48 protein-coding genes and 1 tRNA gene (2 of these 49 running past the window's edge) are annotated in these 57,671 nt (G+C 58.7%); 21 read left to right on the top strand and 28 right to left on the bottom strand.

Annotated features, from left to right (window positions below; all coding sequences use genetic code 11):
* A protein-coding gene (locus JFU11_RS19195) for a putative nucleotidyltransferase substrate binding domain-containing protein (protein WP_201121346.1) crosses the window boundary here: on the bottom strand, positions 1-1,891 show its 5' portion. The gene continues 50 nt to the left of window position 1, outside the view; only the first 1,891 of its 1,941 coding nucleotides appear in the window; its start codon is at positions 1,889-1,891; its stop codon lies off the left edge, out of view.
* A 264-nt stretch (positions 1,892-2,155) separates the two neighbouring features.
* Here JFU11_RS19195 and JFU11_RS19200 point away from each other — a divergent pair, with 264 nt between their 5' ends.
* Entirely contained in the window at positions 2,156-2,602 is a 447-nt protein-coding gene (locus JFU11_RS19200) for a response regulator (protein WP_123719599.1), read from the top strand.
* 215 nt (positions 2,603-2,817) lie between these two features.
* Here JFU11_RS19200 and JFU11_RS19205 read toward each other — a convergent pair whose 3' ends face one another.
* A complete protein-coding gene (locus JFU11_RS19205) occupies positions 2,818-4,995 on the bottom strand; it encodes a malate synthase G (RefSeq protein ID WP_201061826.1) in 2,178 nt (725 codons plus the stop codon).
* Here JFU11_RS19205 and JFU11_RS19210 point away from each other — a divergent pair.
* A complete protein-coding gene (locus JFU11_RS19210; protein WP_148710183.1) occupies positions 4,978-5,244 on the top strand; it encodes a hypothetical protein in 267 nt (88 codons plus the stop codon). The two genes, JFU11_RS19205 and JFU11_RS19210, sit on opposite strands and share 18 nt — an antisense overlap.
* 333 nt (positions 5,245-5,577) lie before the next feature.
* The gene (locus JFU11_RS19215) at positions 5,578-6,096 is read left to right on the top strand and encodes a glycine cleavage system protein R (RefSeq protein ID WP_038981174.1); all 519 of its coding nucleotides are present in this window, start codon (positions 5,578-5,580) and stop codon (positions 6,094-6,096) included.
* A gap of 215 nt (positions 6,097-6,311) precedes the next feature.
* Here JFU11_RS19215 and rarD read toward each other — a convergent pair whose 3' ends face one another.
* The 5 genes from rarD to JFU11_RS19240 form a co-directional block, all read right to left on the bottom strand.
* A complete protein-coding gene (rarD, locus tag JFU11_RS19220; protein ID WP_123497325.1) occupies positions 6,312-7,199 on the bottom strand; it encodes an EamA family transporter RarD in 888 nt (295 codons plus the stop codon).
* 160 nt (positions 7,200-7,359) lie between these two features.
* Complete coding sequence (locus JFU11_RS19225; protein ID WP_123357589.1) at positions 7,360-8,334, bottom strand: serine/threonine protein kinase; 975 nt, start codon at positions 8,332-8,334, stop codon at positions 7,360-7,362.
* Positions 8,335-8,530: 196 nt separating this feature from the next.
* On the bottom strand, positions 8,531-10,432 hold the full coding sequence (locus JFU11_RS19230) for a PhoX family phosphatase (RefSeq protein WP_201061828.1): 1,902 nt from the start codon (positions 10,430-10,432) through the stop codon (positions 8,531-8,533).
* A 179-nt stretch (positions 10,433-10,611) separates the two neighbouring features.
* Positions 10,612-11,376 (bottom strand): TOBE domain-containing protein, encoded by a 765-nt coding sequence (locus JFU11_RS19235; protein WP_201061830.1) that lies wholly within the window; start codon positions 11,374-11,376, stop codon positions 10,612-10,614.
* A 63-nt stretch (positions 11,377-11,439) separates the two neighbouring features.
* The gene (locus JFU11_RS19240) at positions 11,440-12,180 is read right to left on the bottom strand and encodes a ComF family protein (RefSeq protein WP_201061832.1); all 741 of its coding nucleotides are present in this window, start codon (positions 12,178-12,180) and stop codon (positions 11,440-11,442) included.
* Positions 12,181-12,271: 91 nt separating this feature from the next.
* Here JFU11_RS19240 and bioB point away from each other — a divergent pair, with 91 nt between their 5' ends.
* From bioB to JFU11_RS19290, 10 genes are all read left to right on the top strand, one after another.
* Entirely contained in the window at positions 12,272-13,327 is a 1,056-nt protein-coding gene (gene bioB, locus JFU11_RS19245; protein WP_201061834.1) for a biotin synthase BioB, read from the top strand.
* 173 nt (positions 13,328-13,500) lie between these two features.
* Positions 13,501-14,679, top strand: coding sequence for an 8-amino-7-oxononanoate synthase (bioF, locus tag JFU11_RS19250; RefSeq protein WP_038981185.1), 1,179 nt, complete (start codon positions 13,501-13,503; stop codon positions 14,677-14,679).
* A complete protein-coding gene (locus tag JFU11_RS19255) occupies positions 14,672-15,403 on the top strand; it encodes an alpha/beta fold hydrolase (protein ID WP_038981188.1) in 732 nt (243 codons plus the stop codon). The genes bioF and JFU11_RS19255 overlap by 8 nt, the downstream gene beginning before the upstream one ends.
* On the top strand, positions 15,396-16,208 hold the full coding sequence (bioC, locus tag JFU11_RS19260) for a malonyl-ACP O-methyltransferase BioC (RefSeq protein WP_123719593.1): 813 nt from the start codon (positions 15,396-15,398) through the stop codon (positions 16,206-16,208). The genes JFU11_RS19255 and bioC overlap by 8 nt, the downstream gene beginning before the upstream one ends.
* Complete coding sequence (gene bioD, locus JFU11_RS19265) at positions 16,205-16,885, top strand: dethiobiotin synthase (RefSeq protein ID WP_123719592.1); 681 nt, start codon at positions 16,205-16,207, stop codon at positions 16,883-16,885. Before bioC ends, bioD begins: the two co-directional genes overlap by 4 nt.
* 119 nt (positions 16,886-17,004) lie before the next feature.
* Positions 17,005-17,301, top strand: coding sequence for a hypothetical protein (locus JFU11_RS19270; protein ID WP_007904188.1), 297 nt, complete (start codon positions 17,005-17,007; stop codon positions 17,299-17,301).
* A 277-nt stretch (positions 17,302-17,578) separates the two neighbouring features.
* Positions 17,579-19,384 carry a phenylacyl-CoA dehydrogenase gene (locus JFU11_RS19275; RefSeq protein ID WP_201061836.1) on the top strand — a complete coding sequence of 602 codons (1,806 nt, stop codon included), beginning with the start codon at positions 17,579-17,581 and terminating at the stop codon, positions 19,382-19,384.
* Positions 19,385-19,611: 227 nt separating this feature from the next.
* Positions 19,612-20,901, top strand: a complete 1,290-nt coding sequence (locus JFU11_RS19280; protein WP_201061837.1) for a GGDEF domain-containing protein — start codon at positions 19,612-19,614, stop codon at positions 20,899-20,901.
* A 90-nt stretch (positions 20,902-20,991) separates the two neighbouring features.
* Positions 20,992-22,788 carry an acyl-CoA dehydrogenase C-terminal domain-containing protein gene (locus JFU11_RS19285; RefSeq protein WP_201061838.1) on the top strand — a complete coding sequence of 599 codons (1,797 nt, stop codon included), beginning with the start codon at positions 20,992-20,994 and terminating at the stop codon, positions 22,786-22,788.
* A gap of 262 nt (positions 22,789-23,050) precedes the next feature.
* Positions 23,051-24,829: an acyl-CoA dehydrogenase C-terminal domain-containing protein gene (locus tag JFU11_RS19290; RefSeq protein ID WP_123719589.1), complete on the top strand. Its 1,779-nt coding sequence runs from the start codon at positions 23,051-23,053 to the stop codon at positions 24,827-24,829.
* Between the two features lie 227 nt (positions 24,830-25,056).
* Here JFU11_RS19290 and JFU11_RS19295 read toward each other — a convergent pair whose 3' ends face one another.
* Positions 25,057-25,986 carry a LysR family transcriptional regulator gene (locus JFU11_RS19295; RefSeq protein WP_123719588.1) on the bottom strand — a complete coding sequence of 310 codons (930 nt, stop codon included), beginning with the start codon at positions 25,984-25,986 and terminating at the stop codon, positions 25,057-25,059.
* A gap of 169 nt (positions 25,987-26,155) precedes the next feature.
* On the opposite strand from JFU11_RS19295, the gene JFU11_RS19300 reads away from it, so the two are divergent.
* Both JFU11_RS19300 and JFU11_RS19305 read left to right on the top strand, forming a co-directional pair.
* Complete coding sequence (locus JFU11_RS19300; RefSeq protein WP_123719587.1) at positions 26,156-27,439, top strand: aspartate aminotransferase family protein; 1,284 nt, start codon at positions 26,156-26,158, stop codon at positions 27,437-27,439.
* A gap of 199 nt (positions 27,440-27,638) precedes the next feature.
* Complete coding sequence (locus JFU11_RS19305; RefSeq protein WP_007904205.1) at positions 27,639-27,797, top strand: YqaE/Pmp3 family membrane protein; 159 nt, start codon at positions 27,639-27,641, stop codon at positions 27,795-27,797.
* Between the two features lie 154 nt (positions 27,798-27,951).
* Here JFU11_RS19305 and JFU11_RS19310 read toward each other — a convergent pair whose 3' ends face one another.
* The 10 genes from JFU11_RS19310 to JFU11_RS19355 form a co-directional block, all read right to left on the bottom strand.
* Positions 27,952-29,784, bottom strand: a complete 1,833-nt coding sequence (locus tag JFU11_RS19310) for a S9 family peptidase (protein ID WP_201061839.1) — start codon at positions 29,782-29,784, stop codon at positions 27,952-27,954.
* Positions 29,750-30,925, bottom strand: a complete 1,176-nt coding sequence (pqqE, locus tag JFU11_RS19315) for a pyrroloquinoline quinone biosynthesis protein PqqE (protein WP_223570817.1) — start codon at positions 30,923-30,925, stop codon at positions 29,750-29,752. The genes JFU11_RS19310 and pqqE overlap by 35 nt, the downstream gene beginning before the upstream one ends.
* Positions 30,897-31,172: a pyrroloquinoline quinone biosynthesis peptide chaperone PqqD gene (gene pqqD, locus JFU11_RS19320; RefSeq protein ID WP_052967135.1), complete on the bottom strand. Its 276-nt coding sequence runs from the start codon at positions 31,170-31,172 to the stop codon at positions 30,897-30,899. The genes pqqE and pqqD overlap by 29 nt, the downstream gene beginning before the upstream one ends.
* The gene (pqqC, locus tag JFU11_RS19325; protein WP_063342344.1) at positions 31,169-31,921 is read right to left on the bottom strand and encodes a pyrroloquinoline-quinone synthase PqqC; all 753 of its coding nucleotides are present in this window, start codon (positions 31,919-31,921) and stop codon (positions 31,169-31,171) included. Before pqqC ends, pqqD begins: the two co-directional genes overlap by 4 nt.
* Before the next feature lie 127 nt (positions 31,922-32,048).
* The gene (gene pqqB, locus JFU11_RS19330) at positions 32,049-32,960 is read right to left on the bottom strand and encodes a pyrroloquinoline quinone biosynthesis protein PqqB (RefSeq protein WP_201061842.1); all 912 of its coding nucleotides are present in this window, start codon (positions 32,958-32,960) and stop codon (positions 32,049-32,051) included.
* A gap of 84 nt (positions 32,961-33,044) precedes the next feature.
* The gene (pqqA, locus tag JFU11_RS19335) at positions 33,045-33,119 is read right to left on the bottom strand and encodes a pyrroloquinoline quinone precursor peptide PqqA (RefSeq protein ID WP_009045898.1); all 75 of its coding nucleotides are present in this window, start codon (positions 33,117-33,119) and stop codon (positions 33,045-33,047) included.
* Between the two features lie 156 nt (positions 33,120-33,275).
* Positions 33,276-35,714: a pyrroloquinoline quinone biosynthesis protein PqqF gene (gene pqqF / locus JFU11_RS19340; protein ID WP_201061844.1), complete on the bottom strand. Its 2,439-nt coding sequence runs from the start codon at positions 35,712-35,714 to the stop codon at positions 33,276-33,278.
* Positions 35,715-35,752: 38 nt separating this feature from the next.
* Positions 35,753-36,547 carry a carbon-nitrogen hydrolase family protein gene (locus JFU11_RS19345; protein WP_201061846.1) on the bottom strand — a complete coding sequence of 265 codons (795 nt, stop codon included), beginning with the start codon at positions 36,545-36,547 and terminating at the stop codon, positions 35,753-35,755.
* A gap of 10 nt (positions 36,548-36,557) precedes the next feature.
* The gene (locus JFU11_RS19350) at positions 36,558-38,240 is read right to left on the bottom strand and encodes an NAD(P)/FAD-dependent oxidoreductase (RefSeq protein ID WP_095052657.1); all 1,683 of its coding nucleotides are present in this window, start codon (positions 38,238-38,240) and stop codon (positions 36,558-36,560) included.
* A gap of 221 nt (positions 38,241-38,461) precedes the next feature.
* Positions 38,462-38,923, bottom strand: a complete 462-nt coding sequence (locus JFU11_RS19355) for an Lrp/AsnC family transcriptional regulator (RefSeq protein WP_007980298.1) — start codon at positions 38,921-38,923, stop codon at positions 38,462-38,464.
* Positions 38,924-39,179: 256 nt separating this feature from the next.
* On the opposite strand from JFU11_RS19355, the gene JFU11_RS19360 reads away from it, so the two are divergent.
* The gene (locus tag JFU11_RS19360; protein ID WP_201061848.1) at positions 39,180-39,827 is read left to right on the top strand and encodes a hypothetical protein; all 648 of its coding nucleotides are present in this window, start codon (positions 39,180-39,182) and stop codon (positions 39,825-39,827) included.
* A gap of 19 nt (positions 39,828-39,846) precedes the next feature.
* Here the strand turns inward: JFU11_RS19360 and JFU11_RS19365 are convergent, their stop codons facing one another.
* A complete protein-coding gene (locus tag JFU11_RS19365; protein WP_123719581.1) occupies positions 39,847-40,638 on the bottom strand; it encodes a helix-turn-helix transcriptional regulator in 792 nt (263 codons plus the stop codon).
* A gap of 139 nt (positions 40,639-40,777) precedes the next feature.
* Between JFU11_RS19365 and JFU11_RS19370 the strand changes: the two genes are divergently transcribed.
* Together JFU11_RS19370 and JFU11_RS19375 are read left to right on the top strand one after the other, a co-directional pair.
* Positions 40,778-41,881, top strand: coding sequence for a polyamine ABC transporter substrate-binding protein (locus tag JFU11_RS19370; protein ID WP_201061852.1), 1,104 nt, complete (start codon positions 40,778-40,780; stop codon positions 41,879-41,881).
* Positions 41,882-42,222: 341 nt separating this feature from the next.
* Positions 42,223-42,468 (top strand): hypothetical protein, encoded by a 246-nt coding sequence (locus tag JFU11_RS19375; protein ID WP_123719579.1) that lies wholly within the window; start codon positions 42,223-42,225, stop codon positions 42,466-42,468.
* A gap of 123 nt (positions 42,469-42,591) precedes the next feature.
* Here JFU11_RS19375 and JFU11_RS19380 read toward each other — a convergent pair.
* From JFU11_RS19380 to rpsU, 5 genes are all read right to left on the bottom strand, one after another.
* A tRNA-Ile gene (locus JFU11_RS19380) sits at positions 42,592-42,668 on the bottom strand.
* A gap of 15 nt (positions 42,669-42,683) precedes the next feature.
* Complete coding sequence (locus JFU11_RS19385) at positions 42,684-46,430, bottom strand: EAL domain-containing protein (RefSeq protein ID WP_123719578.1); 3,747 nt, start codon at positions 46,428-46,430, stop codon at positions 42,684-42,686.
* A gap of 122 nt (positions 46,431-46,552) precedes the next feature.
* A complete protein-coding gene (gene rpoD / locus JFU11_RS19390) occupies positions 46,553-48,400 on the bottom strand; it encodes an RNA polymerase sigma factor RpoD (RefSeq protein ID WP_123719577.1) in 1,848 nt (615 codons plus the stop codon).
* Between the two features lie 67 nt (positions 48,401-48,467).
* Positions 48,468-50,441 (bottom strand): DNA primase, encoded by a 1,974-nt coding sequence (gene dnaG, locus JFU11_RS19395; protein ID WP_123719576.1) that lies wholly within the window; start codon positions 50,439-50,441, stop codon positions 48,468-48,470.
* A gap of 481 nt (positions 50,442-50,922) precedes the next feature.
* Complete coding sequence (rpsU, locus tag JFU11_RS19400; RefSeq protein WP_002551877.1) at positions 50,923-51,138, bottom strand: 30S ribosomal protein S21; 216 nt, start codon at positions 51,136-51,138, stop codon at positions 50,923-50,925.
* A 199-nt stretch (positions 51,139-51,337) separates the two neighbouring features.
* On the opposite strand from rpsU, the gene tsaD reads away from it, so the two are divergent.
* Positions 51,338-52,363 carry a tRNA (adenosine(37)-N6)-threonylcarbamoyltransferase complex transferase subunit TsaD gene (gene tsaD / locus JFU11_RS19405; protein WP_052967150.1) on the top strand — a complete coding sequence of 342 codons (1,026 nt, stop codon included), beginning with the start codon at positions 51,338-51,340 and terminating at the stop codon, positions 52,361-52,363.
* Positions 52,364-52,386: 23 nt separating this feature from the next.
* Here tsaD and plsY read toward each other — a convergent pair whose 3' ends face one another.
* Positions 52,387-52,956, bottom strand: a complete 570-nt coding sequence (gene plsY / locus JFU11_RS19410) for a glycerol-3-phosphate 1-O-acyltransferase PlsY (protein WP_052967151.1) — start codon at positions 52,954-52,956, stop codon at positions 52,387-52,389.
* Positions 52,957-53,030: 74 nt separating this feature from the next.
* Here plsY and folB point away from each other — a divergent pair, with 74 nt between their 5' ends.
* Positions 53,031-53,384, top strand: coding sequence for a dihydroneopterin aldolase (folB, locus tag JFU11_RS19415; protein ID WP_052967152.1), 354 nt, complete (start codon positions 53,031-53,033; stop codon positions 53,382-53,384).
* On the top strand, positions 53,375-53,893 hold the full coding sequence (gene folK, locus JFU11_RS19420) for a 2-amino-4-hydroxy-6-hydroxymethyldihydropteridine diphosphokinase (RefSeq protein WP_063342356.1): 519 nt from the start codon (positions 53,375-53,377) through the stop codon (positions 53,891-53,893). The genes folB and folK overlap by 10 nt, the downstream gene beginning before the upstream one ends.
* 105 nt (positions 53,894-53,998) lie before the next feature.
* On the opposite strand, the gene JFU11_RS19425 is transcribed toward folK, so the two are convergent.
* From JFU11_RS19425 to JFU11_RS19435, 3 genes are all read right to left on the bottom strand, one after another.
* Positions 53,999-55,228: a multifunctional CCA addition/repair protein gene (locus JFU11_RS19425; protein WP_201061853.1), complete on the bottom strand. Its 1,230-nt coding sequence runs from the start codon at positions 55,226-55,228 to the stop codon at positions 53,999-54,001.
* Between the two features lie 64 nt (positions 55,229-55,292).
* On the bottom strand, positions 55,293-56,855 hold the full coding sequence (locus JFU11_RS19430) for a SpoVR family protein (protein WP_123719574.1): 1,563 nt from the start codon (positions 56,853-56,855) through the stop codon (positions 55,293-55,295).
* A protein-coding gene (locus tag JFU11_RS19435) for a YeaH/YhbH family protein (RefSeq protein ID WP_007904257.1) crosses the window boundary here: on the bottom strand, positions 56,852-57,671 show its 3' portion. It continues 452 nt past the right edge of the window; 820 of the gene's 1,272 nt are visible here — the last part of the coding sequence; its start codon lies off the right edge, out of view; its stop codon occupies positions 56,852-56,854. Before JFU11_RS19435 ends, JFU11_RS19430 begins: the two co-directional genes overlap by 4 nt.

The raw sequence follows: 57,671 nt of genomic DNA on the forward strand, positions 1-57,671 counted from the left end.
GCAGGGATTCACGCAGGATGCGTCGGTCCAGATGATTGAGGCTGTCAGGATCGACACGGTTGGAGTAGGGCAAATTCTCCCGGGTCTGTAGCTGATGTTGCTGCATGCGGGTTTGCTGGATGAAGTGATACGCCTCTTCGTACGCCGCGCCGTCCAGCCGTTCAATAACCTCTTTGTCCACCAATTGGCGAAAGCGCTCCAGGGTATTGTTGGTGTCGATGCCGTGGGCCAGGGCCAGCACTCGTGCGCCATCGACAAAAGGGGTCAAGCCCTGGAGTTTCAGGTCGAGCGTGGCCTTCTCGCCATTCTTGCGAGCCAGCACGAATTCGCGAAAACGCCCTACGGGCGGGCGGTTGCGCAGGGCGTTTTCGGCCATCATCCGCTGGAACAAGCGGTTGTCGCCGACCTGATCGAGAATGCCTTGGCGCAGTTGCTCGCAGCCTCGCTCGTCGCCCCAGACCACGCGCAGGTCGAAATAGATGCTCGACCCCAGCAGGTTTTCCGGTGTCGCCTCGCGGATAAACGCCGCAAAACGTCGCGCCCATTCGGCCCGGGACAGACACAGCTCGGGATTGCCGGCCATGATATTGCCTTTGCACAGGGTGAAGCCGCACAGCGCCAGGTTCTGATTGATCTGCTGGGCGATGGGCAGCAACTTGCCGCGAATCTCGGCGGCGTGGGCCGCGTCGCGGGCTTCGAACAGAATGCCGTTGTCCTGATCAGTGTGCAGCGTCTGCTCGCGGCGGCCTTCGCTGCCGAAACACAGCCAACTGAACGGCACGCCGGGGTCACCTTTCTCGGCGAGCACCAGTTCGATCACCCGGCACACGGTATGGTCGTTGAGCAGGGTGATGATGTGGGTGATCTGGGTCGAGGACGCGCCGTGGGCCAGCATCCGCTCCACCAATTGGCCGATTTCGCCGCGCATCGCCACCAGGTTTTCCAGCTTATGGGCACTGCGAATGGTCCGCGCCAGGTGCACCAGATCGACCCGTTGCAGGGAAAACAGGTCGCGTTCCGAGACCACGCCGCACAGGCGATGGTCCTTGACCAGACAGACGTGGGCGATATGCCGCTCGGTCATGGCAATCGCGGCGTCGAAGGCGCTGTGGTCCGGCGTCAGGTAAAACGGCGCCCGGGTCATGTGCCCTTCGATGGCTTCATTGAAATCGCTGGTGCCGTTGGCCACCACATGTCGCAAGTCGCGCAGGGTGAAAATGCCCAGCGGTGCCTTTTGCTCATCGACTACCACAATGCTGCCGACTTGCTGATCGTGCATCAGCGTCACGGCTTCACGCAGAGGCGTGATCGGGCTGCAGGTCACCGGGTGACGCATGGCCAGTTCGCCCAGCCGGGTATTGAGTGAGTACTGGGTGCCGAGGGTTTCCACGGCTTTTTGCTGCACTTGCTGGTTGACCTGATCCAGCAAACTGCTGACACCGCGTAGGGCAAAGTCGCGAAATGGGCTGGAAAGTGCGAACAGTTTGATGAACGCCAGCTTATTCAGCTGTAGGCAAAAGGTATCTTCGGCCGCCAGATGTTCGGTGCGAGTCGCCCGTTCCCCCAGTAGCGCGGCGAGGGGGAAGCACTCGCCGGTGGTGATTTCGAAGGTGGTTTCGGTCCCGCCCTTGGCCGTGTGCGGACGTTCGCCCACGACCCGGCCCTGTTTGACGATGTAGAAATGCTCAACCGGGCCATCGGCAGGTTTGATGATGCTCTCGCCGGGGGCATAAAAACGCAGCTGACATTGCTCGACCAGATAGGCCAAGTGGGCGTTTTCCATCTGATTGAACGGCGGGAAGCGCTGTAGGAATTGCAAAGTGCCCTGGATGTTCTGCAACACCGCGGTTTTCCCTGCCTGGGTGAAGGCGTCCGCTTTACTCATAACCATTACCGCAGTCTTTTTCTGATTGTTGTGTCGGATCGTTGTGTCAGATCGTTACAGGCATGGTCGGCCCCTGCGGGCAGGGTGCCCATTGGACGTAAGTCTAGGTAGGCAGTGCCGCGGTCGGAATATGGGAAATGTCTGACACAATTGCGGGAAAAACCTCCTACATTATCTATTGGAATAGTTTCCGACGAAGTGCACATTGAAGTCTGCTTAGCGATGTCTGACCACTGTGTCAGGGATCGAATCGAAAACGTTGAGAAAGCCATGTCCGACCACGATATTTTGAGTGATGCCGAGCGCGAAGCGCTCAGTGCCGTTATGTTGGAACCAGACTTGCCGCCGCAGCGGGTACTGATCGTCGATGACGATAAGGACTCCAGGGAATTACTGTCGGAAATTCTGGGACTGGACGGCATCAATTGCATGACGGCAGCCAGTGGCGAAGCGGCGCTCAAATTGCTGGAGGCGAAGCCATCGATCGGGCTGGTGATTACCGACCTGCGGATGAGACATGTCGATGGTCTGGAACTGATCCGTCAGGTGCGGGAATCGGCTCGTGCGGCGTTGCCGATCATCATCGTCTCCGGTGACGCTGACGTGAAGGATGCGATCGAAGCGATGCACCTGCACGTAGTGGACTTTCTGCTCAAACCCATCGATAGCGGCAAGCTGCTTGAATTGGTCAAGCATGAGCTGGGGATGGATGTGTAGCGCGGACCTCAGGGCTGCAGCTTTTTGTGGCGAGGGAGCTTGCTCCCGCTGGGCTGCGAAGCCGCCCCAAAACCAGCGATCCCAATGTATCTGATACACCGCATACGACTGCTGCGCAGTCGAGCGGGAGCAAGCTCCCTCGCCACAGGGACCGTGGCATAAAAAAGCCCTGATCTTTCGATCAGGGCTTTTTCATGTCCGGCGTCAGCGTTTACTCAAAGGCCATTGGCAGCCTTGAATTCGCGACGGCGACGGTGCAGAACCGGCTCGGTGTAGCCGTTCGGCTGTTTGGTGCCTTCGACCACCAGTTCGACCGCCGCCTGGAAGGCGATGTTGCTGTCGAAATTCGGTGCCAGCGGACGGTACAGCGGGTCGCTGGCGTTCTGACGGTCAACCACCGGCGCCATGCGCTTGAGGCTTTCCATCACCTGATCTTCAGTGACGATGCCGTGGCGCAGCCAGTTGGCGATGTGCTGGCTGGAAATACGCAGCGTCGCACGGTCTTCCATCAGGCCGACGTCATTGATATCCGGCACTTTCGAGCAGCCCACGCCCTGGTCGATCCAGCGCACCACGTAACCGAGAATGCCCTGGGCGTTGTTGTCCAGTTCGTTCTTGATCTGCTCCGTGGTCCAGTCTGGATTGACGGCCAACGGGATGGTCAGGATGTCGTCCACCGAAGCGCGAGTACGTTTGGCCAGTTCGGCCTGGCGGGCGAACACATCGACCTTGTGATAGTGCAACGCGTGCAGCGCGGCGGCAGTCGGCGATGGAACCCAGGCGGTGTTGGCACCGGCCATCGGGTGAGCGATTTTCTGTTCGAGCATCGCTGCCATCAGATCCGGCATGGCCCACATGCCTTTACCGATCTGGGCGCGACCTTGCAGGCCGGTGCTCAGACCAATGTCGACGTTCCAGTTCTCGTAGGCGCTGATCCATTTTTCAGCCTTCATGTCGGCCTTGCGCACCATCGGGCCGGCTTCCATGGAGGTATGGATTTCATCGCCCGTGCGGTCGAGGAAGCCAGTGTTGATGAACACCACACGCTCGGCGGCAGCCTTGATGCAGGCCTTGAGGTTGACCGTGGTACGGCGCTCCTCGTCCATGATCCCGACTTTGAGGGTGTTGCGCGGCAAGTCGAGGACGTCTTCGATGCGACCGAACAGCTCGTTGGTGAACGCAGCTTCTTCCGGGCCGTGCATCTTCGGCTTCACGATATAGACCGAGCCAGTACGGCTGTTCTTGCGCGTGCTGCTGCCGTTGAGGCTGTGAATCGCCGCGAGGCAAGTCACCAGGCCATCGAGAATACCTTCCGGTACTTCGTTGCCGTCTTTATCGAGGATCGCGTCGATGGTCATCAGGTGACCGACGTTGCGCACGAACAACAGCGAGCGACCGTGCAGGCTCAGTTCGCTGCCATCGAGGGCGGTATAGGTGCGATCGGCGTTCATGGTGCGGGTAAAGGTCTGACCGCCCTTGGAGACTTCTTCCGACAGATCGCCTTTCATCAGGCCGAGCCAGTTGCGGTAGATCACCACTTTGTCATCGGCATCGACCGCGGCAACCGAGTCTTCGCAGTCCATGATGGTGGTCAGCGCGGCTTCCATCAGGATGTCTTTGACACCGGCAGCGTCGGTCTGGCCGACCGGGGTGCTGGCGTCGATCTGGATTTCGAAGTGCAGGCCGTTGTTTTTCAGCAGGATCGCGGTTGGAGCCGCTGTATCGCCGTGGAAACCGATCAATTGCGCATCGTCGCGCAGGCCGGTGTTGCTGCCGCCTTTGAGGGCGACCACCAGTTTGCCGTCAATGATCTTGTAGCCGGTGGAATCGACGTGGGAGCCGGCAGCCAGTGGCGCGGCTTCGTCGAGGAAGGCGCGGGCGAAGGCAATGACCTTGTCGCCGCGAACCTTGTTGTAGCCTTTGCCCTTTTCCGCGCCGTCCGCTTCGCTGATGGCGTCGGTGCCGTAGAGCGCGTCATACAGCGAACCCCAACGGGCATTCGAGGCATTGAGCGCGAAGCGCGCGTTCATCACCGGCACCACCAGCTGTGGACCGGCCATACGGGCGATTTCGTCATCGACGTTTTGTGTCGTTGCCTGGAAATCGGCCGCTTCTGGCAGCAGATAACCGATGTCTTGCAGGAAGGCTTTGTAGGCCACCGCATCGTGCGCAACACCTGCACGAGCCTGGTGCCAGGCATCGATACTTGCCTGGAAATCATCGCGTTTGGCGAGTAGAGCTTTGTTCTTCGGCGCCAGGTCATGGATGACCTTGTCGGCACCGGCCCAGAACTTGTCGGCGGTGAGGCCGGTACCGGGAATGGCTTCGTTGTTCACGAAGTCGAACAGGACTTTGGCGACCTGCAGGCCACCGACTTGAACGTGTTCAGTCATTGCTTGCCTCACTCTGCTCAGCTATTTCGCTTTTCAGCTCTTCAATTTAACAATGAAGCCTCTGGCCATTTAAACCACAAACCCATCTACCAGTACATGCCATTGCTGGCGGCTGGGTTCGATCCGATCAACGGCTTTGCGGCCTTGCTGACAGGGCTTTCAGGGGTTGCGGCGGCACCTGCGGCAGACATCGATCCAGCGTTATGTAGTGCGCGCTGCGGCATACTACATGATGAATTGCGGTTGTGAAAATTAGACTAATTACGTCGTTCTGCGACCCCGTGACGCATTGCGGTCATGTCGGGGAACAGGATGTTCTCAAAAAACTATTGGATTGTTCCAGTTAAATATAAAAACTTGTACACATAATATTGAATGCCCTGCTATGGGGCATTGCTTTTGTGGCGAGGGAGCTTGCTCCCGTTGGGGCGCGAAGCGGCCCTCTGCATCTCTCCACCAGTCCGCATTTTGGCAATTTGGCGACTGCTGCGCAGCCGAACGGGGGCAAGCCCCCTCGCCACAACCAGCCCCTTGCCTATACTTGTTTTTCTATAACAAAAGTCATGACCAGAGGGCTGCGCCATGGACCATCTCGTACTCACTGTAATTGCTCCAGACAAGCCCGGGCAGGTCGAGCGCATTGCTCAATGCATTGCCGAGCACGGCGGTAACTGGCTGGAGAGCCGCATGTCGCGCATGGCCGGACAGTTCGCGGGGATTCTTCGGGTGGGTGTGCCGGCTGAGGCCTACGACGAACTGGTAGACGCCCTACAGGGATTGTCGACCCAAGGGATTCGCGTGCTGATTGCCGAAAGCGGCATCGAACAATCCTGCACCTGGAAGCCGATTGCCATGGAACTGGTGGGTAATGATCGTCCGGGCATTGTGCGAGACATTACGCGTCTGCTGAGTGAGCAGGGCGTGAACCTGGAGCAGTTGGTGACCGAAGTTCGACCGGCGCCGATGAGCAGCGAGCCGCTGTTCCATGCCGAGGCGATTCTTGCGGTGCCACTGACATTGTCGCTGGAGGTGCTGCAGTCGCGCCTGGAAACCCTGGCGGACGATCTGATGGTCGAATTGGTGCTGCGCAGCGAACCCTGAAAAGGTTATCCAAATTATACGTGCACCTGCCTGTGGATAACCTGTAGAGACACCTCGCCAGGCCATGTCGGCCGTGGCTCTTCAGGATCTGATCAAAAAACCAGCAGTTTCAGTGACTTGCGCACAAACGCCGGGGATCACGCTGTGGATAACCTTGGGAAGGATGGATGCAGGCCACGGGAGACGTGGCCTGTAGAGATTTGTACGTTTTCTGATCAGCTGCGGCGGCGCAGACTTATCCACGCGTCAACGCTGTAAACCGCCAGACCGGCCCAGATAAAGATGAACGCCACCAGCGTGCTGGACGACAAGTGCTCGCCAAACAGCAGAACGGCTTGCAACAACACCAGCGTCGGCGCCAGGTACTGGAGAAATCCGAGGGTGGTGTAAGGCAAGTGCCGTGCGGCGGCGTTGAAACACACCAGCGGCACCAGCGTCACCGGACCTGCAGCCACCAGCCACCAGGCTTCAGAGGTGGTCCAGAATTCGGCTTGCGCGCTGCTCGCCGTCGGATTGAACAGCAACCAGGCGACGGCAATCGGCACCAGCATCCAGGTTTCCACCACCAGCCCCGGCAGCGCCTTGACCGGTGCCTGCTTGCGGATCAGTCCGTAGAAGCCGAAGGTCAATGCGAGTACCAGCGACACCCACGGCAGGCTGCCGACTTGCCACACTTGCTGCGCAACACCGACCGCCGCCAGGCCAACCGCCAGCCATTGCATGCGCCGCAGCCGTTCGCCGAGGATCAGCATCCCCAACAGCACGTTTACCAGCGGGTTGATGTAGTAACCGAGGCTGGCTTCGAGCATGCGCCCGTTGTTCACCGACCAGACGTAGGTCAGCCAGTTGGCGGCGATCAACGTGCCGCTCAGGGCCAGGATTGCCAGTCGCCGCGGATTTTCACGCAGCTCGCGCCACCAGCCGGGATGCTTCCAGACGAGCAGCAGCAAAGCACCAAACAGCGCGGACCACAGCACTCGGTGGATGATGATCTCCACGGCGGGCACGTTGGCGATGGCTTTGAAGTAGATCGGGAACAGGCCCCAGATGATGTAGGCACTCAGGCCCAGGATGTACCCGCGACGCGGGTTGGCGGCTTGCATGAGAATCCTTGCTTAGGCAGCTAACAAAGAGGGGATTGTAAGGAGGTTGTATAGATGTGTCGTGTCTGAAAGCAAAAGATCGCAGCCTTCGGCAGCTCCTACGGAGGAATTGCGTACACCTGTAGGAGCTGCCGAAGGCTGCGATCTTTTGATCTTAAATTTAAAAGAGCTTCAATGGCTCTTCATTGAGCGCAGCCAATTGCTCACGCAACGCCAATACCTGATCGCCCCAATAGCGCTCGGTGCCGAACCACGGAAAGCTGCGAGGGAAGGCAGGGTCATCCCAGCGACGGGCGAGCCAGGCGCTGTAGTGCATCAGGCGCAAGGCGCGCAGCGGTTCGATCAGCGCCAGTTCCCGCGGGTCGAAGTCGTGGAATTCGTTGTAGCCGTCCATCAATTCCGACAACTGCCCCAGACATTCCTGACGATCACCCGCCAACATCATCCAGATATCCTGCACCGCCGGGCCCATGCGGCAGTCGTCGAGGTCGACGATATGGAACATCTCATCGCGGCACATCATGTTGCCGGGGTGGCAATCGCCGTGCATGCGGATGTTCTGGTGCGGCGTGGCCTTGTAGACCTCTTCGACACGCTTGAGCAGGTCGCGGGCAACGGACTCGTAGGCTGGCAGCAAGCTTTTGGGTACGAAATTGCCTTCGAGCAATGTCGTCAGCGAGTCCTGACCAAAGTTCTTTACCCCCAGCGCTTCACGGTGTTCGAACGGTTTTGTAGCACCGACCGCGTGCAGCCGACCGAGCAGTTGGCCCAGGCGATACAGCTGATCGAGATTGCCCGGCTCCGGCGCACGGCCGCCACGGCGGGGAAACAGGGTGAAACGGAAACCGTTGTGTTCGTGCAGGCTGGCACCGTTGTGAATCATCGGCGCGACCACCGGTACGTCGCACTCGGCGAGTTCGAAGGTGAATTGGTGCTCTTCGAGAATCGCTTCGTTGGTCCAGCGCTGCGGACGGTAGAACTTGGCGATCAGCGGCTCGGAGTCTTCGATGCCGACCTGATAGACACGGTTCTCGTAGCTGTTGAGCGCCAGAATGCGTGCGTCGCTGAGAAAGCCGATGCTTTCGACGGCATCGAGCACGAGGTCTGGGGTGAGCGTTGCAAACGGGTGGGCCATGCTGACTCCTGCGCGCAGCAGGCTGCCGCGTCCGGCCAAGCATGGTAGCGCAGACGGGGCTTCTATAGTGGTTGGGCTTGAATAGTGTGTCATTTTGGCTGACACCATCGCGGGCAAGCCCGCTCCCACAGGTCATGCGCTAATTTTGAAATCGCGCCTATCCTGTGGGAGCGGGCTTGCCCGCGAAGAGGCCCTGTCAGGCGCCGACGATCCCACCGTCCTCACGGGAAATCGCCATCACCGAAGACCGCGGCTTGCCGTTGGGCAGGTGCTCAGGGAACGTCGACCCACCGTTTTCCCCCGGATGCTGAATCCCGACAAACAAGGTTTTCTGGTCCGGCGAGAAGCTGATCCCCGTCACCTCGCAGCCCACCGGGCCGACCATGAAACGACGGATCTCGCCCGTCACGGGGTCGGCACAGAGCATTTGGTTATTGCCCATGCCCGCGAAGTCACCGGCGTTGCTCGAATCGCCATCTGTGAGAATCCACAGACGCCCGTCCTTATCGAAGCCCAAGCCGTCCGGGCTGTTGAACATGTTCTGCGGGGTGATGTTCGACGAACCGGCCTTCGGCGTGCCGGCGTGGACGCCCGGGTTGCCGGCGACCACAAACAGATCCCAGGCAAAGCTATTCGAGCCGTGATCGTCGCGGTCGGTGCGCCAGCGCAGGATCTGCCCGTAGACGTTTTTCTCGCGCGGGTTCGGCCCGTTCACCGGTTGGCCTTCTTCGCCGCGTTTGGCGTTGTTGGTCAGGGTGCAATAAACCTGGCCATCCTTGGGGCTGACGACGATCCATTCCGGACGGTCCATGCGCGTGGCGCTCACAACGCTGGCTGCGAGGCGTGCGTGAATCAGCACTTCGGCCTGATCGGCAAAACCGCTGCTGGCATCGATGCCATTCTTGCCGTGGGTCAGTTCGATCCACTGGCCCTGGCCTTTCGGGTGATCAGCGTTGCCGTCGCCCGCGTCGAAACGCGCCACGTACAAGGTGCCGTGATCCAGCAGGTCGCGGTTGGCTTTGGGGTTTTTGTGGTTGATCTTGTCGCGGCTGACGAATTTATAGATGAACTCGCCACGTTCGTCGTCGCCCATGTACACCACGGCGCGACCGTCATTGGTTTCGGCCAGCGCGGCGTTTTCATGTTTGAAGCGGCCCAGCGCGGTGCGTTTGACCGGCGTCGACTGCGGATCGAACGGGTCGATTTCCACCACCCAGCCATGACGATTGAGTTCGTTGGGGTTTTTCGCCAGGTCGAAGCGCGGATCATGTTGATGCCAGTTGATTTCTTTACTGGCCGCCACCGCGCCGTAGCGTTTCTGCGCGGCATCGAATTTCTGCTCGGCATTGCTGCTGCCGAAGCAGTCGGTGAAGTTCTCTTCGCAGGTCAGATAAGTGCCCCATGGCGTCTTGCCGTTGGCGCAGTTCTGGAAGGTGCCGAGGACTTTCTTGCCGTGTTTGTCGGCGCTGGTTTTCATCAGCTCGTGACCAGCCGCCGGACCGCTCAGGCTCAACGGCGAGTTGCCGTGAATGCGCCGGTTGTAGCGTGAGCCCTGGACGAACTGCCACTGGCCGTTCTTGCGCTGTACTTCAATGACCGACACGCCTTCGCAGGCCAGGGCCTTGCGCACGTCTTCCGCCGATTGCGGCGTGCCGGCGTGAGGGTAGAGGTAGCGGTAGTTGGTGTATTCGTTGTTGATCGCCATCAGCGCCCGGTCTTTGTCACCGGGGAATTCGAACAGGCTCATGCCGTCGTTGTTGTCGCCGAACTGGACTTCCTGCGCCTCGGCCGTGCCGTTGCCGCTCGGGTCGAACGCCGGACCATTTTTTTGCAGTGGCTGGCCCCAGCTGATCAGCACCGAGGACTTGTAGCCTGGCGGCAGGGTAATGGTGTCGGTCGTGGCGGCGGCGATGCTGTCGAAACCCAACAGTTTGCTGGAGCCGGCGCTGACGCTGGCGGCCAGCACGCTGCGACTCAGCAAATTGCCACCGAGAAACATCGCTGCACCGCAGAGGGCACCAGCGCTGATGAAGCCTCGACGGCTGAGGCCAACCATCTTTTCGAGGTCGGTGGGTTGGTTGTCTTCTAATAAGCTCACATCAGGCTCCCTGCGGGTTTTTGCAGTCACCTTAATGATGGTTGATGAACGTTTTGTTGCAGGCGATGCACTGATTTTTGTAGCAGCTGCCGAAGGCTGCGTCGCGGTGGCAGGTTTACGACCGCTTCGCGATCGAACGCAGCCTTCGGCAGCTGCTACAGGGTTGCGTAGCGTCTGATCTAGAGCGGTGTGCCCAGCAGAATGTTGGATGGCGCGAATTGCACCAGCACCGGTTTTCCGACAGTAAGCTCGAGGGTTTTCAGGTGCAGTTGCTCGGACAGGGCGCAAAGTGTCTGGCCATTGGGCAAGCCGATGCGCACTTCGCTGGGACCGTCTTCGGCGTCGAGGATTTCTTCAACCGTGCCCTTCAGGCAATTGTTGCCGGGCGCCGCGGCTTGATCGATGCTCAGCAGTTCCAGCCAACCGGCCTTGATCAGTGCTACCACTTCGGTGCCGGTTTGCAGTTCCAGGCGCAGAGTGCTGTCGTGAGTGATCTGCGCATCGATACGCAAGCCTTCGGCCAGTTCAAGACGGATGCGGTCGTTGCGCCCTTGTGTATCGATCGCCACGACCTTGCCGTGCAGTTGGTTGCGCGCGCTGGTTCTGAGCATCAGGCGACCGAGCAGGTCAAGGTCACTGGCCTCTTCGGCGGCTTCCAGCACTTGAGCCTGCAAGGCTTGGAGCTTTTGATACAGGCGCAACACGCGCTCGCCTTCGCTGGACAGTTTGGCGCCGCCACCGCCCTTGCCGCCGACGCTACGCTCCACCAGCGGTTTCTGCGCGAGGTTGTTCAGCTCGTCGATGGCGTCCCACGCCGCTTTGTAACTCAGACCCGCGCTTTTCGCGGCGCGGGTGATTGAGCCTTGTTCGGCGATGTGTTGCAGCAACGCGATGCGCTGCGGACGACGGACAATGTGCTGGGACAACAACGTAGGCAAGGACATGGCGAGACGCTTTGGGCTGTGGCGATGGGGAGGACGTTGGCGGCTTGGCGCGTGGGAGTCAAGTCAGGTCACGTCGCCAGGTTTTGGGGTGCGGGCCAGGCAGTAGACGTCGACCTGCGCAGCACCCGCATCCATCAACAAGCGAGCCAAAGCCTGGGCTGTGGCGCCGGTGGTCAGCACATCATCCACTAATGCGAAGTGGCGGCCCTTGATAGAAGCTTCTGGCGCCAGGGCAAAGGCGTTGCGCAGGTTCTTCTTGCGTGCTTCGGCATTCAGATCTTGTTGCGCGCTGGTGTCCTGGATTCTCAGCAACAGTGTTTCATCACAAGGAATGTCGAGGCTGACGCTCAGCCAGCGGGCGAGCATCGCCGCCTGGTTGAAACCCCGCTGGCGCAGACGTTTGGAAGCCAGCGGTACCGGTATCAGCGCATCGGGCCGATCCAGATCTTCATCGAAGCGATGTTGCAGGAACTGAGCGAGAAGTTCGGCGAGCAGGCGGCCAAATGGCCACTTTGCGCTGTGCTTGAAGCGGGTGATCAAACTGTCGACCGGAAAGCTGTAAGTCCAGGGCGCTGCGACTCGCTCGAAGGCCGGTGGTTGTTTCAAGCATTGGCCGCACGTCAGGCCCGTGGCGGGCAAAGGCAGGGCGCAGGTTTGGCATTGATCGCCCAGCCAGGGCAACTCGGTTTCGCAGGCCATGCAAATTGGCGTGGTGTCGTCTGCGGCTTCTGCGCAGAGCAAACAGGTTTGTTTGTTTTTTAACCAGATGTAAACCGGCCCTTCGTATCGTGGTTGACAGCGCATCGCTCTTCCTTAAATATGCCGAACATCCGTGTCGCGTCTGTGGGTATTCCATTCCCCCAGCCGCTTGCCAAGCATAAACAAGGAAACGCCCATGAGCGCCAGCACCACTGCAACCCTGCGTCATGACTGGTCTTTGGCCGAAGTCAAAGCACTCTTCGTTCAGCCATTCAACGACCTGTTGTTTCAGGCGCAGACGGTGCACCGCGCGCATTTCGACGCCAACCGCGTCCAGGTCTCGACGCTGCTCTCGATCAAAACCGGTGCTTGCCCGGAAGATTGCAAATATTGTCCGCAGTCCGGCCACTACAACACTGGCCTGGAAAAAGAAAAACTGATGGAAGTGCAGAAGGTCCTCGAAGAGGCCGCTCGCGCCAAGGCCATCGGTTCGACCCGTTTCTGCATGGGCGCGGCGTGGAAACACCCGTCGGCTAAAGACATGCCGTACGTGCTGGGGATGGTCAAAGGCGTGAAAGCCATGGGCCTGGAAACCTGCATGACCCTCGGTCGTCTCGATCAGGACCAGACCGTCGCGCTGGCCGAAGCCGGCCTGGATTACTACAACCACAACCTCGACACCTCGCCTGAGTTCTACGGCAGCATCATCACCACTCGTACGTACAGCGAGCGCCTGCAAACCCTGGCCTACGTGCGTGATTCGGGGATGAAGATTTGCTCCGGTGGCATTCTCGGCATGGGTGAGTCCCTCGACGACCGCGCCAACCTGCTGATCCAGCTGGCTAACCTGCCCGAGCATCCAGAGTCGGTGCCGATCAACATGCTGGTGAAAGTTGCCGGTACGCCACTGGAAAATGCCGACGACATCGACCCGTTCGACTTCATCCGCATGCTCGCGGTCGCTCGCATTCTGATGCCGAAATCCCACGTGCGCCTGTCCGCCGGCCGCGAAGCCATGAACGAGCAGATGCAGGCCCTGGCGTTCTTTGCCGGCGCCAACTCGATTTTCTACGGCGAAAAACTGCTGACCACCGCCAACCCGCAGGCAGACAAGGACATGCAACTGTTCTCGCGTCTGGGCATCCTGCCGGAAGCGCGCGAAGAGCACGCCGACGAAGTGCATCAGGCCGCGATCGAACAAGCACTGGTGGAGCAGAAGAGCAGCGAGCAGTTCTATAACGCTGCTGTCTGAAGCTGGAATCGACTCTTTTGATGCAATGCAAAACACTGTGGGAGCGGGCTTGCCCGCGATAGCGATGGAGCATTCGACATCTTTGTTGAATGTGACGCCGTTATCGAAGGCAAGCCAGCTCCCACAGGATCTGTGTCCATCCTGATATATGTGATCTGACACTTGAGGCCTGAATGTCTTTCGATCTCAGCGCGCGCCTTGCTGCCCGTCGTGCCGAAAACCTTTATCGCCAGCGCCCATTGCTCGAAAGCCCGCAAGGCCCGGAAGTGGTGGTCGATGGTCAGCCGTTGCTGGCGTTCTGTAACAACGACTACCTGGGCCTGGCCAATCACCCGCAAGTGATCGAAGCCTGGCGTGCCGGCGCGTCGCGTTGGGGCGTGGGTGGTGGCGCTTCGCATCTTGTGATCGGCCACAGCGGCCCGCATCACGCACTGGAAGAAGCCCTCGCCGAGTTCACCGGTCGCCCGCGAGCGTTGCTGTTCACCACCGGTTACATGGCCAACCTCGGCGCAGTCACCGCACTGGTCGGGCAGGGCGATACGGTGCTGGAAGACCGTCTCAATCACGCATCGTTGCTGGATGCGGGGCTGTTGTCCGGCGCGCGTTTCAATCGCTATCTGCATAACGACGCGGCCAGTTTGGCCAAGCGCCTTGAGAAGGCCACCGGCAATACGCTGGTGGTCACCGATGGCGTGTTCAGCATGGACGGCGACATCGCCGACCTGCCGGCGCTGGCGCGGGAAGCCAAGGCCAAAGGCGCGTGGCTGATGGTCGATGACGCTCACGGTTTTGGTCCGCTGGGTGCCAACGGCGGCGGGATCGTCGAGCATTTCGGTCTGAGTCAGGAAGACGTGCCGGTGTTGGTCGGTACCCTCGGCAAGGCTTTCGGTACGGCCGGTGCGTTTGTGGCCGGCAGTGAAGAGCTGATTGAAAGCCTGATCCAGTTCGCTCGTCCTTACATCTACACCACCAGCCAACCGCCAGCACTGGCCTGCGCGACGCTGAAAAGTCTGGAGCTGTTACGCAGCGAACACTGGCGACGTGAGCATCTGCAGACGCTGATTCGCCAGTTCCGCCAAGGCGCCGAACAGATTGGCCTGGAGTTGATGGACAGTTTCACGCCGATCCAGCCGATCATGATCGGCGATGCCGGGCGCGCGGTTCGACTGTCGCAGATGCTGCGTGAACGTGGGCTGATGGTGACTGCGATTCGTCCACCGACCGTGCCTGCAGGCAGCGCACGTTTGCGCGTAACCCTGACCGCCGCTCACAGCGAGGCGCAGGTACAGCTATTGTTAAATGGACTGGCCGATTGTTTTCAACAACTGGGACCGGAGCCAAGCCATGCGTGATCGTCTGATTCTGCTGCCGGGTTGGGGTCTCGGGATTTCGCCGCTGGAACCCTTGGCAGCGGCCTTGCAGGGTTTGGATGAGCACCTGCGCGTCGAGATCGAGCCGTTGCCGGAACTGGAATCGAGCGACCTTGAAGAATGGCTTGATGAGTTGGACTCGACGTTGCCACAGGATGCCTGGCTCGGTGGCTGGTCATTGGGTGGCATGCTGGCGTCCGAATTAGCGGCGCGACGCGGTGACCGCTGCTGCGGCCTGGTGACGCTGGCGAGCAACCCTTCTTTTGTCGCCCATGAGCAGTGGCCGAGCGCGATGCCCGGTGAGACCTTCGATGCGTTTCTGGCCGGCTGCAAGGCTGACTCGCGCATGACGTTGAAACGTTTTTCGCTGCTGTGCGCCCAAGGTGCCGAAGACCCACGCGGGATATCGCGACTGTTGCTCGCTGGCGCACCGCATACGTCTTCGCCGGTGCTGATGAGCGGCCTGGAGTTGCTTGCCCAATTGGATACCCGGCAAGCGTTGCAGGCGTTTCGCGGGCCGCAATTGCATTTGTTTGGCGGCCTCGACGGGCTGGTCCCGGCCGAAGCGGCGGGCGACTTGCTGGCACTCCTGCCGGATGTCGAAATCGGTCTGATTGAACAGGCCAGTCACGCGTTTCTTCTGGAAGACCCTCACGGTGTGGCGGGGGCGATTCAGGCCTTTTTGCATGAGTTCGGTGATGACTGATTTATCCCTTCCCAACCTGCCTGGCGGCTTGCCCGACAAACGCCAGGTGGCGGCGTCCTTTTCCCGTGCGGCGGCGAGCTACGACAGCGTGGCCGAATTGCAGCGCGACGTGGGCAGCGAGTTGTTGTGTCGGTTGCCGGAGGATTTTGTCCCTGCTCGTTGGCTGGATATGGGCTGCGGCACCGGGTACTTCAGCCGAGCCTTGGCGGAGAAATTTTCTGCGAGCGCTGGCGTGGCGTTGGACATCGCAGAAGGCATGCTCAATCACGCCCGTCCCTTGGGCGGCGCGACTCATTTCATCGCGGGCGATGCGGAGCGCTTGCCGTTGCAGGACTCTACCTGCGACCTGGTCTTCTCCAGCCTGGCGGTGCAATGGTGCGCGGATTTCGCTTCGGTGCTCAATGAAGCGTATCGGGTACTGAAACCGGGCGGAATTTTCGCGTTTGCTAGTCTGTGTGTAGGCACTCTGTACGAATTGCGCGACAGCTGGCGTCAGGTGGATGGCATGGTGCACGTCAACCGCTTTCGCGAGTTCGGTGTTTACCAACAGCTTTGCGCGGGCAGCGGCTTGAAGGTCGTCAGCCTCGAAACGCAGCCGCATGTGTTGCATTACCCCGATGTCCGCAGCCTGACCCATGAGCTCAAGGCACTAGGGGCGCATAACCTGAACCCCGGTCGGCCAGGCGGTTTGACCGGCAGGGCGCGGATCCTCGGCCTGATCGAGGCTTACGAGCAGTATCGTCAGGCACAGGGACTGCCGGCGACTTATCAAGTGGTTTACGCCGTGTTGGAGAAACCCTTATGAGTGCAGCCTATTTCATCACCGGTACTGACACCGATGTCGGCAAGACCACCGTCGCCGCAGGTTTGCTGCATGCCGCGCGATTAGCGGGTTTGAGCACTGCGGCAGGCAAGCCGGTGGCCTCGGGTTGCGACCTGACGCCCAAGGGTTTGCGCAACGCCGACGCGTTGGCCCTGTTGGCCGAGTGCTCGATACCGTTGACCTACGATCAGGTCAATCCTGTCGCGTTCGAACCGGCGATTGCACCGCATCTGGCGGCCCGGGAGGCTGGCGTGGCGTTGACCGTGCAATCCCTGTTGACACCGATGCGGCAGATTCTCGATATGCAGGCGGACTTCACCTTGATCGAAGGCGCTGGCGGCTGGCGAGTGCCGTTGGCGGATCAGGACAATCTGTCGGACCTGGCCATGGCGCTGGGTCTGCCGGTGATCCTGGTGGTCGGCGTACGGTTGGGTTGCATCAATCATGCACTGCTGACAGCCGAGGCGATCGCACGGGATGGTTTGCAGTTGGCAGGGTGGGTGGCCAACATCATTGATCCGAAGACTTCGCGCCTGGAAGAGAACCTCGCGACGCTGGCCGAGCGCATTCCCGCGCCGTGTCTGGGGCGGGTGCCGAAACTCAAATCGGTGACAGTCGAAGCGGTGGCCGAGCACCTGCAGCTGGATCTGCTGGACTGAAATTTTAACGTGGGTTTTACCTATGACAAGGCACTGTGCCATTAGTGTTTTTGTCGGGCCTTTTGTCGGCTTGTCTGGTTCAATGGCCGTTGTTGATCCTTTGTCGGACGAGTTCACCCATGGAAATCTCAGGAAACACCGCTTTTTATGCTGGTCTGAGCACTATTCAGACAGGGCAGAACCGTGTCGATCAGGCTTCGGGTCAGATCGCCAACAACACCATCGAGCGTTCGGTCACCAGTCAATCCTCCGAGATTCAGGTTGATCGTCTGCGTTCGGTAGACCGCAGCCAGCAATCGGATCTGGCCAGCAACATGGTCGAGATGTCCCAAGGTAAGTTCCAGGTGGAGTTGGGCGTCAAAGTCGCCAAGGCATCCGATGAAATGCTCGGTACGTTGATCGATACCTACGCCTGATCCCTCGCTGTATCCGCTACTCCAACGCCGCGCCTGTTCGCGGCGTTTTTCTGCGTAAGTCCTTCTGCCTCAACTAATCTCTCCTACATGGCGTGTTGCTCAGTCAACGGCGTTGCGCAACTGTGTGGCCGAGCTTTTCATGGTGCGATGACGAACGGCAAAAGATCGGCGCTTGACAAGAATTGGGCGTAAACGTATGTTTCAAACAACTGTTTGACCGCCACAACAAATCAACGCGGTCGTTCATTCCCGGTTACATCAGCAGAGGTTTATCGCTATGCCTGACTACAAGGCCCCCTTGCGTGATATTCGCTTCGTTCGTGACGAACTGCTCGGCTACGAAGCGCACTATCAGAGCCTTCCGGCTTGTGCAGACGCAACTCCGGACATGGTTGACGCCATTCTCGAAGAAGGCGCCAAGTTTTGTGAGCAAGTGCTGGCTCCGCTGAACCGCGTGGGTGACACCGAAGGCTGCACCTGGAGCGAGTCCGGCGTTAAAACCCCGACCGGTTTCAAAGAAGCCTACAAGCAATTCGTTGAAGGCGGCTGGCCAAGCCTGGCTCATGACGTAGAGCACGGCGGCCAAGGCCTGCCAGAGTCTCTGGGGCTGGCTGTCAGCGAAATGGTCGGCGAAGCCAACTGGTCGTGGGGCATGTACCCAGGCCTGTCCCATGGCGCGATGAACACCATTTCCGAACACGGTACGCCTGAGCAGCAAGAGGCTTACCTGACCAAACTGGTTTCCGGCGAATGGACCGGCACCATGTGCCTGACCGAACCGCACTGCGGCACCGACCTGGGCATGCTGCGCACCAAGGCCGAGCCTCAGGCCGACGGTTCCTACAAAGTTTCCGGCACCAAGATCTTCATCTCGGCTGGCGAACACGACATGGCCGACAACATCGTCCACATCGTTCTGGCACGTCTGCCGGATGCACCGGCCGGTACCAAAGGCATCTCCCTGTTCATCGTTCCGAAATTCCTGCCAAACGCAGACGGTTCGATCGGCGCACGCAACGCTGTGACCTGCGGTTCCCTGGAACACAAGATGGGCATCCACGGTAACGCCACCTGCGTGATGAACTTCGACGCGGCCACCGGTTACCTGATCGGCCCGGCGAACAAAGGCCTGAACTGCATGTTCACCTTTATGAACACCGCACGTCTGGGGACTGCGCTGCAAGGTCTGGCACACGCCGAGATGGGCTTCCAGGGCGGCCTGAAATACGCTCGCGATCGTCTGCAAATGCGTTCCCTGACTGGCCCGAAAGCGCCGGACAAAGCCGCTGACCCGATCATCGTTCACCCTGACGTACGTCGCATGCTGTTGACCATGAAGGCTTTCGCCGAAGGCAATCGTGCGATGGTTTACTTCACCGCCAAGCAGGTCGACATCGTCAAGTACGGCGTAGATGAAGAAGAGAAGAAGAAAGCCGACGCACTGCTGGCCTTCATGACTCCGATCGCTAAAGCCTTCATGACTGAAGTCGGTTTCGAATCTGCTAACCACGGCGTGCAGATCTACGGCGGCCACGGCTTCATCGCCGAGTGGGGCATGGAGCAGAACGTTCGCGACAGCCGCATTTCGATGCTGTACGAAGGCACCACCGGTATCCAGGCACTCGACCTGCTGGGCCGTAAAGTGCTGATGACTCAAGGCGAAGCGCTCAAAGGCTTCACCAAGATCGTCCACAAGTTCTGCCAGACCAACGAAGGCAACGACGCCGTCAAAGAGTTCGTCGAGCCATTGGCTGCGCTGAACAAAGAGTGGGGCGAGCTGACCATGAAGGTCGGTATGGCCGCCATGAAGGACCGCGAAGAAGTCGGCGCCGCGTCGGTGGACTACTTGATGTACTCCGGTTACGCCTGCCTCGCCTACTTTTGGGCTGACATGGCGCGTCTGGCTGCCGAGAAACTGGCTGCCGGCACCACCGAAGAGGCGTTCTACACCGCCAAGCTGCAGACTGCGCGCTTCTACTTCCAGCGTATCCTGCCGCGTACCCGCACTCACGTTGTAACCATGCTGTCGGGCGCCAACAACCTGATGGACATGAAAGAAGAAGACTTCGCACTGGGTTACTAAGCCCTGCGCAGTCCTTCACAAAGCCGCTGCTTCCTCGGGAGCGGCGGCTTTTTTTATGCCGGACGCAAACGATCACGTCTGTAAATATTCCTGACTAAAACGCTAAGAAGAACGCCATTGCTGCCGTTAAAGAGGGTGGCGATGTGACACAGGTCACATCGCACGTGCTTAGCTGCTCCAAATGCAGGCACAATGCCATCTTTGTTTGCCGGGTCGGAGCTTTACCCTTGCCGCGTTCTTCCGCTGTACGTTTCAGTCATTTTTTGCCATCGCTGCTGTTGTTGCTTGCGGGGCTTGCGGCTGCCTACGTCAAGGATCTCAACGTCTTCTTCACTTCGCTGTTCAACGTGCTGCCTACTCTGGTGCTGTTGCTCGGCGGGGCGTACTGCGCGGTTTACCGACGTCAGCGTGAACTGTTTCTGATGGTCACGGTGTACATCGCCTACTTCCTGCTCGACACCCAGACCGATTACTACCGCGACAACGGCAAAGTCCGTGAAGACGCCGCCGTGGTTTTCCATCTGTGCTGTCTGTTGCTGCCATTGCTCTTTGGCTTGTTCGCCGCCTGGCAAGAGCGTACTCACCTGTTCCAGGACATGGTGGCGCGCTTCGCCGTGTTGCTGGCGTTCGGCAGCGTGGCGCTGGGGCTGGAGCAAAGTTATCCACACGCGCTGTTGATGTGGCTCTCGGAGATCCGTTGGCCAGCCCTGCATGGTGCCTGGATGAGCCTGATCCAGTTGTCCTACCCGGTATTCATCGCCTCGTTCCTGTTGCTGGCCTGGCAATACTGGCGCAACCCAAGACCCTTGCATGCTGCGCAATTGGTGGGGCTGCTGGGATTGTTCTGGATGTTACCGAAAACCTTCATCCTGCCATTCACCCTGAACATCATGTGCAGCCAGGTGATGTTGATGATTGCCGCGGCGGTTGCCCATGAGGCCTATCAGATGGCCTTCCGCGATGAGCTCACCGGCCTGCCGGGTCGCCGCGCCCTGAACGAACGCATGCAACGGCTGGGGCGCAATTACGTGCTGGCCATGGGCGACGTCGATCACTTCAAGAAATTCAACGACACCCACGGCCACGATGTCGGCGATCAGGTGTTGCGTCTGGTCGCCAGCAAGCTGTCGAAAATCAGTGGGGGCGGTAGGGCATATCGCTACGGCGGTGAAGAATTCGCTCTGGTGTTCGCAGGCAAGACCCTCGAAGAGTGCATGCCGCACTTGGAAGTCATCCGCGAATCCATCGCCACCTACAACATCCAGCTGCGCAATCAGGACAACCGTCCCCAGGATGACCAGCAGGGACGCCAGCGCCGCGCGGGTTCAGGCGCCTCAAGTGTATCGGTCACGGTCAGCATCGGCGTCGCCGAGCGGTTGGAGCAGCGCACACCGGAAGAAGTGCTCAAATCCGCAGACCAGGCGCTCTACAGCGCCAAAGGCGCGGGGCGAAACTGTGTGATGGCTTTCGGTCAGAACCGTCGTGGCGCGGTGCGCATGGATACCGCTGCGGGTTGAGTGATGATGGCGCATTCAGCGTCTGGACTGTGATTGTGAGGCGTGGTGCGCGGCAGTAGGTTTGAGCAATCTGCTGCCGGAGAAATGACCATGCCCGAGTACAAAGCTCCCCTGCGCGACATGCGCTTTCTGATCGACCACGTCTTCGATTTTCACAGCAACTACGCCGCGCTGGGTGCTACAGATGCCAGTCCGGATATGATCAATGCGATCCTTGAAGAAGGCGCGAAATTCTGTGAGAACGTTCTCGCACCGCTGAACCGCAGCGGTGACGAAGAAGGCTGCCATTTCGACAACGGTGTGGTCACAACGCCTACAGGCTTCAAGCAGGCTTTCGCGCAATACGTTGAAGGCGGCTGGCATGGTCTGGCGGCGGATCCAGTTTACGGTGGCCAGGGTTTGCCAAGTTCCTTGGGTTTGGTCATCAGTGAAATGGTCGGTTCCAGCAACACCTCCTGGGGCATGTACCCCGGCCTGACTCACGGTGCGATGTCAGCGATTCACGCCCATGGCACCGAAGAGCAAAAACAAACCTACCTGAGCAAGCTCACTGCCGGCCAATGGACCGGCACGATGTGCCTGACCGAAGCCCATTGCGGCACCGATCTGGGCATCATCAAGACCCGCGCCGTGCCTCAGGCCGATGGCAGTTACGCGATCTCCGGCAGCAAGATCTTTATCTCCGCCGGCGAGCACGACATGAGTGACAACATCATTCACCTGGTGCTGGCCAAACTGCCGGACGCTCCTGCCGGTACCAAGGGTATTTCGCTGTTTATCGTTCCCAAATTCCTACCCAATACCGAGAGCGAGACGGGCGAGCGCAATGGCGTTTCCTGCGGTTCGATCGAGCACAAAATGGGCATCAAGGCTTCGGCTACCTGTGTGCTGAATTTCGACGACGCGAAGGGGTTCTTGATCGGTGAGCCGAACAAGGGCCTGAATTGCATGTTCACCATGATGAACCACGCGCGGCTCGGCACCGGTATGCAAGGTTTGTGTCTGGGTGAGGCGAGCTTCCAGGGCGCGATCAAATACGCCAACGACCGCCTGCAAATGCGTTCGCTGACCGGCCCGAAAGCGCCGGAAAAAGTCGCCGACCCGATCATCGTTCATCCCGATGTGCGCAGAATGTTGCTGACCATGAAGGCCTTCAACGAAGGCAACCGGGCGCTGACCTATTTCACCGCGCAGTTGCTGGACGTTGCTCATCTGAGCCCGGATGAAACGGCGCGTCAGGATGCAGAAGACCTGTTGGCGTTCCTGACGCCGATCTGCAAAGCCTTCATGACCGACACCGGGCTGGAGGTGACCAACCTCGGCATGCAGGTGTTTGGCGGCCACGGTTTCATTCGTGAGTGGGGCATGGAGCAGTTGGTTCGTGACTGCCGGATCGCGCCAATCTATGAAGGAACCAACGGCATTCAGGCGCTCGACTTACTTGGGCGCAAAGTCCTTGGCAGTCAGGGAAAATTGCTGCGCGGCTTCACCAAAATCGTCCACAAGTTCTGTACGGCAAACGCTGAACATCCGCAACTCGCCAGCTATGTGGCGCAGCTCAATAGCCTGAATCAGCAGTGGGGCGAGTTGACCACCAAGGTCGGCATGGCGGCGATGAAAAATCCGGATGAAGTCGGCGCCGCCTCGGTGGATTACCTGATGTATAGCGGCTACATCATTCTCGGCTACCTGTGGCTACGCATGGCGTTGGTGGCTCAGGCGCAGTTGGAGGCGGGCGGCGGCGATGCCGATTACTGCCGGGGCAAGCTGGCGACCAGCGAGTTTTACTTCAAGCGTTTGCTGCCACGTACGGCCGCTCATCGGGCGGCCATCGAAGCGGGTAGCGATTGTCTGATGAAGCTGCCGGCGGAGTTGTTTGCGCTCTGACGGTTAAGCTTGAAAAGCTTCGCGGGCAAGCCTCGCTCCTACAGATCTTCGTCGTGTGCGCGAACGACATAAAACTGTAGGAGCGAGGTTTGCCCGCGAATGCGTTTTGGCGGACCTGAGACATCCGCCTGATTCTCAGTGACTAAAAATAACAAAACAGTCATGAGTTGACCCTATGTGTCGTAAAAGTTGTTGAGGTACACTCGGACACAACGAAATCACTATTCTACGAACCACCTGTTTAGATCTTGCGAGGTTTGCCATGGCTGACTACAAAGCGCCCCTGCGCGATATGCGCTTCGTCCTCAATGAAGTTTTTGAGGTCGCCAAACTGTGGGCCGAACTGCCTGCGCTGGCCGAGACCGTCGATGCGGAAACGGTTGAAGCCATTCTCGAAGAAGCCGGCAAGGTCACCAGCAAAAGCATCGCACCCCTGAGCCGTGCAGCTGACGAAGAAGGTTGCCACTGGGCCGACGGTGCCGTCACCACCCCGGCCGGTTTCCCACAGGCTTATCAGACTTACGCCGAAGGCGGTTGGGTTGGTGTCGGGGGCGATCCGACCTACGGCGGCATGGGCATGCCCAAGGCGGTTTCGGCGCAGGTCGAAGAAATGGTCAACTCCGCGAGCCTGTCGTTCGGTCTGTACCCGATGCTGACTGCCGGCGCTTGCCTGTCGATCAACGCCCACGCCAGCGAAGAGCTGAAAGCCGCGTACCTGCCCAACATGTACGCCGGTGTCTGGGCCGGTTCCATGTGCCTGACCGAGCCGCATGCCGGTACTGACCTGGGGATCATCCGCACCAAGGCCGAGCCTCAGGCCGATGGTTCCTACAAAGTCAGCGGCACCAAAATCTTCATCACCGGCGGTGAACACGACCTGACCGAGAACATCATCCACCTGGTATTGGCCAAACTGCCCGACGCGCCAGCGGGGCCGAAAGGCATTTCGCTGTTCCTGGTGCCGAAGTTCATGGTCAATGCCGATGGCAGCCTGGGCGCGCGCAACCCGGCGAATTGTGGTTCGATCGAACACAAGATGGGCATCCAGGCATCCGCGACCTGCGTGATGAACTTCGACGAAGCCGTGGGTTACCTGGTCGGTGAGCCAAACAAAGGCCTGGCAGCGATGTTCACCATGATGAACTACGAGCGTCTCGGCGTCGGTATCCAGGGCCTGGCCACTGGCGAGCGCTCGTACCAGAACGCTATCGAGTACGCTCGCGACCGTCTGCAAAGCCGCTCGCCAACCGGCGCGCAGAACAAGGACAAAGTGGCTGACCCGATCATCGTCCACCCGGACGTGCGTCGCATGCTGCTGACCATGAAAGCCTCGAACGAGGGCGGCCGTGCCTTCTCCACTTACGTGGCGATGCAGCTGGACACCGCCAAGTTCAGCGAAGACGCCACCACCCGCAAGCGCGCAGAAGATCTGGTTGCACTGCTGACGCCGGTGGCCAAGGCCTTCCTGACCGACCTGGGTCTGGAAACCACGGTTCACGGTCAGCAGGTTTTTGGCGGTCACGGCTACATTCGTGAGTGGGGCCAGGAGCAACTGGTTCGTGATGTACGGATCACTCAGATCTACGAAGGCACCAACGGGATTCAGGCACTGGACCTTGTAGGACGCAAGATCGTTGGTAGCGGCGGCGCGTTCTACAAATTGTTCGCTGACGAGATTCGCCATTTCACCGCGACCGCCGATACAAACCTGGCGGAGTTCACCAAGCCGTTGAATGATGCGGTGGATACCCTCGACGAACTGACTGAGTGGTTGCTGGATCGGGCGAAAAACAACCCGAACGAGATCGGCGCGGCGTCGGTCGAGTATCTGCAAGCATTCGGTTACATGGCCTACGCCTACATGTGGGCACTGATGGCCAAGGCAGCCTTCGGTAAAGAAGCCCAGGACGATTTCTACGCGAGCAAACTCGGTACGGCGCGGTTCTATTTCGCACGTCTGCTGCCGCGTATTCACTCGTTGAGCGCGTCGGTAAAGGCCGGTAGCGAATCGTTGTTCCTGCTGGACGCAGGACAATTCTGACCCTTTAACGTTATGTAAGCTTTCTCTTACATAACGTGCTGCTGTTTTCCCATAGGCGAAGATTGGATCCAGAGCTAATCTACTTCACATGGACGTCGCGCAGGAAGCGCAAAGCAACAACACGGACACGTAGGATTCTGCCAGGACGGCGGAGTGAAATGGATGTCAGGGAAACAGTCTGCAAAGCCCCGCTTCGGCGGGGTTTTCTTTTGCCTGCAAAAAAGTACTCAGCTCAAACCGTCCAGTGTCGCAGGGCCATTCAAGTGGTCATCCGGGCCATTCATCACTTCTTCCAGCAATGTCCGCAACAACGTCAGCGAAGCCTGTTGCCGCTGCACATCCCGACACACCAATCCGACTTTCAGCGGCACCCGCGGCTCGCTTAGTGGCTTCCACAGTAAGGCCTGATCGCCATGGGTCTTTTGCGAGCGCCCCGGCAGAACCGTCGCCAGTCGCGTGTGCGGCAGGCTGTCGAGAATCCCCGCCATGTTGTTCAGCTCAGCCTGCACCTGCGGGCGACGTCCCAGATTGGCCAGTTGTGCCTGCCAGATCTGCCGCACCTGAAACTCCTCACCCAGTAGCAACATCGGCAGCTCGGCGGCCTGGCTCATGGACACTTTCTTGAATTCCCGCAGCGGGTGGTCCGCCGGGATGACAAGGGTCAGTTCATCTTCGTACAACTGCACGCCGTGCAAACCCGGCTGACGGGGCGGCAGGTAACTGATGCCGATGTCCAGCGAACCGTTGAGTAACCGCCGCTCGATTTCCAGGCCAGTCAGTTCATAGATCTGCACCACCAAATGTGGCTGTGCCTTGCGCACGCGTTCGAGCATTTGGGGCACCAGGCTGGAATGGACGGTCTGTAGCACGCCGATGGCCAAGGTTCGTAGCGCCTTGCCCTTGAAATTGCCCAAGGCTTCGCGTGCGCGCTGCAGGCCATCGAGCAAGGGCAGGGCATGGTTGTACAACGTATGGGCGGCCAGAGTGGGCAACAGACGTTTGCTGCTGCGCTCGAACAGGCTCACATCGAGGTTTTTTTCGAGTTGGCGAATCTGCTGGGACAACGCTGGCTGGGAGATTGAAAGTCGCTCGGCGGCCCGACCGACGTGGCCTTCTTCGTAGACCGCAACGAAATAACGCAGTTGCTTGAAATCCATAAGTAATACTTATCGAAAATGCTGGGAAATCGAAATGGCTCAGTGCCTTGCCTAAGCCTAGTCTAACCGCATTCACAAGGCTTACAGGGCCAGAGCGCACGATGAATACCGTTTACGACGATGGTGTTTACATAGGCAAGACAGAAAACCTCAAACGAGGTTTTATCCAATGAATCTGTTCAACCTGCGACGCAAACCACCAAGCCTTGATGACCTGGCGATGGATACCTCCCAGCCGTCCAGAAGCGACAACTTATCCAGCGAGTGCCTGATGCCCAGTGTCGAACGGCCGAAACAGATTTTCGTGCGGGGCCAAGGCTCATGGCTGTGGGACAGCGATGACCGCGCTTATCTGGATTTCTCCCAGGGTGGCGGCGCCAATAGCCTCGGACATAGCCCCTCAGTTCTGGTCAAGGCGATTTCGGAGCAGGCTCAGTCGCTGATCAACCCAGGTTTCAGTTTGCATAACCGAGGCATGCTCAATCTTACCGAACGGCTCTGTACCAGCACCGGCAGTGACCAAGCGTACCTGCTCAACAGTGGCAGCGAAGCCTGTGAAGCAGCGATCAAGTTGGCGCGCAAATGGGGTCAGCGACATCGTGGCGGTGCTTCGCGGATCATCGTTGCCAGTAAAGGTTGTCATGGCCGTAGTCTCGGGACGATTTCAGCGTCGGACAGTTCGAATCTGATCAACCGATTCGAGCCACAACTGCCGGGCTTCAGTCATGTCCCGTTCAATGACCTGCCAGCACTGCATGCAGCTGTAGACGCCCAGACTGTCGCAATCATGCTCGAGCCGATCCAGAGCGAGGCCGGTGTGATTCCCGCCACCGAGCACTACCTCAAAGGGGTCGAGCGCCTGTGTCGTGAGCTTGGCATCTTGCTGATACTCGACGAAGTGCAAACCGGCATCGGTCGCTGCGGCACCTTGCTCGCCGAACAGTCCTACGGCGTGCGGGCAGATATCGTCGTGCTCGGCAAAGGGCTTGGCGGTGGCGTGCCCTTGGCGGCATTGCTGGCGCGAGGCAAGGCCTGTTGTTTCGAAGTCGGCGAACTGACCGGCACGCATCACGGCAATGCACTGATGAGTGCGGCCGGTCTTGTCGTCCTCGACAACGTGCAGGACAAGGGCCATCTCGATCATGTGCGGGAAATGGGTCAGCATCTGCGTGAAGGGTTGAGTCGTCTGGCTCATCGCTACGGTCACGGTGAATTGCGCGGGCAAGGACTGCTCTGGGGTCTTGATCTGTCCGACGACTCGGCTGAGGCCGTAGTCAAAGCTGCGTTGTACGAAGGCTTGCTGCTCAACGCCCCGCAACCCGATTGCCTGCGCTTTACCCCGGCCCTCACCGTCAGCAAGGCCAATGTCGACGAAATGCTCCTGCGCCTGGCCCGAGCCTTCTCCCGCGTACGCACCGCGCAACTGCAATGCCGCAAAGGTATTGCGGTCTGATCAGACTCGTCCTACACGAATTCCAGAACCGTCTCGCGGTATAACGCATCGCCCCACGCCTGATTCTTTTGGCGTGGGGCGTTTTTTGTCTTCTTTTGGAAGGGGCAGTGATCGGAATTTACAACTGAACCCCGAAGAACGCCGCAGGTCGATTAGCTGTATGGTTTCACAAGAACCAACTTCAATCAGGAGCTACCCCATGGACTTTATTCGAATCATCATCGCCATTCTGTTGCCGCCACTGGGTGTGTTTCTGCAAGTCGGTTTCGCTGGAGCATTCTGGCTGAATATTCTGCTGACGTTGTGCGGTTACATTCCGGGGATCGTGCATGCGGTGTACATCATCGCCAAGCGCTGAGTTTTGCCGCGCCGGTTAGATCGCATTCGCGAGCAAGCCCGCTCCCACATTTGAGCTCTGGTGTTCACACATAATGTGTTCACAGAAGGTCCAGTGTGGGAGCGGGCTTGCTCGCGAATGGGGGCACCGCAAATACCTGCACTGAGCGCAGACTTCAGTCCGCTAACTCCATCACCCTTTGATAAAACAACCACTCCTGCTCCAGCGCATGGGCTTGATTGCCGGCCTTGCGAAAGCCATGGCGTTCGTCGGCGTAGTAATGCGCTTCGACCAGAATGCCGTTGTCCTGTAGCGCAGTGACCATGTCGCGGGTCTGTTGCGGCACCACCACGGCGTCCAGTTCACCCTGAAAGAAAATCACCGGAACGCTGATGTTGTTCGCGTGCAGCAATGGCGTGCGTGCGGCGTAGCGTTCGGCGTCCTGCACTGGGTCGCCGATCAACCAGTCCAGATAATCGCCTTCGAACTTGTGGGTGGCGCGGCCTAGCGCAACAGGATCGCTGACGCCATACAGGCTGGCACCCGCACGAAAGACCTTGTGAAAGGCCAGTGCGCACAACGTGGTGTAGCCACCGGCGCTGCCTCCACGGATAAACGCTTTGTCGCCGTCGATCAGTCCACGTTCGGCGAGGTAGGCCACCACCGCACAGGCATCTTCCACATCCACATCGCCCCAGCTCAAATGCAGCGCCTGGCGATAAGCGCGGCCATAGCCGCTGCTGCCTCGGTAATTGAGGTCGGCCACGGCGAAGCCGCGTTGTGCCCAATACTGGATCCTCGGGTCGAGCATCGGGTAACAGGCCGAAGTCGGGCCGCCGTGAATGAACACCACCAATGGCGGTTTCGTGTCGCCGGTCATCGCCGGGTAGAAGAAACCGTGGGCCTCGCCCGAACCGCTTGGATAGCGCAGGGTTTGCGGGCGGCTGATCTGTTCGGCGGGCAGCGGTGCGATACCGCCGGCCAGAACGTTGACCTGGCGTGTTTCACGGTCGATGGCAATGATTGCCGACGAGCTGACCGGCGAAGCGGCGATGCAGTAGATGAACTGTTCATCCTGTGCGAGATGGCGGAAGCGGCTGTAGTCGGCCGTGAAATCGTCACAGGAGCCATCGCCATGACAAAGCCCCAGTCGACCAAACCCGCCCTCGGTCCAACTCGCCAGATAAGTGTCTTCGCCCAACGGCAGCCACGTGCAACCACCCAGTTGCCAAGGCGCCGGTCCATGGTCGGCGGCAGCGCTTGGGAGTGGGCTCAGACTGTTGTCCGATTCCACCCACGGCTGCCAGAAGCCGCCGCGATCCGTCAGACAAAACAGACGGCCGCGGTCATCGAATCGTGGTTGTTGCAGTGACTCCTGGGCACCGTCACCCGCCACACAGCGTGGTTGTGCAAAGGTGTGATCGTTCTGGCGTTCGGCAACCATCAGGCGAGTAGCGGTCCAGGGCTGATCCGGGCGATTCCACTCGATCCAGGCCAGACGTCGACCATCAGGACTCACGGTCGGTGCCGCATAGAAGTCGGCGCCTTCGGCCAGCAGATGACGTTGACCGGTAGCTAGATCGATAGCCACCAGGCGATGTCGATCGCGGTTCTCTTCCACCGCCAGCACTTGCCCGTTGGCGAAGTGCAAATCGCCGTAGCGGCATTCACTTGAAGTCAGCACCTCCGGCGCCTCACCTGTCAGTGATTGTCGGTACAGCTGCTGATCGGCCTCGTTGACGAAAACAAGCCCGTCATCGGTCAGACAAAACGCGCCGCCACCATATTCGTACACCCGGCTGCGCACACTGAAGGTGGGCGGCGTCAGGCAATGAGCCTGGCCGTCGCGCCACTGCCAGATCCGGCAGGCGGCGTCCTCGGGGCGGTATTCGTTCCAGAACAGGCCATGCTTGCCGATTTGCAACTCGGCGAAGTCGATGCCGGCCGCGACAGCCCTGGCGGCGCTTAAGGGTTCAGCTTTTGGCGATGAGGCGTGAGTTTCGTTCATTGCGAAAGGCCAGTTGTTCAATGGTCTGGGTCGCGTGTTCGGCTTCTTCGCGGGCCTTGAGAATCACGCCGTGATGTTCCGACTTGCTGCACACCGGGTCGGCGTTGCTCGCGTCACCCGTGAGCATGAACGCCTGACAGCGGCAGCCGCCGAAATCCTTTTCTTTCTCGTCGCAGGAACGGCACGGCTCGGGCATCCAGTCGTAGCCGCGAAAGCGGTTGAAACCGAACGAGTCGTACCAGATGTGCTGCATGCTGTGGTCGCGCACGTTGGGAAACTGCACCGGCATTTGTCGGGCACCGTGGCAAGGCAGGGCGGTTCCGTCCGGCGTGACTGTCAGAAAAATGCTGCCCCAACCGTTCATGCAGGCTTTCGGGCGTTCTTCGTAATAGTCCGGCGTAACGAAAATCAGCTTGCACGGATGCCCTTTGGCTTCCAGTTTGGCGCGGTATTCGTTGGTGATGCGTTCGGCGCGAACCAATTGTTCTTTGGTCGGCAACAGGCCAACCCGATTGAGCTGGGCCCAGCCGTAGAACTGGCACGTCGCGAGTTCTACGAAGTCCGCTTCAAGGGCGATGCACAGCTCGATGATCCGGTCGATCTTGTCGATGTTGTGCCGATGGGTGACGAAGTTCAGCACCATCGGGTAGCCGTGAGCCTTCACCGCGCGGGCCATTTCGAGCTTTTGCGCGAAGGCTTTTTTTGAGCCGGCCAAGAGGTTATTCACCTGCTCGTCGCTGGCCTGAAAACTGATCTGAATGTGGTCCAGGCCGGCCTTCTTGAAGTCGCTGATTTTCTGCTCGGTGAGGCCTATGCCGGAGGTGATCAGGTTGGTATAAAAACCCAGCTTGCGCGCCTCGGCGATCAGCTCGGCGAGGTCTTGGCGCACCAGCGGCTCACCGCCGGAAAAACCCAGCTGCGCCGCGCCCATCTCCCGGGCTTCGCGAAATACCTTGATCCACTGTTCGGTGGACAACTCTTTGCCCTGCTCGGCGAAATCCAGCGGATTGGAGCAGTACGGGCATTGCAGCGGGCAGCGATACGTCAGCTCGGCCAGCAACCACAGTGGCAGGCCGATTTCGGGCTTGGGCGGTAACTTGTCTGACACGGAATCAGGCAAGTTCGATCCAGTGCTGAGCACGGGCGACCTCCATGAATTGCTCGATGTCATCACCGAGCTCAGGCACGTCGGGAAACTGCGCGCCCAGTTCGGCGATGATCGCCGCGACATCCCGCTGACCATCAATCAAACCGCCTATCAGCGCAGCGCTGTCGTTGAGTTTGATCATGCCTTCCGGGTAGAGCAGCACATGGCCTTTTTGCGCCGGTTCGTACTGGAAACGGTAGCCGGTGCGCCATGTCGGGGTTTTGCTGCGATCGAAACTCATAAGGTGATTCCTTTATGCCAGACCCGCTGTTCGGTCACGCTGTGGTACGGCGGGCGGTTCAGTTCGTAGGCCATGCTCATGGCATCGAGCATGCTCCAAAGAATGTCCAGTTTGAACTGGAGAATTTCCAGCATGCGCTCCTGGCCTTCCCGCGTAGTGTAGTGCTGCAAAGTGATCGCCAGACCATGCTCCACATCCCGGCGAGCCTGGCCCAGACGCGTGCGAAAATATTCGTAACCGGCCGGGTCGATCCACGGGTAATGCTGCGGCCAGCTGTCGAGGCGTGATTGGTGGATTTGCGGCGCAAACAGCTCGGTCAGCGAACTGCTCGCAGCTTCCTGCCAACGGGCCCGACGGGCGAAGTTGACGTAGGCATCCACGGCGAACCGCACGCCAGGCAGCACCAATTCCTGAGAGCGCAGTTGATCCGGGTCGAGGCCGACCGCTTGGCCGAGGCGTAGCCAGGCTTCGATGCCGCCCTCTTCGCCGGGGGCGCCGTCGTGGTCCAGCAGGCGCTGAATCCACTCGCGACGAATCTCGCGGTCCGGGCAATTGGCCAGGATAGCGGCGTCCTTGAGTGGAATGTTCACTTGGTAATAGAAACGGTTGGCGACCCAGCCCTGGATCTGCTCGCGGGTCGCCCGGCCTTCATACATCGCCACGTGATACGGGTGATAGATATGGTAGTAGGCGCCCTTGGCGCGCAGGGCCGCTTCGAATTCGGCGGGGGACATTGCGGTGTCGGTCATTGCGATTCTCCGGGGTACAACCGGTGGATTTGCGGCGTCTAATCTGGCGTCTTCGCGGGCAAGCCACGCTCCCACAGGAACACGCGATCACTGTGGGAGCGTGGCTTGCCCGCGATGGGGTCATCCGCTACAACACAATACTCATGCCGTCATACGCCACTTCAACATCACGCCGAACCAGCTCCGCACGCTCCGGCGAATCCTCATCGAGAATCGGGTTGGTGTTGTTGATGTGGATAAGCACTTTGCGCTGTTTGGGCAGCTGCTCCAGCACTTCGAGCATGCCGCCGGGGCCGTTCTGCGCCAAGTGGCCCATCTCCCGGCCGGTACGCGTGCCGACGCCACGACGCTGCATTTCGTCGTCGTCCCACATCGTGCCATCCACCAACAGGCAATCGCTGCTGGCCATGATCTTCATCAGCGATACGTCGACCTTGCCCAGGCCCGGTGCATAGAACAGTTTGCCGCCGGTGCCCAGGTCTTCGACGATCAGGCCGATGTTGTCGCCGGGGTGCGGATCGAAGCGGTGCGGCGAGTATGGTGGGGCGGCGCTGCGCAAGGGAAATGGGGTGAAGCGCAGGTTCGGGCAAGCCGGGACGGTAAAGCTCTGATCGAGCTCGATACGGTTCCAGTTCAACCCGCCGTTCCAGTGAGTCAGCATGGTGAACAGCGGAAAACCGGTGCTCAGGTCTTCGTGGACCATGTCGGTGCACCAGACCTGATGTGGGCACCCTTCGCGCAGGCTGAGCAGGCCGGTGGTGTGATCGATCTGGCTGTCCATCAGGATGATTGCGCTGATGCCGGTGTCACGCAGCGCGCGACCTGGCTGCATCGGCGCGAAGTTCTGGAGCTGGGCGCGGATGTCCGGCGAAGCATTGCACAGCACCCAGTTCACGCCGTCATCGGAAATCGCGATGGACGACTGGGTACGCGCCTCGGCCCGCAGGCTGCCGTCGCGAAAACCTGCGCAGTTCACGCAGTTGCAGTTCCACTGGGGGAAACCGCCGCCGGCAGCGGAACCTAGAATCTGGACAAACATGGCCGCTCCATCATTGAAAGCTGAAAATAAAAACGCCCCGGCGAGCCGAGGCGTAGCACTGCATTCTCTACCAGACGGCAGAGCTTAGCGGCTTGCGAAGTACATGGTGACTTCGAAGCCGATACGCAGGTCGGTGTAAGCAGGTTTGGACCAGGACATAGAAGCGCTCCTTCAGGTGGATGGGACAGTTGAGACCTATACATATAGTCCACCTCCAGCCGGAGATGTTCAGATAGTTAGGTGGCTATGTTACTCAAAATTACAGAGCGATTGGCCACGAATCTTTGAGAAAGCTAATTGCAGCACCGGTAATGATCATTTTGCCACTTGCCAAGGCGCCCCGGAACAAGGCCCGCTGGCCAGACAGCGCCATCCGCCGTCGGCCCGATTCAGTCGTTGTGCCGCCGCCAGCAAGGCTTCACGGTCGATCATCAGAATTGCCTGAGGCAGACGATTCAGGTAGTCAGACGAATGGCCGGCCAGTTTGCCTTGCCAGAGCAGTTCGGCGGCCTGGGCGTTGGGCAGGGCGGTGTTGTCGAATTGATCGGCCAGAGCTTGGCGCTGATCGATGTAGGTCGCGTCATCGATGCTTTCGATCATCCCTTCCAATTCGCTGAGGAACTGTTTGATGTGCTCCAGCAAATCCAGAGGCGCGACGCTCGGTGATTGCACGCCAAACAGCAGCCCGGCCTGACCGTTTAACTGGCGTAGTCCGCTGAAGACGGCATAACCGAGCTGCAGCTCCACCCGCAGGCGCTGGTAGAACGGCGTCTGGCATACGTGTGCGAGCAAACGCCAGGCGACCTCATCGGCGATGTCATGGGTTGCTGTCGGGCAGAAGAGTAGCAGCGCGTGTTCGCTGGAGCCGGTATCGACGAAGTTCCAGAGATGCTGCGAGCGAATCGACGGAGGCGGCGTCAGTTGACTGTCCGCAGTGCCGGGAATACGACTCAAGGCAAGCCCCATCGCCGCTTGTGTCTGGGCAGACAGGCCTGTCGCCAGGCCATCCCAGCGTGCGCTCGACCAGAGTTGCTGCAGGTCATCTGAGACTACGGTGTGCTCAAGGCATAGATCGGGCAGTGCCTTGAGCAATTGTCGAATCGGCATCAACGCAATGGACGCCGGCTCTTCCTGTGAGAGATCGGCATCAGGTTTTGTCAGTTCTTTCAGCGCATATTCGAGGACTGTCGGCATCGGTTCCTGCAGCCCCGTCATCTTCAGCAGCCATTCATTGCCCGAAGCGCTGAAGGAAAAGTCGACGCCAGCCTGACGCGCATCTTCGCGCAGCATTCGCAGGCGGCTCTCCAGATTCGACTGAAGGCGATCGTGAGGTGCGAACTCCAGACGCCAGCGCAGATAAACCGCACCTTCATCCGTGTTATCCGGCAGCGCCTGGCTGAATTGCATCGGCGATCGTTCGCGGCGACTGCGTGAGCGATCCTGGGCAAAAGTCCGCAGGCCGCGATGGGCGCTGGTCTGGCCGCGAATCAATCCGGCATTCGAGGGTGGAGTCTCGGCGCGCAAAAACGGGTTGGGGGTCGGCAGTTGCCACTGGCCGGTGAAGTTATCCACAGCGCCAATTTGTTTGAGGATTGCCTTGAGGGCGACAACGCCCTGTTCGAATAACTCGGGTTCAAGCTGTTCGCTGTCTCGTCGGGCCAGTTGCAAGGCACTGCTGACTTGCTGTTGGCGCTGCAGCAGAGCTGCATATTCTTCGCGCAATTCGGCCCAATCCTGATGGGAGGCAAAAAAGCCCAGCCAATCCAGGAGCCGTTCGCGGATCATGTTGTCCGGTTGCGGGGCGTGGGCGGGCCGTGTGAATTCGATGTGCAGCAAGGCTTGGCCGGCATAGTGATAGAGCGGCGCGGCTTTCAGGTTGTCCGCCAGCCCATGCTCTCGCAGCTGCGCCAACAGGCCACCGGGTTTTTCGGCGTTCAGCCAGTGGCACAGGAACGCCAGCGCTTCGGGCGATGAGTCGGGCAGTGCTTCGAAGGCGAACAGCAGATCCAGCCGACGATCTCCAGCCTGTTGATAACTATTGTCTGAAGAATCCATCAACAGGGTGGGCTTTGTCTGAGGGACTTTTTCGCCGGGGGTAATAGCAACGGCAAACGCCTGCGCCATCTCCTTCAACTCATCGAGACTCTGTGGCCCGGCCAGGCTCAGCGTCATCTGCCCGGTCTGGTAAAACCGCTGATAGAAGTCCTTCAACGCTTGTTGAAATTCGGGCTGCGGTACCGGCAGGCTGTAGCGGTTTCCAGCATGAAACGCCCGTAACGGATGAGCCGCCGAGAGCCCGTCAAACAAAGCAAATTGCTGCTGGGCCGTCGCATCCCGCGACCAGGCGACAAATTCGGCGTGCAGCACTTCCCGTTCCCGCCGCTGATCGTCCGGATTCATACGCGGATGAGCGAGCATGTCTGACAGACGCTCCAGGCCATCCCTAAACGCCTGAGGTGGCAGCTCGAAAAAGAAGTCCGTCGTGCGTTCGCTGGTTCGCGCATTCACCTGCCCGCCATGACTTTGTACGTAGGCCATCAGCCCTTGCTCTGCGGGAAAGCGCTCTGTACCCAGGAACAGCAAATGCTCAAGAAAGTGCGCCAGCCCCGGCCAGGCCAGTGGCACGTCATGACTGCCGGCAGCGACCCGCAACGCGGCGGCGCAGCGCTTCAAATCGGGAGCATGACGCAGCGTCACCCGCAGGCCGTTGGCGAGGGTTTCAGTATGAAGGCGAGGGTGATTCAGCGCAGGCATGAGCACTTCCAGAACAGAGAAGCGCTAATGCTAGCGGATTAGGCCTTGTTCAGCTCGCCGTATAGCTCGGGACGGCGATCGAGGAAGTAGCGATTGGCGGCGCGGGAATCGATCATCAACTGACGATCCAGTTCACCGACAATCAGCGCTTCATCAAGTCCGGCCTGGGCGATGCGGCTGCCATCCGGCGCGGCGATGCTGCTTTGGCCGCAATACTGGATCTCGCCTTCGTGCCCGCAGTAGTTGGCGTAGGCCACATAACACTGGTTTTCGAAGGCCCGTGCGCGGACGGTGACGTCGGCGATGAAATCGTAGGGAATCATGTTCGCCGTTGGCACCAGAATCAGCTCGGCACCGGCCAAGGCCAGACGTCGGGCGTTTTCCGGGAACTCCAGGTCGTAGCAGATCAAAAAGCCAAGCTTCCAGCCGTTGAATTCAACCAGCGGAAACTCATCCGGCCCGGCGCTGAACATCGAGTGATCGAGGTCGCCGAACAAGTGAGTCTTGCGGTAGTTGCACAACCGCTCGCCATTGGCGTCGATCAACTGCACGGCGTTGTAGATCTGCCCGTCTTCGGTGCGCTCCGGGTAGCCATACAAAATGGCGATCCCCGTCGTCTTGGCAATACGCGCGATTTGCTGTGCCGATTCACCGTTATGCACCTCCGCCAGCACACTGACCGCATCGATGCCGATGTTGTAGCCGGTCAGGAACATCTCTGGCAGTACCAGCAAGTCTGCGCCCTTGGCCTCCAGCGCCAGTTGATGCAAGCGTTGCAGATTACCTGCGACATCCAGGGGCAGCGGTGGACATTGGTAAAGGGCTACGCGCATTTCGGATTCCTTACTCGGGCAGGGCGATCGGACCGATCTCGTTGAACACATCTCCTGGACCCGGGTTTTCGGCGTGAGTTTCACCACCGAAGTGTTTCATGATCCCCCACACCGCGTTGAGCGACGTCTGCACCGCGCCTTCGACCCAGGCCGGCGTCCACGAAACGTCGTCGCCGGCGATGAAAATCCCGCGCTGCTCGGGTGGCATGTCGTCCTGCATGAAGTGCGCGTACATGCGCTGGTTGTAGCGGTAGTGGCCGGGCAGGGCGCCTTTGAAGGCCCCGAGGAAATGCGGGTCGGCTTCCCACGACACGGTGATCGGATCGCCGATGATCCGCGCGGCGATGTCGACTTTCGGGTAGATCTTCTTTAACGCGTCCAAGGCCAGCTTCACGCGTTTTTCCACCGGGTGCGGGAGCATTTTCAGCGCGTCGCTCATCCACGAGTACGACAGGCAGATGACACCGGGCTTGTCGTCGCCGTTGTCGAAGAGGTAGGTGCCGCGGGTCAGGCGATCGGTGAGGGTCATGCTCATCAGGTCGCGGCCGGTTTCCGGGTCCTTGTCCTTCCAGAATGGGCGATCGACCATCACGAAAGTCTTCGATGATTGCATGTAGCGGGTGCGGTCCAGGGCCATCCACATCTTTTGCGAGAACAGGCTTTCGTCGCATTCGATCTGGGTAGTCAGCAGCCAGCTCTGGCAGGTGGTTAGTACTGCCGCGTATTCACGTGTGTCGCCGTAGTTATCGGTAACGGTAAAACGCCCGTTCGGTGCATGGGCAATTTTTTTCACGCCGGAACGCGGCGCACCGCTGTGCAGCGAGCTGAGGCTGGTGCCTTCAGGCCAATGCACGCAACGCTCCGGCACATGGCGCCAGATGCCCAGCGGCACCTGCTCCACGCCGCCGACTACCAAGTGCTGGTGATCGTCGCAGTTGGTCATCACCACGCGGAAGATTTCCAGCATCGAGTTGGGGAAGTCCGAGTCCCAGCCGCCAGTACCGAAACCAACCTGGCCGAACACTTCACGATGATGGAACGAGAGCTTGGCGAAGGCTTCGGAGGTGGCGACGAAATCATAGAACGTGCGGTCGTCCCACAGCGGCACCAAGGTGTTCCATAGTTCCTTGAGGCGCGGCACGTCGCGGTCCCGGATCGCTTGCTGGATATCGGAGAACTGCGAGCCGGCTTCCAGAGCATCCGCCCAGGCGTCAGCGACTTCCTGGAACAGTGCAGGAAGATCCGCCAGTTTCTGTGCGTAATGAGTTTTGCCTTCCAGATCGATTACCGTGCTGCCCGACGCAGGCGTCAGCGGGTTCGGGAAGGGTTTGGTCTGGAGGCCGAGCTTGTCGACGTAGTGATAAAACGCGGTCGACGACACCGGGAAACGCATACCGCCGAGCTCGGCGATGATGCCTTCTGCGCCATTGAAGGCCTGGGAGCGCAGACGGCCGCCCATCTTCGAGGCTTCGTAGACGACGGGTTTGAGCCCCAGCTTCATCAATTCGTAGGCGGCCACCAGGCCTGCAATGCCAGCCCCGACAATCGCCACTTCGGCACCGTGATTGTGCGCTGGAATGCTGCCCAGCCCGGCCGGGTGCTCGATCCAGTCGTCGAAGGCGAAAGGAAAGTCCGGGCCGAAAACGGTAACCGGTTTTTTACCGTCTGCAGGATGGCGATTGTTCTTGTTCATGGCTGACCTTGCTGGCGACCTGACGCAGAGTGCGCGTCTGAGTATAGGAAAAGATGGCAGCCATTCTAGAGAGCGTAGAACACGTTAATAAGACGCAATGTGTCGTCATTGTGCTAGTTGTCTGATCAATATGACGATGAATTGCTACACACTGTCCAATGTGGGAGCGAGCCTGCTCGCGATGAGGCCCAATCAGACAATGAAGAATTATCGGTTGAAACTCAAACCGGCTGCCCCCGATCAATCTTGCTACTCAAGATGATCGAAGTCGTCGTCTTCTCCACGCCATCCACACTGCCAATCTGATCCAGCAACTGATCAAGCTGCTCCGGCGAGTCGGTGCGCAACCACGCTACATAATCAAATTCACCACTCACCGCACACAATTGCTGAACCTGCGCCATGGCGCTAAGACGACGCAGCACTTCCTTGCCGGACCGCGGTTGCACGGTTATCCCGACGTACGCCTGCAATCCGCCATCCACCACGCGCTGCCCCAGGCGCACACCGTAACCGGTGATTACTTTGGCCTTTTCCAGCCGCGCCAGGCGCGACGTCACCGTAGTGCGGGCGATACCCAGTTGCCGGGCAAGCATGGCCACGCTTTCGCGGGCATTGATCTGCAAGGCCGCGATCAATTGGCGGTCGATTTCGTCAAGAACGGGCGGGCGAGTGTCAGGCAAAGGGGCATCTCCAGCGGCACAGAGCAATGGGCAGGCATGTTACAGGCACATCCTGCGTGGTGCTCGTGGCGGTTGTTTGAACTGGCATCAGTTACGCGCAATCCCGCCCAGCAGTGTAGAGACGGCGGGTACGTTGTAATTGCCTAATACGGCTGGAGTAATGATGCGGAAAGGGTTCTACATCGATAGCATGGACACGAGCCGTTACTCTCATAGTCGAATACGCAACGGAGGGCTGTGACGGGAGATGATGGGAATGATGAAGAAGATGCCTCCCGCTATACGGGAACATGCATTGCAGATCGCGAATCACGAAATGGGGCACTACGTGGTTGCCCGAGCCTTGGGATTTGAAACGGGTGATGTGACCCTGAAAGTCACCATGGACTTGAGGCATCAGGCCGGAGCTTCCATCATCTTGACGCGGTCAATCTCCTCGATAGAAGAAATGAAGGAACACCTGGAAGGTCGGCTGATCGTCCTCTTTGCTGGCGCTATGAGTCAGACCTTACCTGCAAAGCATTCGGCCAGGAAACTTGTCGATAAATCGAAAGCGGCAGCCATCCTGAATGGAGAGCTTGGGGCGGAACAGGATTACGCAAAAGTAAGGGAGCTACGGCATTTGCTGCGAAATATCTCCTACCCCGATACGGATCCTGCGTCGTCCGAGCGCATAACTGCCGAGCTTAAAGAGATTACCGATCGCGTGTGGTTGCGGACCCAACAAATCGTAGAGGCGTTGGCCGATACGATTACCGAGTTGGGTGCGAGTCTGGTAGACGGCATGGTCATTGTGGAGCAGTGGGGGCGGCCGGCGGATACTTATGAAGTCGTGTTGACGGGGGAAATGCTCGAGCGGTTGCGGCCTGTGCAAGCCATTCCATCGTTGAGTGTTTGGGCCTGAAAAGTGCCAGGCGCTGACTTCAATTTGCAGGGCAGATATCCTGTTTTGGCATAAAAAAACGAGCAAACAATTCGGGTTGTGATTTGATGTTTAATTTGGCGTAAATATTTCGGCGGTGAACTTTTATCGTTTCTGCTGACAGGGAGAGTTTTCCTGCTATCTCTTTGTTAGAGAAGCCGCTAAGTAATAATTTGAGGACGTCCTTTTCGCGCGTTGTTATTTGTGTGCCAAGCTGGAGAATCGATTCTGGCCATGGAGTTGGTTCAGGGGGGTATTTTTCTACGTCAATCTCAAAACTCATGCGTTGATGCATTAATGCAGTCACCCATGGTTTGATAATATCAAGTATTGTTATTTGCTCTTGATTGAAGCGGGCGTTACTACCAAAGGAAATGCATAGCGTTCTATCGGGGTCAAGCTGGACATTGTACTGTGCTTCATCTACAGAAATATACTGTGCGAAGTATTGATGATAGTACTCGGTTTCAAGGAAGTGCTCTGGTGCAATATCCAGCATATGAAAAAAACCGCTCTGCGGGTTTTCTCGATTAGCTATATAAAATGGATCCAGCATATAAAGTCCCTTCACGTAGCGATGAATGAACGCATCTATCTCTTCTGCATCTGCTACTTCAGGAAGGCTAACAACTTGCACTTGTTGATTGCTGAATATTAATACGACCCAGTTATCGATTTGCACATATTCATTTAACGTACGAATAAGTGAGCTCCAGAATTCTGGACGGTTCAACTGCATGATCAACTTTCCAATCGATCGATGCCAAGCCAGGCTATGAAGGTCGAGTGGCATTTTCTACCCCTTTAGGGTTAGGGATTCGTAGGTCGCGGGTAAGTATTCGTAGGTATTTACTATTCGTCAATGCCGGGTATATTCACGATCAGGATTCACGATGGCCATGAGGGCATGTCGTCTTGACAAGGATAGTTGTATGAGCAAATCACCTTTGCGAACCATTTTTGCAGCCTCGCTTCTCTGTGCAGGGATCAGCACATCAGTGGGGGCTGTAGAGCCTGGGGTGTATCTGTACAACTGGTTCGGGTTTCTCGCACCGGAGACCCCAAAGGAGTTTGAGCAGGAAACCGGCACCAGCCTCCATATGGATGCGTTCGACAGTGCCGAAATCATGCAGAGTAAAGTGATGGCTGGGCGCACGGGGTACGACGTGGTTGTGGCTACCTCCAACGTGTTGCCAAGCCTGATCCAGGCGGGAGTACTTCAGCCGTTGGATCGTAATCAACTGAGTAATTTGTCACACATCGATCCTGATATCTTGTCCCAGGTTGCGGTCAATGACCCTGGTAATCGCTACGCTGTTCCCTATTTATGGGGTACCACCGGCATTGGCTATGACGTTGATAAAGTCAAAGCGGCATTGGGTGATAATGCTCCGGTGAATAGCTGGGACTTGATCTTCAAAGAAGAAAACATCAGCAAACTCAAGTCGTGCGGTGTGGCAATGCTCGATTCTCCAAGTGAGATCATTTCAATTGCTTTGCATTACCTTGGGCTCCCTAGCAACAGTAGGAACCCGGATGATTACCAGAAAGCTCAAGCCCTGTTGTTAAAAATCCGTCCCTACGTCCTCTATTTCGACTCATCCAGAATCGACTCTGACCTGGCTGATGGCAGTATTTGTGCAGTTGTAGGTTGGGCCAATGGTGCCCTTGCTGCGCAGGCCATCAACGAGAAGGCTAATACTGGACGCAAGATTGCATACAGCCTTCCTCGCGAGGGAGCGTTGGTTTGGTCAGAAAATTTGGTTCTGTTAAAAGATGCTCCCCACCCAAAGGAAGGCATGGCATTTATTAATTATATGTTGCGACCAGAAATTATTGCCAAGAGCTCAAATCACACGTTGTATCCTAACGCTAATAAAGATGCCGCAGAGTTTGTTGAGCAGAAGCTGCGCGACAATACTTGGATTTATCCAGACAAAAAGACCGTTGCTACACTTGTTCCACTTGAGTCGCTGCCATTGAAGTTGGAGCGAATCCGCACTCGGGTTTGGACCAAAGTGAAGAGTGGTACTTGATCTGGCTGGGTTGCTGTTTTTGTTGTTCTATGAGGATCTTTATTTTATGTGAGGGGGCTGTGGGGGGCGGATAAATTAAAGGCGAAATTGTATCAATTTGACCTTCAGGGTTCGGAGACGGATAAAGCGGACTCTTTCAAACCAACCGATACCCCCTGCGCCTAACGGTTCGGGGCCCTGAAGGGCGCCTGATAGGAAGGTTCTGTATATGCGAAATTGTGTGTTTTCTGCAATATCCCGCGTTTATTTGGAGCACTGGTAGTCACGTAAGGAGCAAGGCAGCCCTTATCAGCCGACTTAATTAGGGGTTGTCACAAGGATTCTAGGGAAGGAGAAAAATCATGTACCAAGGTGATTGCCAAAACTACTTGGGGTCGGACGAATACAAAGCCTACAAGGAGATTGAGGAGCAGATCGGCCACTGCACGCCCGAACAAGCCTGGGCCATGTATTACGTCTCGGTCGGGATGGTGCGTGAAAACATCGCCATGGCGGTGATGGAACACATCGCCAGGGGTAACAAGGCACTGCTGGTTGAGTTCCCCGAACTTGGACCGGCTGAAAAGGGAGTTCACCAATCGAGCTAAGGCGGATCACGCAAGCCTTTACATCGAAGGAGTCACCAGTCCTGGATCGCGCGGTGTCCATAGGACTGTATCAGCGGTGGCCACCCAGAAACACGAAAGCCGCGCAGTGCGCGGCTTTGAGTATGGTGGGCCCAGTAGGACTCGAACCTACGACCAAGGGATTATGAGTCCCCTGCTCTAACCAACTGAGCTATAGGCCCTCAGTAGGCCGCGGATTATAGCGATGGTTTCTCGGCTGTGCTATCCGAAAAATCCAATATGGCTGTACGAAGAAACGTCGCAGCGAATTCGTCGGGGGGAAGCGGCAGGCTGACGATGTAGCCCTGGATCTGTTCACAGCCCTCCGCAGTCAGGAATTGCTGCTGCGCCTGGGTTTCGACGCCCTCGGCGATGACCGTGAATTGCATGCTGCGGCCCAGGGCGATGATTGCGCGAACGATCGCCGCGTCGTGTGGGTCGTCCGGCAGTCCGCGGACGAAGGATTGGTCGATCTTGAGGGTGTCCAGCGGCAGGCGTTTGAGGTAGCTCAGGGACGAATAGCCGGTGCCGAAATCGTCGATTGCCAATTGCACGCCCAGGCGTTTGAGTTGATGCAGCACCGCCAGCGCCTCTTCGGCCTGGCTCATGATGAAGTTTTCAGTGATTTCCAGTTGCAGGAAGCCGGGTTTGAGGTGGTTGTCCTTGAGCAGCTGTTCGATCCGGCCAAGCAGGTTCGGCTGGCGCAGTTGCGCGCCCGCGAGGTTGACTGAGAGTGGGCCCAGGCACTCATAGACCTGATTCCACTCGTACATCTGTCGGCAGGCGGTCTCAAGTACCCAGTCGCCGATTTGCAGGATCATGCCGTTTTCTTCAGCCAAGGGAATGAAGTGCTCGGGAGGCACATCGCCGAAGGTTGGGTGATGCCAGCGAATCAGCGCTTCGGCGCCGACCACTCGATGATCGTCCAGACTGATTTTGGGCTGGTAGTACAAAAACAGCTCATTGCGCTCGATGGCGCGCCGCAGTTCATGTTCCAGCGCCACGCGCTCGCTGGCTTGGGCGGTGAGGTCGCGGGTGTAGCTTTCAACCCGGTTACGGCCCTTGGCCTTGGAGCGATACATCGCGGCATCGGCGTTCTTGACCAGCGTAGCGACGTCGCAGCCGTCCTTGGGATACAGGCTGGTGCCGATGCTGGCGCTGATGAAAAACTCGTGCTCGCCGGCCTGGAAAGGGGCGGAGAAGCAATTGAGCAGCTTGGTGGCAATGTTGTCAGCATCGCTGGACTGTTGCAGGCCGGGGAGCAGGATGATGAATTCATCGCCACCCAGCCGCGCCACGGTATCGATATCGCGCAACTGCTCCTTGAGGCGCACGGCAATGCCTTTGAGCAGCAGGTCGCCAACCGGGTGGCCGAGGCTGTCGTTGATGTGTTTGAAGCGGTCCAGGTCGAGGAACAGCACCGCGCCCTGGCCACCGTTTTCCTGCTGGCTGTTCAGTGCGGTCAGCAGCCGACTCTCGAACAGCGTGCGGTTTGGCAGGCCCGTCAGCGGGTCGTGGTGCGCCTGGTAGTCGAGTTTGGCCTGCGCGTGCTTGAGGCTGGAAATGTCCGCGAACACCGCAACAAAGTGGGTGATGTGTTTATCCCGGTTGCGCACTGCGCTGATGGTCAGCCAGCTCGGGTAGAGCTCGCCATTCTTGCGCCGGTTGGAAATCTCGCCTTGCCAATGACCGTCGGCGGTCAATTGATGCCACATTGCCGCATAAAATGCGCTGTCGTGCAGGCCCGAGGCGAGCAGGCGAGGGGTGTGGCCCAGCGCTTCGCTCTCGCTGTAGCCGGTAATTTCGGTGAACGCACGATTGACCGCGCTGATGTGCTGTTGGGTGTCGGTGATCAATACACCCTCGGCAGTGCTCTCGAACACCGTGGCGGCCTGTTGCAGTTTCTCCTGCATCAGGTGCCGCTCGGTAATGTCCCGGGCGATGGTCAGCATGCAGTCCTCATCGCCGATGGGCAACGGCCGGCTTGAAACCTCGCAGAGCCGGATCTGCCCGTCTTTGCGGCGGATGTGGCAACTGAAGTCACGGACGAAACCGTCCCGGTGCAACAGCTCGAGCATCTGTTTGCGCTCGTTGAGATTGACCCAGATCCCCAGGTCCAGGGCCGACCGATCCACGGACATCGCACTATTGAAACCGGTAATACGGCTGAAGCCTTCGTTAACCTCCATCAGCAAACCGTCGCTCTGCCGGGACAGGAGCAAGCCGTCGGGAGACGCATGAAAGGCCTTGGCGAACTTCTCTTCGGAGGTTTGCAGTTGTTGTTGGGTTTCCTTGAGTTGGCTGATGTCCCGCACGACGACCACCAGGGCCGGGGTGGTATCGAGATCGAAAGGCTCGGCTGAAATCAGGCCGGTAAACACCTGGCCATTGCTGCGGCGAAAGGGCATCTCCAGGTTGCGGATGCTGCCGGCCTGCAAGCGCTGCAACAAACCCGGCCCCACGCCGGGTACGCCCCAGATGTTCAGGTCGGTGGCGGTCTGGCCTACGACCTCTTCGGCCTTGAGGCCGATCTGTTCTTCGAACGCTTCGTTGACCTCCAGCAGACAACCGTCGGAAAGCCGTGCGATCACCAGAATATCCGGGCATTGCTGGAACACCGAAGCGAACTTTTGTTCCGACAGGCGCAGCGCCTCTTCGGTGCGCTTGGCTTCGCTGATGTCGATCATCAGCCCGCGAAGTACCGGTTCATGGGCGTGCTCGATCAGGCTGACGATATCGCGGACCCAAAGGCAGCGGCCGTCGGCGGTGATGACCCGGTAATCGACGCTGTGATCGCGTCCGGCCGCCACTTCACGGTCGCAGAAGGTCTGGGCCCGGGTCAGATCCGCGGGGTGGATAATGTTGCGCCAGAAGCCCGGAATCAGCCAATGGGGCAGGGGATAACCAAGGAGATCCTGAGCGTGAGGTGACACGTAACTGTAGGTGTAATCGCTGATCCGGGCTTCCCAGGCGATAGCAGAAAGACTCTCCACCAGCCCGCGGTAATGGTATTCGCTGCTGCGCAGCTCCTGTTCCAGAGCGACCCGACGGGCAATTTCCGAACTGAGTCGGCGGTTGATCCGGATAACCACTGCCAGCACGATCATCAGAAACAGTAATCCTGGCAGGCCGTACATCAGCACATCGAGCCAGAACGTTCGATGGTCCAGAACGTTACCGACCCAATGTTCCTGGATGGCACTGATTTCACTCGGGGTCATGTCTGCCAGGACTTTATCGAGGATGCTGACCAGCAGCTTGTTGTTCGGGGGCACGGCCATCGCCAATTGGTAGCGATAGGGTGTTTCACCGCTGACGTAGAGCCCGTCGAGCTTGAGCTGGCGCAGGCTCCAGACGCTGGATGCGAGATCGCCCACGACGGCGTCCACGGCGTCGGTAGCCAGTGCCTGCAGCGCCGAGCTGACATTGGGCATCGCTACCAGATTCAGGTCGGGATGGTGGGTGCGCAATAGCTCATGGGGGGCATAGTTTTCCACCACAGCGATCTTCAGCCCGTACAGGTCTTCGATTTTGCGCGGTTGGGCACCTCCGACGTGAGCCAGAATGACAATCGGAAAGTCGAGATAGGGGCGTGTGAACGACAGATACGTCTGGCGCTCGGGAGTCGACATGATGCCTGGCAAGATGTCTAGCTTGCCTTGTTTGGCCTGCTGCAAGACTTCAGTCCAGCTGACCGGCTCGATGGGCGTGAGTTTGATGGCCAGCCGTTGACGGATGACGTTGATGTAGTCCGCTGCCAGGCCCTGATAACGCCCGTGTTCGTCGCGAAATTCAAACGGCGGCCAGGACGCGTCCACGCCCAGGCGCAATTCCGGGTGAGCCGTCAGCCAGCTACGTTCTTCGTCGGTAAGAGTCAACGCGCCAGCCGTTGCGGTCCAGGTCATCAGCGACAGCAAAAAAAGCACGGTCGGCCATCTGGGCATAACGGTCTCGTTACGGCTGGGGGGAATGTTTCGAGTGTAGACGGGCTATTCGGCGGGGGGGATGTACGGGGAATTTAATCTGTATAAAGCAAAACCCCCGGCCTGGGCCGGGGGTTCTGTGATCACTCGTCGAGGAAGGAGCGCAAATGCTCGCTTCTCGTCGGGTGGCGCAGCTTGCGCAGCGCCTTGGCTTCGATCTGACGAATCCGTTCACGGGTCACGTCGAACTGCTTACCAACCTCCTCGAGGGTGTGGTCGGTATTCATGTCGATACCGAAGCGCATGCGCAGAACCTTGGCTTCACGGGCAGTGAGGCCGGACAGGACTTCGCGAGTCGCTTCTTTAAGGCTCTCAACAGTGGCGACATCGATTGGCGACTGCATGGTCGAGTCTTCGATGAAGTCACCCAGATGAGAATCTTCGTCATCACCGATCGGGGTTTCCATGGAGATCGGTTCTTTAGCGATCTTCAATACCTTGCGGATCTTGTCCTCAGGCATTTCCATGCGTTCGCCCAGCTCTTCCGGGGTCGGTTCGCGACCCATTTCCTGCAGCATCTGCCGGGAAATACGGTTGAGCTTGTTGATCGTCTCGATCATGTGCACCGGAATACGGATGGTGCGGGCCTGGTCGGCGATCGAGCGAGTGATCGCCTGACGGATCCACCAGGTGGCATAAGTCGAGAATTTGTAGCCGCGGCGGTATTCGAACTTGTCTACCGCTTTCATCAGACCGATGTTGCCTTCCTGGATCAGATCGAGGAATTGCAGGCCACGGTTGGTGTACTTCTTGGCGATGGAGATCACCAGACGCAAGTTCGCTTCAACCATCTCTTTCTTCGCGCGGCGGGCCTTGGCCTCACCGATCGACATGCGACGGTTGATGTCCTTGATCTCGGCGATCGTCAAACCGGTTTCGGTTTCCAGCGCGGTCAGCTTCTGCTGGCAACGAATGATGTCCGGTTGCAGGCGACCAATGGCTTCAGCGTATTTGCTTTTGCCTTTGGCCAGTGCATCGGTCCAGCTTTCGTCGACTTCGTTGCCCGGGAACTGGCGCAGGAAGTCGGCACGCGGCATACGGGCATCACGAACGCACAGTTGCATGATCGCGCGCTCTTGCTGACGCAGACGATCCAGGGCACTGCGAACACGCTCGACCAGGCCTTCGAATTGCTTCGGCACCAGTTTGATCGGCATGAACAGCTCAGCCAGGGCGATCAGCTCGGCGATTGCCAGCTTGTTGCCACGACCGTGCTTTTTCAGGGCCTTGCGGGTGATTTCCATCTGATCGGCGACAGCACCAAAGCGCTGTGCGGCGATGACCGGATCTGGACCGCTTTCGGCTTCTTCTTCGTCGTCGGTCGCTTCGGCGTCATCGTCGTCGGTGTCGTCATCCGCTTTCACGGCTTTCGGGTCGACAGGCGGTGGCACTTCGGCTGCAGGCGGCGCAATGCCGTCGTCCGGGTCGATATAACCGCTCAGGACGTCGGACAGGCGGCCACCTTCGGTGGTGACGCGAGTGTACTCGGAGAGAATATGGTCAACCGTGCCAGGGAAGTGCGCGATTGCGCCCATCACTTCGCGGATGCCCTCTTCAATACGTTTGGCGATTTCGATTTCGCCTTCACGTGTGAGGAGCTCTACCGTACCCATTTCACGCATGTACATGCGCACTGGGTCGGTGGTGCGACCAATGTCGGTCTCGACCGCTGCCAACGCTGCTGCTGCCTCTTCGGCCGCGGCTTCGTCGGTATCGGCGTCGGCCAGCATAAGGGAATCCTTATCTGGCGCAACCTCGAATACGTTGATCCCCATGTCATTAATCATGCGGATGATGTCTTCCACCTGTTCCGGATCTGAAATATCCTCCGGCAGGTGGTCGTTGACCTCCGCGTAAGTCAGGTAGCCCTGCTCACGACCAAGTGTGATCAACTCTTTGATACGAGACTGCTGTTGCGCTTTTCCGGACATAACACCCTATCCACTGAAGGTCTTGGCGGGCAAAAAACAAGCCGAGGATTATACCTGAGCTATGACCTCACGCGCCAGTTGAGGTCGGGCTTGATGCGGAAACATTGCGACTTAAAAGGTCGCGCAGTTGATTTTTCTCTTCGGTGCTCAATTCACTTTGACGTGCTTTTCGAAGAAGTTGTTCCAGGTTTCGCTCGCGTTGGCGGGCTGACAAGCTAGTAATGGTGTCGAAAAACTGTTGTTCAAGGTTATCTCCATCAATCAGCCATTCCTTTTCTGCCAGCGCTTTGAGCAGTCGGCCTTGTTCGGTGCCGTGCCAACGCGCAATCAGTTGAAATGAGTTTAGCTTGGGATTCTTCTGTACGGCTTCGAGCAGGGCGACCAACAGTTGCGTGTTGGTATGGTCCTCGGCAGCGAAGTGCCCGGCATCCTCGACTTTCTCAGCCAGTTGCGGGTGATGTAGCAGTGTGCGCAAGGCGGCCAGGGTGGGCGGCTCTACAGCGGCCGGCACCCGTGGCGCGCGCGGTTGATCGCGATCGCCGCCACGTTTGCCATTCTTGTCCCACGGCTTCTTGTCCCATTTCTTGCCGCCTGCGCCAGGCTTTTTCGGCGTCCATTCCTGCTGCGGCGCGTACATCTCTTGCGCCTGCGGCTGATGGTAGTCGCTGTAATCCGGCATGGCGTCGTAATCGATGCCCGGATCGTAAGCGGGTGGCGCTTCCTGAGGCTGAGGTGTGCTTTGCACCAGTTGGCTCACGGCTTCACCGCTAAGCCCGGTAATTTCACTCAGGCGCTGGCGCATCAGTATGCGCAGGTTGGCGCCCGGGACTTTATCGATCAGCGGCGCGGCGAGGGTGGCCATGTGGGCCTTGCCTTCGAGGGAGCGCGGGTCCGATTCTTCGGTCAGCTGTTGAAAAAAGTAATCGGCCAGCGGCTGGGCGTGCTGATTGATTCGCGCGCGGAAGGCGTCAGTGCCCTCGGAGCGGACCAGGGTATCTGGGTCCTCGCCCTCAGGCAGGAACAGAAAGCGCGCCCGGCGCCCGTCCTGCAGACATGGCAGGGTTGCCTCCAGCGCCCGCCATGCGGCATTTCGGCCCGCCTGGTCGCCGTCGAAGCAGAACAGCACGCTGGGCACGACGCGAAACAGGCGCTTCATGTGCTCTTCGCTGGTGGCGGTGCCCAGAGTTGCGACGGCGTTGCGCAGGCCTTGCTGGGCGAGGGCGATGACGTCCATATAGCCTTCGACGACGATGATTTCGTCGAGGTTTCGGTTGTTCTTGCGTGCTTCATAAAGGCCGTAGAGTTCCTGGCCTTTATGGAAGACCGGGGTTTCCGGTGAGTTCAGGTATTTCGGCTTGTCGTCGCCCAACACCCGGCCGCCGAAGGCGATGATGCGCCCGCGACTGTCGCGGATCGGGAACATCACGCGATCGCGGAAGCGGTCATAGCGCTTGCCGGTTTCGGCGTTCTCGATCAGCAGGCCGGCGTCGATCATGGCCTTTTGCTGCAGGGTATCGCTGCTCAGGTGCTTGTACAGATTGTCCCAGCCAGGTGGGGCAAAACCGAGCCCGAAATCCCGAGCGATTTCTCCCGTTAGTCCACGACCCTTCAAGTAATCCACGGCAGCTTTGCGCGACGGATGGCTTTTCAGGGCTTGACGATAAAAATCGGCGGCGGCGGTGAGCAGTGGATACAGCGGCGAGTCGGTGGGCTGCCGCGGTTTGTGCGGTCGGCCACTCTCTTCGCGGGGAATTTCCATGCCGGCGGCTTTGGCCAGTTCTTCGACAGCCTGGACGAAATCCAGGTTGTCATGGTCCATCATGAAGCCGAGGGCGTTACCGCCAGCGCCGCAGCCGAAGCAGTAATAGAACTGTTTGTCGGGGCTGACGCTGAAGGAGGGGGTTTTCTCTTTGTGAAACGGGCAGCAGGCAGTGTAGTTCTTGCCGGCTTTTTTCATTTGCAGGCGCGAGCTGACCACGTCGACGATGTCGGTGCGGTTCAGAAGGTCGTCAATGAAGCTCTGGGGAATTAGCCCGGCCATGGCGTTCTCGTCATCTGCGCTGAAATGGACCCAAAACGAAGGGCGGCCGAACGCGGGTCGTTGTTTGAGGCGCGCAGGGTGTGCGGCTCGACCTGTGTCGTCTGCGTATCGCTGTCGGGAAGTGTATCTGCCGAAAATCCACTGACGTTAGTACCAATCAGTATTCGACTATTTGAAAGTGTTTCGCTGAATCCGGCGACGGCCAGTCGTTGGCCTCGGATAGCTCATAAGCGGGCACGCAAGAAGGTGCCTTGGGCTGATCGTCGTGAGAGGAATCAGTGGGTGTGCTCGTCAGTAGCCTTGGAAGGCTCGTCAGAAAAGACGTGCACCGCTGGCAAAAGAGCCAGGTCTGACGCTGTGAAGCAGATTTGTCTCGGTCGCGTCTGCGGCTTCGACGGTGAAGCATCAAGCGTTTTCCGCAAATGCCATTAGCCCGGCTGAGGGCCGGGCTTGGCAGAAGCTTGCTACGATCGTCTGTGTATTAGTACAGACGAACGGCGCGGCGCTGTTCGCGCTGAACTTTCTTGGCGTGACGCTTAACAGCGGCTGCTGCTTTACGCTTACGCTCAGAAGTTGGCTTCTCGTAAAATTCGCGGCTACGAACTTCAGCCAGTACACCGGCTTTTTCGCAGGAGCGCTTGAAACGACGCAGAGCTACGTCGAAGGGTTCGTTCTCTTTTACTTTGACGGCTGGCATCCAGAGCTACCTTCATTCATTACCGGGGTCAACATCCTCGCGGCAAAAGAGCACTTGAAGACGTCGGTTTTTAAGGGTTGCGGATGTTAACCCCTCATCGCTCGGAATGCAAAGCCTCTGATCGAAAACCGCTGGTCGGGGCATCACGCGAAGACTATTATGCGCGCCTTCGAATTCAGCCTCTACAAGGCGCAAACCCATGCTAGTACTGGGATTAGAAACCTCTTGCGACGAAACCGGTGTCGCACTTTACGACAGTGAACGCGGGTTGTTGGCCGACGCGTTGTTCAGTCAGATCGATCTGCATCGTGCCTATGGCGGCGTGGTGCCGGAGCTGGCGTCGCGTGATCACGTCAAACGCATGCTGCCCTTGATTCGTCAGGTCCTGGCCGAGGCCGGCTGTGTGCCGACCGAGATCGACGCCATCGCTTATACCGCGGGCCCTGGCCTGGTCGGAGCCTTGCTGGTGGGGGCTTCGTGCGCCCAGGCGCTGGCCTTTGCCTGGGGCATTCCGGCCTTGGGTGTGCACCACATGGAAGGTCACTTGCTGGCGCCGATGCTGGAGTCGCAACCTCCGGAGTTCCCGTTCGTCGCTTTGTTGGTGTCGGGTGGTCATACGCAGCTGGTTCAGGTCGACGGGATCGGTCAGTACACGCTCCTGGGCGAGACTCTCGACGATGCTGCCGGCGAAGCATTCGATAAAACCGCGAAGATGATGGGCCTGAATTATCCGGGCGGTCCGGAGATTGCTCGTCTGGCGGAGCAGGGCGTTGCGGGGCGTTTCACTTTTCCGCGCCCAATGTGTGATCGTCCAGGCTTGGCTTTCAGCTTCAGCGGGCTGAAAACCTTTGCGCTGAACACCTGGCAGCAGAGCGTCAGCGCCGGGGACGACAGCGAACAAGCCCGTTGCGACATCTCGCTGGCGTTCCAGCAGGCCGTGGTGGAGACTTTGACCATCAAGTGCAAGCGTGCCCTCAAACAGGCGGGTCTCAAGCGTCTGGTGATCGCAGGGGGCGTCAGCGCCAATAAAGCGCTGCGGGCTTCACTGGAGAAAATGCTCGGCGACATGAAGGGCGATGTATTTTATGCCCGTCCGGAGTTCTGCACCGATAATGGCGCGATGATTGCGTTTGCCGGCTGCCAGCGCTTGCAGGCCGGCCAGCATGAAAGCCTGGCGATCAGCGTGCAGGCGCGCTGGCCGATGGAGCAACTGTCGGCGCTGTGATGAGCGGTGCTCACGCGCGGTATTTAAAAATGCCGTTCGCGCCCGGCAAACAGGTCGCGTAGATTGCCGCGATGACGCCAGACGATCAGGCCCGTGAGTGCGCTCATGGGTAGCAGTGCCGCCGGTTCTTGCCAGGCAAGCAACGGCAGGGTCAGCGGTGTGGCAATCAGGGCTGCGAGTGAGCTGGTGCGGGTCAGGTAGAACGTCAGCGACCAGGCGCAGACCGCCAGCAGCGCGGCAGGCGGGTAGAGCCCCAGCAGCATGCCAGCGGCGGTGGCGACACCCTTGCCACCGCGAAAGCGGAAGTACAGCGGAAACAGGTGGCCGATAACGGCACAGACGCCGATCCAGGCCTGTTCTTGCAGTGAAAGGCCTATAGCACCCGCGATCAATACGGGCAGCAGGCCTTTGTTCAGGTCGCCGAGCAAGGTCAGGATGGCGAGTTTCTTGCCGGCCAGACGCAACATATTGGTGGCACCGGCATTGCCCGAGCCACTCATTCGCGGATCGGGGTTACCGGTCAGGCGGCTGAGCAAAATGGCGAAGGACAGAGAGCCGAGCAGGTAGGCGAGGATCGCCAGTAACCAAAACATGCTAACTATTCCGGGCGAGGACGCCCTGATTCTAACGGCGCATTGCGCCCTTGTCGTGCAGTGGAGAGAAGTGCTTGGACAGAGTGTTTATCGAGGGCCTGGAAGTCGACACCGTGATTGGTGCCTACGACTGGGAACGAGGCATCCGACAGTGTCTTCGACTTGATCTGAGCTTCGCCTGGGACAATCGTCCGGCCGCCGCCGGTGATGACCTGACCCTGGCGCTCGACTACGCGAGCGTTTCGTCGCGCATTCAGGCGTTCGCCGAACAGGCGCAGTTCCAGCTGGTCGAGACCTTTGCCGAGCGTCTGGCGCAAGTGCTGATGAGCGAATTCAAGATCACCTGGATGCACCTCAAGCTGACCAAGCCAGGTGCCGTCCCGGCGGCCACGGGTGTGGGCGTGGAGATCGAGCGCGGATGTCGCTGACTCAGGTGTACCTCGGGCTCGGTAGCAATATCGAGCGCGAAGCCCATTTGCAGGCTGGCCTGGACGCCCTGGCGGGTTTCCTGGTGGATATGCGCTGCTCGGCGGTATTCGAAAGCCAGCCGGTGGGGATCAAGAGCGGGCCGTTTTTCAATTTTGTGGTTTCGGCTTTCACCGATCTGCCGCTGATGGAGCTGGATCGACGGTTGAAATTCATCGAAGCGGATAACGGCCGTTACGCGCCGGACCGCAAGGGCTTGCCGCTGGATATCGACGTACTGCTGTTCGGCGACCTGGTGGGCAACTTCGATGGTTTGATCTTGCCGCGGGCAGAGATTCTGAAAAATGCCTTCGTGCTATGGCCGTTGTCGCTGATTGCGCCGGACAGAGTGCATCCGGGGGTAGGCAAGAGCTTTGCAACTCTGTGGGATGAAGCGCAGATCGATCAAGTGCTGGCGCCGGTTGCTTTTGAGTGGCGCGGTGAGCAGCTGACCCCTTTGAATTTGTTGTGAGGCGGATGACACCATCGCGGGCAAGCCCGCTCCCACAAGTTGGCGTTGTTTACATAATCGACAAACGACTCGTACCTGTGGGAGCGGGCTTGCCCGCGATGCTTTTCAAGCAGGCGCCGCCGCTTTGTAAGCCTTCAGCGCCTTGAGCCGCTCGCCCTTGATCGCCTCGCCCAACTCCGGTCCCTTGAATCCCTTCTCCAGCAACGGCTGAACGGCAACACTTCGCGCCGCAGTTGCCGCGCCACGTAAATAATCCGCCTGTGGATAGCTTCTCTGCTCCAGGCCTTTACGCCCCCGAGCGTCCATTTCACACGCTGCGATAAACTCCTCAAAGCGCTGAGGTCGACGATAGACGTCGAAACTCTGCAGCAACTCCAGCAAGGTCGACGGCTTAAGCTCCAGAGCACGATGGCCATGGGTATGATATTTGCCCACCAGCAGCGCCAGTTCCTGGCAGTCCTTCGGTGCCTTGAAGCGCTCGTTGACCGCTTTGATCAGCTTCAGGCCTTTGTGCTCGTGGGCGATGTGGCGGGGCCATTCTTCCTCGGGCGTCAATCCTTTGCCCAGGTCATGCAGCAAGCAGGCCCAGCGTACGGTTAGCGGTTGTTTGTGCAGCGCCGCTTGCTCCAGCACGCTCAGGGTATGCACGCCCGTGTCGATTTCCGGGTGATGGGCTTCGGGTTGCGGTACACCGAACAGCGCGTCGACTTCCGGCATCAGTGCCTTGAGCGCGCCGCACTCGCGCAGCACCTCGATGAATACCTGAGGCTGGTCTTCCATCAGCGCGCGGGCGATTTCTTTCCAGCTACGTTCGGGAGTCAATGCCTCCAATTCACCTGATTCGCTGAGTTGGCGCATCAGCTCCAATGTCTCGGGGGCGACGGTAAAACCCAGTGCCGCATAACGCGCGGCAAAGCGGGCAACGCGCAAAACACGGAGAGGATCTTCGGCGAACGCGGGGGAAACGTGACGAAGCAGGCGAGCCTCGAGATCCCGCTGGCCATGGTAAGGGTCGGTCAGATTCTGCTGATCGTCTTCAGCCATGGCGTTGATCGTCAGGTCGCGACGAATCAGATCTTCTTCGAGGGTGACGTCGGGGCTGGTGTGAAAGATGAAGCCGCCGTAGCCGCGCCCGTTTTTGCGTTCGGTGCGGGCGAGGGCGTATTCCTCACCGCTTTTGGGGTGAAGAAACACCGGGAAGTCCGCGCCCACCGGACGAAAGCCCTTGGCGAGCATTTCTTCGGTGGTCGCGCCTACAACGACCCAGTCGATATCGGTGACAGGCTTGCCCAGCAGGCGATCGCGTACCGCGCCGCCGACTTTATAAATCTGCATAAAAAACCTCCGTTAGCCCGACAGAATAACCTTTGCGTCGAACTTCCGGAGGCAGAAAACAGGATCAAAGATGAATGACTGCCAAGTCCAGCCGGCCGTAATCACCCTCGCCATGCTCGCTTCTGGGCGGAACATGATGGGTTTTCATCACCTGATCTCCTTGCAGGGTTTCCAGGTGAATGTCGAAGCCCCAGAGGCGGTGCAGGTGCTTGAGTACTTCGTCTGTGGAATCGCCCAGCGGTTTGCGGTCGTGTTGCTGGTGACGCAAGGTCAGGGAGCGGTCGCCACGCCGGTCAATGCTGTAGATCTGTATGTTGGGTTCGCGATTGCCCAGGTTGTATTGCGCCGCCAGGGTTTCACGAATGGTTCGATAGCCGTCTTCGTCGTGTATCGCCGGAACCAGCAGATCGTCCTTCTGATCGTCATCGAGGATGCTGAACAGCTTGAGGTCGCGGATCACCTTGGGTGACAGGTACTGCAGGATGAAACTCTCGTCCTTGAAGCTGCTCATGGCGAATTTGATGCTGGGCAGCCAGTCGGTACCGGCGATTTCCGGGAACCAGCGATAGTCCTCTTCAGTGGGCTGTTCGCATATCCGGCGGATATCGCGATACATGGCAAAACCCAGGGTGTAGGGGTTGATGCCGTTGTAGTAGGGGCTGTCGAAGCCAGGCTGAAAAACCACACTGGTATGGGAAGTCAGGAATTCCATCATGAAGCCATCGGTGACTAGGCCTTCGTCATACAAGTCGTTCATCAAGGTGTAGTGCCAGAACGTGGCCCAGCCTTCGTTCATTACCTGAGTCTGGCGTTGTGGATAAAAGTACTGGGCGATCTTGCGCACAATCCGCACGATTTCGCGCTGCCAGGGCTCCAGCAGCGGGGCGTGTTTTTCGATGAAGTACAGGATGTTTTCCTGAGGTTCGGCGGGGAAGCGTGCGTTGTCCTTGTCGCTGTATTTGTCCGCGCCTTTTGGAATGGTCCGCCACAAATCGTTGATCTGTTTCTGCAAATGCTCTTCCCGATCCTTCTGCCGACGGCGTTCTTCTTCGGCGGAAATCGGATAAGGGCGTTTGTAACGGTCGACGCCGTAATTCATCAGCGCATGGCAGGAATCGAGCAAGTCTTCTACGGCGTCGATGCCGTGGCGTTCTTCGCACTGCATGATGTACTGCTTGGCGAACACCAGGTAATCGATGATCGAACTGGCGTCGGTCCAGGTGCGGAACAGGTAGTTGCCTTTGAAGAAACTGTTATGGCCATAGCACGCGTGAGCCACCACCAGCGCCTGCATGCAGATGGTGTTTTCTTCCATCAGATAGGCAATGCAGGGGTCCGAGTTGATCACAATCTCGTAGGCCAAGCCCATCTGGCCGCGGCTGTAGGATTTTTCGGTGCTGAGGAAGTGTTTGCCATAGGACCAATGGTGATAACCCAGGGGCATGCCGACAGAGGCATAGGCGTCCATCATCTGCTCGGCGGTGATCACTTCGATCTGGTTGGGGTACGTATCCAGCGCGTAGCGGGCCGCGAGACGACTGATTTCGCGGTCGTAGGCCTGGATCAGCTCGAATGTCCATTCGGAGCCGGTGGAAATGGGTTGGCGCTTCTGCTCTTTGGCGGTCATGTCACTAACCTGCGCTGGAAGAGTTCACGGAAGACCGGATAGATATCCCCGGCCGAGACCAGTTGCTGCTGGGCAAAAGTGTCAGAGAAGGCTTCGGCGATGCGTTCGTATTCGAACCACAGGGCCTGGTGTTCGCGCGGGGTAATCTCAACATAAGTGTAGTACTGCACGAACGGCATGATCTGATTGATCAGGATGTCGCGGCAGATCGGCGAATCGTCGTTCCAGTTGTCGCCGTCGGACGCCTGGGCGGCATAGATGTTCCATTCGTTGCTCGGATAACGCTCGGCCATGATCTCCTGCATCAGTTTCAGGGCGCTGGAGACAATGGTGCCGCCGGTTTCCCGGGAGTAGAAAAACTCCTCCTCATCAACTTCACGGGCACTGGTGTGGTGGCGGATGAACACGACGTCGATTTTGTCGTAGTTCCGCTTGAGGAACAGGTACAGCAGGATGAAGAAGCGCTTGGCGATATCCTTGGTCGCCTGGGTCATGGAGCCGGACACGTCCATCAGGCAGAACATTACTGCTTTGGAGCTGGGGTTCGGCTGCTTGATGAGCAGGTTGTACTTGAGGTCGAAGGTGTCGAGAAATGGCACTCGGTGAATGCGCGCGCTGAGCTTCTCGATTTCGGCTTCGAGCTCCTGGATATCGCCGAAGTTGTCCGGTTCTTCCCGTTTAAGCCGCAGCAGTTCCTCTTTGACTTCGCGCAATTTCGCCCGGCTGCTGCCGGACAAGGCAATGCGTCGGGCATGGGCCGAACGCAGCGTGCGGATAATGTTGATCCGTGACGGGTTGCCCTCGTTGCTGATGCCG

This window comes from Pseudomonas sp. TH37, assembly GCF_016650735.1.
In the GTDB taxonomy this organism is placed as follows: domain Bacteria; phylum Pseudomonadota; class Gammaproteobacteria; order Pseudomonadales; family Pseudomonadaceae; genus Aquipseudomonas; species Aquipseudomonas farris.

Coding starts and splice junctions, on each gene's coding strand:
- JFU11_RS19200 (WP_123719599.1), top strand. CDS start 2,156: ATGTCCGACCACGATATTTTGAGTGATGCCGAGCGCGAAGCGCTCAGT.
- JFU11_RS19205 (WP_201061826.1), bottom strand. CDS start 4,995: ATGACTGAACACGTTCAAGTCGGTGGCCTGCAGGTCGCCAAAGTCCTG.
- JFU11_RS19215 (WP_038981174.1), top strand. CDS start 5,578: ATGGACCATCTCGTACTCACTGTAATTGCTCCAGACAAGCCCGGGCAG.
- rarD (WP_123497325.1), bottom strand. CDS start 7,199: ATGCAAGCCGCCAACCCGCGTCGCGGGTACATCCTGGGCCTGAGTGCC.
- JFU11_RS19225 (WP_123357589.1), bottom strand. CDS start 8,334: ATGGCCCACCCGTTTGCAACGCTCACCCCAGACCTCGTGCTCGATGCC.
- JFU11_RS19235 (WP_201061830.1), bottom strand. CDS start 11,376: ATGTCCTTGCCTACGTTGTTGTCCCAGCACATTGTCCGTCGTCCGCAG.
- JFU11_RS19240 (WP_201061832.1), bottom strand. CDS start 12,180: ATGCGCTGTCAACCACGATACGAAGGGCCGGTTTACATCTGGTTAAAA.
- bioB (WP_201061834.1), top strand. CDS start 12,272: ATGAGCGCCAGCACCACTGCAACCCTGCGTCATGACTGGTCTTTGGCC.
- bioF (WP_038981185.1), top strand. CDS start 13,501: ATGTCTTTCGATCTCAGCGCGCGCCTTGCTGCCCGTCGTGCCGAAAAC.
- JFU11_RS19255 (WP_038981188.1), top strand. CDS start 14,672: ATGCGTGATCGTCTGATTCTGCTGCCGGGTTGGGGTCTCGGGATTTCG.
- bioC (WP_123719593.1), top strand. CDS start 15,396: ATGACTGATTTATCCCTTCCCAACCTGCCTGGCGGCTTGCCCGACAAA.
- bioD (WP_123719592.1), top strand. CDS start 16,205: ATGAGTGCAGCCTATTTCATCACCGGTACTGACACCGATGTCGGCAAG.
- JFU11_RS19270 (WP_007904188.1), top strand. CDS start 17,005: ATGGAAATCTCAGGAAACACCGCTTTTTATGCTGGTCTGAGCACTATT.
- JFU11_RS19275 (WP_201061836.1), top strand. CDS start 17,579: ATGCCTGACTACAAGGCCCCCTTGCGTGATATTCGCTTCGTTCGTGAC.
- JFU11_RS19285 (WP_201061838.1), top strand. CDS start 20,992: ATGCCCGAGTACAAAGCTCCCCTGCGCGACATGCGCTTTCTGATCGAC.
- JFU11_RS19290 (WP_123719589.1), top strand. CDS start 23,051: ATGGCTGACTACAAAGCGCCCCTGCGCGATATGCGCTTCGTCCTCAAT.
- JFU11_RS19295 (WP_123719588.1), bottom strand. CDS start 25,986: ATGGATTTCAAGCAACTGCGTTATTTCGTTGCGGTCTACGAAGAAGGC.
- JFU11_RS19300 (WP_123719587.1), top strand. CDS start 26,156: ATGAATCTGTTCAACCTGCGACGCAAACCACCAAGCCTTGATGACCTG.
- JFU11_RS19305 (WP_007904205.1), top strand. CDS start 27,639: ATGGACTTTATTCGAATCATCATCGCCATTCTGTTGCCGCCACTGGGT.
- JFU11_RS19310 (WP_201061839.1), bottom strand. CDS start 29,784: ATGAACGAAACTCACGCCTCATCGCCAAAAGCTGAACCCTTAAGCGCC.
- pqqD (WP_052967135.1), bottom strand. CDS start 31,172: ATGAGTTTCGATCGCAGCAAAACCCCGACATGGCGCACCGGCTACCGT.
- pqqC (WP_063342344.1), bottom strand. CDS start 31,921: ATGACCGACACCGCAATGTCCCCCGCCGAATTCGAAGCGGCCCTGCGC.
- pqqB (WP_201061842.1), bottom strand. CDS start 32,960: ATGTTTGTCCAGATTCTAGGTTCCGCTGCCGGCGGCGGTTTCCCCCAG.
- pqqF (WP_201061844.1), bottom strand. CDS start 35,714: ATGCCTGCGCTGAATCACCCTCGCCTTCATACTGAAACCCTCGCCAAC.
- JFU11_RS19345 (WP_201061846.1), bottom strand. CDS start 36,547: ATGCGCGTAGCCCTTTACCAATGTCCACCGCTGCCCCTGGATGTCGCA.
- JFU11_RS19350 (WP_095052657.1), bottom strand. CDS start 38,240: ATGAACAAGAACAATCGCCATCCTGCAGACGGTAAAAAACCGGTTACC.
- JFU11_RS19360 (WP_201061848.1), top strand. CDS start 39,180: ATGATGAAGAAGATGCCTCCCGCTATACGGGAACATGCATTGCAGATC.
- JFU11_RS19365 (WP_123719581.1), bottom strand. CDS start 40,638: ATGCCACTCGACCTTCATAGCCTGGCTTGGCATCGATCGATTGGAAAG.
- JFU11_RS19370 (WP_201061852.1), top strand. CDS start 40,778: ATGAGCAAATCACCTTTGCGAACCATTTTTGCAGCCTCGCTTCTCTGT.
- JFU11_RS19375 (WP_123719579.1), top strand. CDS start 42,223: ATGTACCAAGGTGATTGCCAAAACTACTTGGGGTCGGACGAATACAAA.
- JFU11_RS19385 (WP_123719578.1), bottom strand. CDS start 46,430: ATGCCCAGATGGCCGACCGTGCTTTTTTTGCTGTCGCTGATGACCTGG.
- rpoD (WP_123719577.1), bottom strand. CDS start 48,400: ATGTCCGGAAAAGCGCAACAGCAGTCTCGTATCAAAGAGTTGATCACA.
- dnaG (WP_123719576.1), bottom strand. CDS start 50,441: ATGGCCGGGCTAATTCCCCAGAGCTTCATTGACGACCTTCTGAACCGC.
- rpsU (WP_002551877.1), bottom strand. CDS start 51,138: ATGCCAGCCGTCAAAGTAAAAGAGAACGAACCCTTCGACGTAGCTCTG.
- tsaD (WP_052967150.1), top strand. CDS start 51,338: ATGCTAGTACTGGGATTAGAAACCTCTTGCGACGAAACCGGTGTCGCA.
- plsY (WP_052967151.1), bottom strand. CDS start 52,956: ATGTTTTGGTTACTGGCGATCCTCGCCTACCTGCTCGGCTCTCTGTCC.
- folK (WP_063342356.1), top strand. CDS start 53,375: ATGTCGCTGACTCAGGTGTACCTCGGGCTCGGTAGCAATATCGAGCGC.
- JFU11_RS19425 (WP_201061853.1), bottom strand. CDS start 55,228: ATGCAGATTTATAAAGTCGGCGGCGCGGTACGCGATCGCCTGCTGGGC.
- JFU11_RS19430 (WP_123719574.1), bottom strand. CDS start 56,855: ATGACCGCCAAAGAGCAGAAGCGCCAACCCATTTCCACCGGCTCCGAA.